Annotated in this window: 57 protein-coding genes (1 of these 57 running past the window's edge); 26 read left to right on the top strand and 31 right to left on the bottom strand. The window is 63.5% G+C overall.

What is annotated here, in order from left to right:
* The first annotated feature begins 89 nt into the window (after positions 1–89).
* The 4 genes from leuA to AAFN84_RS02480 all read left to right on the top strand — a co-directional run bounded on the left by leuA (position 90) and on the right by AAFN84_RS02480 (position 5,228).
* Positions 90–1,754, top strand: coding sequence for a 2-isopropylmalate synthase (leuA, locus tag AAFN84_RS02465; RefSeq protein WP_347513772.1), 1,665 nt, complete (start codon positions 90–92; stop codon positions 1,752–1,754).
* Positions 1,755–1,966: 212 nt separating this feature from the next.
* Positions 1,967–3,691 (top strand): hypothetical protein, encoded by a 1,725-nt coding sequence (locus tag AAFN84_RS02470; protein WP_347512895.1) that lies wholly within the window; start codon positions 1,967–1,969, stop codon positions 3,689–3,691.
* A gap of 91 nt (positions 3,692–3,782) precedes the next feature.
* Complete coding sequence (locus AAFN84_RS02475; RefSeq protein ID WP_347512897.1) at positions 3,783–4,544, top strand: alpha/beta fold hydrolase; 762 nt, start codon at positions 3,783–3,785, stop codon at positions 4,542–4,544.
* Between the two features lie 90 nt (positions 4,545–4,634).
* Positions 4,635–5,228: a hypothetical protein gene (locus tag AAFN84_RS02480; RefSeq protein ID WP_347512898.1), complete on the top strand. Its 594-nt coding sequence runs from the start codon at positions 4,635–4,637 to the stop codon at positions 5,226–5,228.
* 23 nt (positions 5,229–5,251) lie between these two features.
* Here AAFN84_RS02480 and AAFN84_RS02485 read toward each other — a convergent pair whose 3' ends face one another.
* The gene (locus AAFN84_RS02485) at positions 5,252–6,154 is read right to left on the bottom strand and encodes a metallophosphoesterase (RefSeq protein ID WP_347512900.1); all 903 of its coding nucleotides are present in this window, start codon (positions 6,152–6,154) and stop codon (positions 5,252–5,254) included.
* Positions 6,155–6,204: 50 nt separating this feature from the next.
* On the opposite strand from AAFN84_RS02485, the gene AAFN84_RS02490 reads away from it, so the two are divergent.
* On the top strand, positions 6,205–6,693 hold the full coding sequence (locus AAFN84_RS02490) for an NUDIX domain-containing protein (RefSeq protein ID WP_347512902.1): 489 nt from the start codon (positions 6,205–6,207) through the stop codon (positions 6,691–6,693).
* Positions 6,694–6,699: 6 nt separating this feature from the next.
* Here the strand turns inward: AAFN84_RS02490 and AAFN84_RS02495 are convergent, their stop codons facing one another.
* Complete coding sequence (locus AAFN84_RS02495; RefSeq protein ID WP_347512903.1) at positions 6,700–7,686, bottom strand: glutathione S-transferase family protein; 987 nt, start codon at positions 7,684–7,686, stop codon at positions 6,700–6,702.
* 276 nt (positions 7,687–7,962) lie between these two features.
* On the opposite strand from AAFN84_RS02495, the gene AAFN84_RS02500 reads away from it, so the two are divergent.
* Positions 7,963–8,514, top strand: a complete 552-nt coding sequence (locus AAFN84_RS02500; protein WP_347512905.1) for an N-acetyltransferase — start codon at positions 7,963–7,965, stop codon at positions 8,512–8,514.
* A gap of 18 nt (positions 8,515–8,532) precedes the next feature.
* Here the strand turns inward: AAFN84_RS02500 and AAFN84_RS02505 are convergent, their stop codons facing one another.
* The 4 genes from AAFN84_RS02505 to AAFN84_RS02520 are packed head-to-tail and all read right to left on the bottom strand — an operon-like array spanning position 8,533 to position 15,358.
* Positions 8,533–10,605: a hypothetical protein gene (locus tag AAFN84_RS02505; RefSeq protein ID WP_347512907.1), complete on the bottom strand. Its 2,073-nt coding sequence runs from the start codon at positions 10,603–10,605 to the stop codon at positions 8,533–8,535.
* Positions 10,606–13,431, bottom strand: coding sequence for a DUF4159 domain-containing protein (locus AAFN84_RS02510; RefSeq protein WP_347512909.1), 2,826 nt, complete (start codon positions 13,429–13,431; stop codon positions 10,606–10,608).
* The gene (locus tag AAFN84_RS02515; RefSeq protein ID WP_347512911.1) at positions 13,431–14,339 is read right to left on the bottom strand and encodes a DUF58 domain-containing protein; all 909 of its coding nucleotides are present in this window, start codon (positions 14,337–14,339) and stop codon (positions 13,431–13,433) included. Before AAFN84_RS02515 ends, AAFN84_RS02510 begins: the two co-directional genes overlap by 1 nt.
* On the bottom strand, positions 14,339–15,358 hold the full coding sequence (locus AAFN84_RS02520; protein ID WP_347512912.1) for a MoxR family ATPase: 1,020 nt from the start codon (positions 15,356–15,358) through the stop codon (positions 14,339–14,341). Before AAFN84_RS02520 ends, AAFN84_RS02515 begins: the two co-directional genes overlap by 1 nt.
* Positions 15,359–15,520: 162 nt before the next feature.
* Here AAFN84_RS02520 and AAFN84_RS02525 point away from each other — a divergent pair, with 162 nt between their 5' ends.
* From AAFN84_RS02525 to AAFN84_RS02535, 3 genes are read left to right on the top strand one after another with little or no spacing between them, the layout of a single operon-like run.
* Entirely contained in the window at positions 15,521–16,150 is a 630-nt protein-coding gene (locus AAFN84_RS02525) for a DUF1285 domain-containing protein (protein WP_347513773.1), read from the top strand.
* Positions 16,147–16,785 (top strand): CoA pyrophosphatase, encoded by a 639-nt coding sequence (locus AAFN84_RS02530; RefSeq protein ID WP_347512914.1) that lies wholly within the window; start codon positions 16,147–16,149, stop codon positions 16,783–16,785. The genes AAFN84_RS02525 and AAFN84_RS02530 overlap by 4 nt, the downstream gene beginning before the upstream one ends.
* A complete protein-coding gene (locus AAFN84_RS02535) occupies positions 16,782–18,050 on the top strand; it encodes a CCA tRNA nucleotidyltransferase (RefSeq protein ID WP_347512916.1) in 1,269 nt (422 codons plus the stop codon). The genes AAFN84_RS02530 and AAFN84_RS02535 overlap by 4 nt, the downstream gene beginning before the upstream one ends.
* 3 nt (positions 18,051–18,053) lie before the next feature.
* On the opposite strand, the gene AAFN84_RS02540 is transcribed toward AAFN84_RS02535, so the two are convergent.
* The 4 genes from AAFN84_RS02540 to hemF form a co-directional block, all read right to left on the bottom strand.
* The gene (locus AAFN84_RS02540) at positions 18,054–18,239 is read right to left on the bottom strand and encodes a DUF1059 domain-containing protein (RefSeq protein ID WP_347512918.1); all 186 of its coding nucleotides are present in this window, start codon (positions 18,237–18,239) and stop codon (positions 18,054–18,056) included.
* A gap of 80 nt (positions 18,240–18,319) precedes the next feature.
* On the bottom strand, positions 18,320–19,072 hold the full coding sequence (locus AAFN84_RS02545) for an alpha/beta hydrolase (protein WP_347512920.1): 753 nt from the start codon (positions 19,070–19,072) through the stop codon (positions 18,320–18,322).
* Between the two features lie 312 nt (positions 19,073–19,384).
* Entirely contained in the window at positions 19,385–20,272 is an 888-nt protein-coding gene (locus AAFN84_RS02550; RefSeq protein ID WP_347512922.1) for a LysR substrate-binding domain-containing protein, read from the bottom strand.
* 282 nt (positions 20,273–20,554) lie between these two features.
* Entirely contained in the window at positions 20,555–21,469 is a 915-nt protein-coding gene (gene hemF, locus AAFN84_RS02555) for an oxygen-dependent coproporphyrinogen oxidase (RefSeq protein WP_347512924.1), read from the bottom strand.
* 117 nt (positions 21,470–21,586) lie between these two features.
* Between hemF and AAFN84_RS02560 the strand changes: the two genes are divergently transcribed.
* Positions 21,587–21,844, top strand: coding sequence for a hypothetical protein (locus tag AAFN84_RS02560; RefSeq protein ID WP_347512925.1), 258 nt, complete (start codon positions 21,587–21,589; stop codon positions 21,842–21,844).
* Here the strand turns inward: AAFN84_RS02560 and AAFN84_RS02565 are convergent.
* Both AAFN84_RS02565 and soxR read right to left on the bottom strand, forming a co-directional pair.
* Entirely contained in the window at positions 21,813–22,295 is a 483-nt protein-coding gene (locus tag AAFN84_RS02565; protein WP_347512926.1) for a tRNA (cytidine(34)-2'-O)-methyltransferase, read from the bottom strand. The two genes, AAFN84_RS02560 and AAFN84_RS02565, sit on opposite strands and share 32 nt — an antisense overlap.
* Positions 22,292–22,741, bottom strand: a complete 450-nt coding sequence (gene soxR / locus AAFN84_RS02570; RefSeq protein ID WP_347512927.1) for a redox-sensitive transcriptional activator SoxR — start codon at positions 22,739–22,741, stop codon at positions 22,292–22,294. Before soxR ends, AAFN84_RS02565 begins: the two co-directional genes overlap by 4 nt.
* A 650-nt stretch (positions 22,742–23,391) precedes the next feature.
* On the opposite strand from soxR, the gene AAFN84_RS02575 reads away from it, so the two are divergent.
* The 3 genes from AAFN84_RS02575 to AAFN84_RS02585 are packed head-to-tail and all read left to right on the top strand — an operon-like array spanning position 23,392 to position 27,478.
* Positions 23,392–25,257 carry an ABC transporter ATP-binding protein gene (locus AAFN84_RS02575; RefSeq protein WP_347512929.1) on the top strand — a complete coding sequence of 622 codons (1,866 nt, stop codon included), beginning with the start codon at positions 23,392–23,394 and terminating at the stop codon, positions 25,255–25,257.
* Entirely contained in the window at positions 25,254–27,143 is a 1,890-nt protein-coding gene (locus AAFN84_RS02580; RefSeq protein ID WP_347512931.1) for an ABC transporter ATP-binding protein, read from the top strand. Before AAFN84_RS02575 ends, AAFN84_RS02580 begins: the two co-directional genes overlap by 4 nt.
* Positions 27,144–27,148: 5 nt before the next feature.
* Positions 27,149–27,478 carry a DUF6665 family protein gene (locus AAFN84_RS02585; protein ID WP_347512932.1) on the top strand — a complete coding sequence of 110 codons (330 nt, stop codon included), beginning with the start codon at positions 27,149–27,151 and terminating at the stop codon, positions 27,476–27,478.
* Position 27,479: 1 nt separating this feature from the next.
* Here AAFN84_RS02585 and AAFN84_RS02590 read toward each other — a convergent pair whose 3' ends face one another.
* Complete coding sequence (locus AAFN84_RS02590; protein WP_347512933.1) at positions 27,480–28,487, bottom strand: sensor domain-containing diguanylate cyclase; 1,008 nt, start codon at positions 28,485–28,487, stop codon at positions 27,480–27,482.
* Positions 28,488–28,749: 262 nt separating this feature from the next.
* Here AAFN84_RS02590 and petA point away from each other — a divergent pair, with 262 nt between their 5' ends.
* The 4 genes from petA to AAFN84_RS02610 all read left to right on the top strand — a co-directional run bounded on the left by petA (position 28,750) and on the right by AAFN84_RS02610 (position 32,191).
* Entirely contained in the window at positions 28,750–29,337 is a 588-nt protein-coding gene (gene petA, locus AAFN84_RS02595; RefSeq protein ID WP_347512934.1) for a ubiquinol-cytochrome c reductase iron-sulfur subunit, read from the top strand.
* Between the two features lie 22 nt (positions 29,338–29,359).
* On the top strand, positions 29,360–30,664 hold the full coding sequence (locus AAFN84_RS02600; protein WP_347512936.1) for a cytochrome b N-terminal domain-containing protein: 1,305 nt from the start codon (positions 29,360–29,362) through the stop codon (positions 30,662–30,664).
* 28 nt (positions 30,665–30,692) lie between these two features.
* Positions 30,693–31,547, top strand: coding sequence for a cytochrome c1 (locus AAFN84_RS02605; protein ID WP_347512937.1), 855 nt, complete (start codon positions 30,693–30,695; stop codon positions 31,545–31,547).
* Between the two features lie 98 nt (positions 31,548–31,645).
* The gene (locus AAFN84_RS02610; protein WP_347512939.1) at positions 31,646–32,191 is read left to right on the top strand and encodes an adenine phosphoribosyltransferase; all 546 of its coding nucleotides are present in this window, start codon (positions 31,646–31,648) and stop codon (positions 32,189–32,191) included.
* A gap of 21 nt (positions 32,192–32,212) precedes the next feature.
* On the opposite strand, the gene AAFN84_RS02615 is transcribed toward AAFN84_RS02610, so the two are convergent.
* The 9 genes from AAFN84_RS02615 to AAFN84_RS02655 form a co-directional block, all read right to left on the bottom strand.
* The gene (locus AAFN84_RS02615; RefSeq protein ID WP_347512941.1) at positions 32,213–32,602 is read right to left on the bottom strand and encodes an MAPEG family protein; all 390 of its coding nucleotides are present in this window, start codon (positions 32,600–32,602) and stop codon (positions 32,213–32,215) included.
* An 83-nt stretch (positions 32,603–32,685) separates the two neighbouring features.
* A complete protein-coding gene (locus tag AAFN84_RS02620) occupies positions 32,686–33,156 on the bottom strand; it encodes a MaoC family dehydratase (protein ID WP_347512943.1) in 471 nt (156 codons plus the stop codon).
* Positions 33,153–33,620: a MaoC family dehydratase gene (locus tag AAFN84_RS02625; RefSeq protein ID WP_347512945.1), complete on the bottom strand. Its 468-nt coding sequence runs from the start codon at positions 33,618–33,620 to the stop codon at positions 33,153–33,155. The genes AAFN84_RS02620 and AAFN84_RS02625 overlap by 4 nt, the downstream gene beginning before the upstream one ends.
* A gap of 72 nt (positions 33,621–33,692) precedes the next feature.
* Positions 33,693–34,796, bottom strand: coding sequence for a redox-regulated ATPase YchF (ychF, locus tag AAFN84_RS02630; protein ID WP_347512947.1), 1,104 nt, complete (start codon positions 34,794–34,796; stop codon positions 33,693–33,695).
* 73 nt (positions 34,797–34,869) lie between these two features.
* Complete coding sequence (locus tag AAFN84_RS02635; RefSeq protein WP_347512948.1) at positions 34,870–35,460, bottom strand: exopolysaccharide biosynthesis protein; 591 nt, start codon at positions 35,458–35,460, stop codon at positions 34,870–34,872.
* Positions 35,461–35,499: 39 nt separating this feature from the next.
* Positions 35,500–36,051, bottom strand: a complete 552-nt coding sequence (locus AAFN84_RS02640; protein ID WP_347512950.1) for a dihydrofolate reductase family protein — start codon at positions 36,049–36,051, stop codon at positions 35,500–35,502.
* Between the two features lie 6 nt (positions 36,052–36,057).
* Positions 36,058–36,774 carry an aminoacyl-tRNA hydrolase gene (gene pth, locus AAFN84_RS02645; protein WP_347512952.1) on the bottom strand — a complete coding sequence of 239 codons (717 nt, stop codon included), beginning with the start codon at positions 36,772–36,774 and terminating at the stop codon, positions 36,058–36,060.
* A gap of 25 nt (positions 36,775–36,799) precedes the next feature.
* Positions 36,800–37,432, bottom strand: coding sequence for a 50S ribosomal protein L25/general stress protein Ctc (locus tag AAFN84_RS02650; protein ID WP_347512954.1), 633 nt, complete (start codon positions 37,430–37,432; stop codon positions 36,800–36,802).
* A gap of 154 nt (positions 37,433–37,586) precedes the next feature.
* Positions 37,587–38,786: an MFS transporter gene (locus AAFN84_RS02655; RefSeq protein WP_347513774.1), complete on the bottom strand. Its 1,200-nt coding sequence runs from the start codon at positions 38,784–38,786 to the stop codon at positions 37,587–37,589.
* 163 nt (positions 38,787–38,949) lie between these two features.
* Here AAFN84_RS02655 and AAFN84_RS02660 point away from each other — a divergent pair, with 163 nt between their 5' ends.
* Both AAFN84_RS02660 and AAFN84_RS02665 read left to right on the top strand, forming a co-directional pair.
* Complete coding sequence (locus tag AAFN84_RS02660; protein ID WP_347513775.1) at positions 38,950–39,756, top strand: helix-turn-helix transcriptional regulator; 807 nt, start codon at positions 38,950–38,952, stop codon at positions 39,754–39,756.
* 86 nt (positions 39,757–39,842) lie between these two features.
* Positions 39,843–41,420 (top strand): ABC-F family ATP-binding cassette domain-containing protein, encoded by a 1,578-nt coding sequence (locus AAFN84_RS02665; RefSeq protein WP_347512956.1) that lies wholly within the window; start codon positions 39,843–39,845, stop codon positions 41,418–41,420.
* 2 nt (positions 41,421–41,422) lie between these two features.
* Here AAFN84_RS02665 and AAFN84_RS02670 read toward each other — a convergent pair whose 3' ends face one another.
* The 6 genes from AAFN84_RS02670 to lgt form a co-directional block, all read right to left on the bottom strand.
* Entirely contained in the window at positions 41,423–42,355 is a 933-nt protein-coding gene (locus AAFN84_RS02670; protein ID WP_347512958.1) for a ribose-phosphate pyrophosphokinase, read from the bottom strand.
* A gap of 122 nt (positions 42,356–42,477) precedes the next feature.
* On the bottom strand, positions 42,478–43,065 hold the full coding sequence (locus AAFN84_RS02675) for a hypothetical protein (protein ID WP_347512960.1): 588 nt from the start codon (positions 43,063–43,065) through the stop codon (positions 42,478–42,480).
* An 82-nt stretch (positions 43,066–43,147) separates the two neighbouring features.
* A complete protein-coding gene (locus tag AAFN84_RS02680; protein ID WP_347512962.1) occupies positions 43,148–44,299 on the bottom strand; it encodes a Xaa-Pro peptidase family protein in 1,152 nt (383 codons plus the stop codon).
* A complete protein-coding gene (gene pgeF / locus AAFN84_RS02685; RefSeq protein ID WP_347512963.1) occupies positions 44,299–45,093 on the bottom strand; it encodes a peptidoglycan editing factor PgeF in 795 nt (264 codons plus the stop codon). Before pgeF ends, AAFN84_RS02680 begins: the two co-directional genes overlap by 1 nt.
* Positions 45,094–45,195: 102 nt before the next feature.
* Positions 45,196–46,284 (bottom strand): class I SAM-dependent methyltransferase, encoded by a 1,089-nt coding sequence (locus tag AAFN84_RS02690; protein ID WP_347512964.1) that lies wholly within the window; start codon positions 46,282–46,284, stop codon positions 45,196–45,198.
* Positions 46,281–47,126 carry a prolipoprotein diacylglyceryl transferase gene (gene lgt, locus AAFN84_RS02695; RefSeq protein WP_347512965.1) on the bottom strand — a complete coding sequence of 282 codons (846 nt, stop codon included), beginning with the start codon at positions 47,124–47,126 and terminating at the stop codon, positions 46,281–46,283. Before lgt ends, AAFN84_RS02690 begins: the two co-directional genes overlap by 4 nt.
* A gap of 162 nt (positions 47,127–47,288) precedes the next feature.
* On the opposite strand from lgt, the gene AAFN84_RS02700 reads away from it, so the two are divergent.
* The 4 genes from AAFN84_RS02700 to AAFN84_RS02715 all read left to right on the top strand — a co-directional run bounded on the left by AAFN84_RS02700 (position 47,289) and on the right by AAFN84_RS02715 (position 49,420).
* Positions 47,289–47,597 (top strand): accessory factor UbiK family protein, encoded by a 309-nt coding sequence (locus AAFN84_RS02700; protein ID WP_347512966.1) that lies wholly within the window; start codon positions 47,289–47,291, stop codon positions 47,595–47,597.
* 342 nt (positions 47,598–47,939) lie between these two features.
* Positions 47,940–48,440: a YbjN domain-containing protein gene (locus AAFN84_RS02705; protein ID WP_347512967.1), complete on the top strand. Its 501-nt coding sequence runs from the start codon at positions 47,940–47,942 to the stop codon at positions 48,438–48,440.
* 9 nt (positions 48,441–48,449) lie between these two features.
* Complete coding sequence (locus AAFN84_RS02710; protein ID WP_347512968.1) at positions 48,450–48,809, top strand: tRNA-binding protein; 360 nt, start codon at positions 48,450–48,452, stop codon at positions 48,807–48,809.
* Positions 48,810–48,820: 11 nt separating this feature from the next.
* The gene (locus AAFN84_RS02715; protein ID WP_347512969.1) at positions 48,821–49,420 is read left to right on the top strand and encodes an AAA family ATPase; all 600 of its coding nucleotides are present in this window, start codon (positions 48,821–48,823) and stop codon (positions 49,418–49,420) included.
* Between the two features lie 18 nt (positions 49,421–49,438).
* On the opposite strand, the gene AAFN84_RS02720 is transcribed toward AAFN84_RS02715, so the two are convergent.
* The 3 genes from AAFN84_RS02720 to AAFN84_RS02730 form a co-directional block, all read right to left on the bottom strand.
* Complete coding sequence (locus AAFN84_RS02720) at positions 49,439–50,758, bottom strand: ATP-binding protein (protein ID WP_347513776.1); 1,320 nt, start codon at positions 50,756–50,758, stop codon at positions 49,439–49,441.
* Positions 50,759–50,879: 121 nt separating this feature from the next.
* On the bottom strand, positions 50,880–51,584 hold the full coding sequence (locus AAFN84_RS02725) for a response regulator transcription factor (protein WP_347512970.1): 705 nt from the start codon (positions 51,582–51,584) through the stop codon (positions 50,880–50,882).
* A 64-nt stretch (positions 51,585–51,648) separates the two neighbouring features.
* Positions 51,649–52,158 (bottom strand): MarR family transcriptional regulator, encoded by a 510-nt coding sequence (locus AAFN84_RS02730; protein WP_347512971.1) that lies wholly within the window; start codon positions 52,156–52,158, stop codon positions 51,649–51,651.
* Between the two features lie 238 nt (positions 52,159–52,396).
* Here AAFN84_RS02730 and AAFN84_RS02735 point away from each other — a divergent pair, with 238 nt between their 5' ends.
* The 3 genes from AAFN84_RS02735 to AAFN84_RS02745 form a co-directional block, all read left to right on the top strand.
* The gene (locus AAFN84_RS02735) at positions 52,397–53,290 is read left to right on the top strand and encodes a branched-chain amino acid aminotransferase (protein WP_347512972.1); all 894 of its coding nucleotides are present in this window, start codon (positions 52,397–52,399) and stop codon (positions 53,288–53,290) included.
* A 132-nt stretch (positions 53,291–53,422) separates the two neighbouring features.
* Positions 53,423–53,707, top strand: a complete 285-nt coding sequence (locus AAFN84_RS02740) for a hypothetical protein (RefSeq protein WP_347512973.1) — start codon at positions 53,423–53,425, stop codon at positions 53,705–53,707.
* A 97-nt stretch (positions 53,708–53,804) separates the two neighbouring features.
* On the top strand, positions 53,805–54,344 hold the 5' portion of the coding sequence (locus tag AAFN84_RS02745) for an MBL fold metallo-hydrolase (protein ID WP_347512974.1). It continues 102 nt past the right edge of the window; 540 of the gene's 642 nt are visible here — the first part of the coding sequence; its start codon is at positions 53,805–53,807; its stop codon lies beyond the right edge, outside the window.

Here is a 54,344-nt window from a genome sequence, read left to right on the forward strand (position 1 = left end):
CACGTGCCATGGCCCCCGGGGCCGGCCAGCGCCGGAGAAAGACGATGAACGAACAGACCCGCATTCAGCAGCGTGCCAAGCGGCAGGGCATGGCCGACGCCGCCTCCAAGTATCAGCCCTATCCGCAGATCGACCTCAAGGACCGGACCTGGCCGGCCAAGCGCATCGAAAAGGCACCGATCTGGTGTTCCGTCGATCTGCGCGACGGCAACCAGGCTCTCATCGACCCGATGGGCCACGACCGCAAGGCGCGCATGTTCGCCCTGCTGGTCGACATGGGCTTCAAGGAAATCGAGATCGGATTTCCCTCCGCCTCGCAGACCGACTTCGACTTCGCGCGCTGGTGCGTGGAGGAGGCAGACGTGCCGGACGATGTCGACCTGCAGGTGCTGGTGCAGTGCCGCCCCGAACTGATCACCCGCACCTTCGAGTCACTGGAAGGCGCAAAGACGCCGATCATCCATTTCTACAACTCCACCAGCGAGCTCCAGCGTCGGGTGGTCTTCGCCAAGGACGTCGCCGGCATCAAGCAGATCGCCACAGACGCAGCGAAGATGATCACCGACATGGCGTCCAAGGCCGGCGGCGGATATCGATTCCAGTATTCGCCTGAAAGCTTCACCGGCACCGAACTCGACGTGGCGCTGGAAATCTGCAACGCGGTCACCGAGATCGTGAAGCCGACTGCCGAAAACAAGCTGATCATCAACTTGCCCGCCACGGTGGAGATGTCGACGCCCAACATCCATGCAGACCAGATCGAATGGATGTGCCGCCAGCTCGACAACCGCGAGAACCTGATCATCTCGCTGCACCCTCACAATGACCGGGGCACCGGCATCGCCGCCACCGAACTCGGATTGATGGCAGGTGCCGATCGCGTCGAGGGTACGCTGTTCGGCAACGGAGAGCGCACCGGCAATGTCGATATCGTGACGCTGGCGTTGAACATGTACACGCAGGGCCTCGACCCCGAGCTCGACTGCACCGACATCAACCGGATGAAGGACGTATTCGAATATTCCAACCAGATGAAGATTCCGGAGCGCCACCCTTACGTCGGAGAACTGGTCTACACAGCGTTCTCCGGTTCCCACCAGGATGCGATCAACAAGGGCATGAAGGCAATCAAGGTTGCCAACAAGCCATTGTGGGAAGTGCCTTATCTGCCGATTGACCCGCAGGATGTCGGTCGCTCGTACGAAGCGATCATCCGCATCAATTCGCAGTCGGGCAAGGGTGGCATCGCTTATGTTCTGCAGGCCGACTATGGCTTGAACCTGCCGCGCAACCTGCAGGTCGAGTTCAGCCAACTCATCCAGCAGATCAGCGATGCGGAAGGCAAGGAGGTGCCGGCCAGGCGCATCTACGACCAGTTCGTCGAGGTCTATGTAGACCAGCCGACCGGACGCCTGAAATTCCTCGATCATCACACATTCCCCGAAACCGGGCACAAGGGGCGGCGGATCGTCGAGGCATCCATCATGGACGGCGGCAAGGAGATGACGATCTCGGGTAGCGGCACGGGGCCGATCGACGGCTTCGTGGACGCGTTGTCGCGGCATCTGGGAATTGCACTTTCGGTGCTCGACTATTCCGAGCATTCAATGCAGCGTGGCTCGGATGCTTCCGCCATCAGCTACATGGAAGTCGAGCACCCCGGCGGCCGCATCTTCGGTGTCGGCATCAACACCAACATCGTGGCGGCGTCGCTTGAAGCCGTCGTGTCCGCAGTCAACCGCATCGTCGGCTAGCATTCCGGGCGATTCCCTTCTCTTCCTAAAGAAGGGAATCGCGCTGGTTCTCGTCGGAATCCGTACACAAAAAATTAGTGCCGCCGCTACAAGGGCTTGCCGGGTGCAGGCGTCCTGTGACCGGATAGCCGGCTTGCGTGGCCCCCCATCGCCTGTATCATCGCGTTTCCTAACCTTTTCACTAGGGAAGGGGCCGAAACTTGCGGCGTTCAATGCCCCCCGCCGCAGAGGTTCGCGATGCTTTGGACCACGTTCTGACGAGCGAAACTTTCGCACGTTCCGAACGGGCGCGCGATCTGCTGCGCTATCTCGTTACTCAGGATCTCGCTGGACATGCGGATCGCCTGAAGGGGTTTTCGATCGCCGTCGACGTCTTCGGGCGGGATGAAAAATTCGATCCCTCGACCGATACCGTCGTGCGTGTCCAGGCCGGGCGCCTGCGTGACCTGCTGGATCAGTATTACGCCCTTGAGGGAGCGCACGCCGCGTTGCGCATCACCGTACCGCGCGGCAGCTACGTTCCTCGCTATGTGATCGCACCTCCCAGCACCGAGACGGCCAGCGTCGAAGGGCAGTCGAGCGACCAGCATCCGGAGGCGCGTCCGCCCCCGACCCCACAGATCGAAACGCGCCATAGCCGCTGGTCCCCTGCGCGCATGGGCGTCGCGGCGGGATTGCTCGCCCTGCTGGCCGGCGCGGGTTGGATGGTTCAACAGGGGGCAGGGATAACGGACGACGGCGAAGGGCGCGCCACCGATCCGGCGATCACGCAGATCGATCTCGCAGGCGTCACGGGCTCCAGTCCCCGCGCCTTTCTGCCTTCCGTCTATCTCGATGACGGCGCCGCCGACGGAGAAGATGGCGAGCGTCTTGCCAGCATGCTGCGGCGTGGTCTCTCGGGCTTCGACACGATCAGCTTCCTTGCCCGGGCGCCGGGCGAGGACGGGCGCAACACCCATGCGCGGACGGACCATCTCATCGTCGTCGAGAGCGGCGATGAGGAGGAAGCGCAGATCGAACTTCAGAACCTGGCGACGGGAAAGGTGCTTCTGTCTGAGACTTTGCCCGAGGCCTCAGCGGGCGGGGATATTTTGGAGGACGCCGTCGCAGACTTGCTGACCACTGTCGCGCCGGTTGGCGGCGTGATCTATGCCGCGCTCGCCGAGGAAGGTGCCGAAACGGTGGTGACGCAGTGCCTGATCCTCAATGACCACTTTTATCGCGACCAGAACGCCGAAGGTCATCGCGCGGCCTATGAATGCCTCGAAGATCTGACGAAGAACGAACTCAGGTTCTCGCTGGTGTATGCCGAATTGGCCGGCCTTCACATGCAGGCCATGGTGTCCGGCTACGATTATCCGCCCGGCCCAACGGAAGCACAGGCGCTCGGCTTTGCCCGGATGGCGGTTCAACTTGGTCCGAACAGCCCCTCCGCGCATCGCGCCATGGGATATGTGCTGTCGCGGATGGGAGACGCCGAGGAGGCATTGCGTTGGACGCGCAAGGCCTATGAACTCAATACCTTCGACATGGGAATGGCCGCTTCATACGGCTACGCGCAGGTGTTTGCGGGCGACTATGATGCGGGCGTGCCAATCCTCAAGCGCGCGGTGACGGCCGCGAGTTCCCATCCGACATGGTGGGACTATGGGCTGGCATTGGGCCGCTTCATGCAGGACGACATGCAGGCGGCAAGCAACGCGGCCGCAGCGCTGGCGTCGAGCGACCGTGCCCATTACCTGGCGCTTCGGTTGGTGACTGCCGACGCGATGGACCGGACCGACGACGTCGCGGCGTTGCGAGATCGCATCACGACGGAGCATCCAGACTTTGTTGCCGATCTCGACGCGTTCTATCGGCGTGGTACCTACCCCCCGGCTATGGCCGAGCGCCTTGTGAATGCGCTGCGCCGGGCGGGCCTCGTCGGCGCAAGCTGAGAAGGTTGAGGGAAAACCAGAACACGCCTTTACCCCGCCGTTGGGCCGTGAAAACGTCCGCGCAACCGGATTTTCTGGCCAGGAGGAGCCGATGCCACTGTTTGCGCGCGCGATTGGGGAGGGGGCTGAGCCCGTCGTACTGCTTCACGGTTTCGGCGGCACGCATGCGGCCTGGGATATGGTCGTCGATGCGCTTTCCCCGGACGTGCCTTTGCTCGTCTATGATCTTCCTGGCCATGGCGAATCACACGATTTTCCCGATGCGGGGCCTGCCAAGCTTGCCGCGCAGGCGATCCTGGCCGATCTGGCTGAGCGCGGCATCGCTCGTGCCCATCTTGCCGGACATTCGATGGGTGGGGCCGTCGCTGCGCTGATGGGTATCATCGAGGGCGCGAGGGTGGCGTCGCTGACCCTGCTTTCGCCCGGCGGATTCGGGCCGGAGATCAATCATCGCCTCCTTACCCGCTATGCTGCAGCGCAGGACGAAGCCTCGATTCTGACCTGCCTGGAGGCGATGTATGGCTGGATGTCGCCGGTTTCGGAAAAGGTGGTGCGCGAATCGCTTGCCGCGCGTGCGTCCCCGGGACGAGTGGAGACCCTCGTCAGGATCGCGCAGGGACTGGTGCGAGACGGCAGGCAAGGGCAGTTGCCGCGCGACCGTCTGGAGGGGCTAGCCATGCCGGTGGCCGTCGTCTGGGGCCAGCTCGACAATGTCCTGCCCGTCCGCCACGCGCGTGGCCTGCCATGGCCATTCGGCGTGCACATCTTTCCAGACCTCGGCCACATGCTGCCGCAGGAGGCGCCAGCCGAATGCGCGGCGATCATCCGGCGCACGGCCGGCCTTCGACGATGACGTACCGCAACCTCGACACCCCAGGTGCCATCGTGATTTTGACGAAAGCCTGTGTTAATCATCGGTTAACCAAGCATCGGAGTCGCGTTCATGAATGAACCAGTTGACAATCGGGACAACACGGCTGCGACAAGCCGCCTCGCCGATGCAATCCGCGACGTGAAGAACGCGTTCGCGGATAGGGACGACGTGGTCGTCGACATCCGCGAAGCACAGCTAACCCGGCTGGAGTTGCTGGCCGACGATCTCAAGCAGGTCTTCGCCGACATCCCCAATGACGACGAGCGCTTCGACCTGGCGATTTCTTCAGGCTCGCAGCCGCGGTTGTGGATCGACTCGGTCGCCCATGTGACGATGGGGCGCGATCGGCGCACCTACCGGTTTCTGCGTGATACGCGCCTTGGCCGGGTGGTGCTTTGCGAATCGACGGATCTCAGCCGCGTCGCCGAGCAGGTGACGCGCTACATAGCCGGTCGCATGATCGAGCGCCAACGTATGCTCGAAGGCGATGTCGACCTCGTGCGCACGGACGCCGACGAAGACGACATCGTCGAGGACGGGGAGACTGGCGGCCGGACCGGGGGCTTTCTGCGCGGGGTCGGCATGGTGCTGCTCGGTGGTCTCGTGGGCGCCGGCCTCATCCTCCTTCTCGCTTCTGCGCTGGGGACGGGCTTCAGCCTCTGACGCGCTGATGTGACCGTTTGCCTTCAGCCGGCCAGTTTCTCGTCTGCGATGTCGTGTATCTGCGGATTGCCCTCGGTGATGCCACGCCGCGTCAGCCCGATCCGCCAGTTACCTTGCTCGCCGTCGATCTCGAACAAATTGTACTGCCCGGCCGGCTTGGAGCCGCCGGGAGCCTGGCCGGCGGCTGCCACGCCGATGACGGGAATGGGGCCGTCGCGTCCGTCGATGCGGTAAGTGGTGGGCAAGTGTGTGTGGCCGTGCAGCACGAGGTCGGCACCGCACTTGCGCATCAGCTTCTGGAAGCGGCCGATGCCGAGCAGCCGTTTGTGGGCTGACGCCGCACCGCGCACGGGCGGGTGGTGGATCAGCACGACGCGGCACAATCCACGCTGACGCGCTTCCTCGAGCAGCGGTTCGAGACGGTCTGACTGCCCATCCCCGAAGAAGCCGCTTGCCAGAAAGGGCGCCGTGGCGCGCGCCGACGAGACACCGATCAGGGCGACGTCCCCACGCACCCGCATGAAGGGGAACGTCCCCCTGCGCGCTGGCTCCGCCTTGCCGTCGCCGTGCATCCACGGCCCCCACGCCTTGCACGCCTTGTCCAGCGCACCGGGGACATAGGCATCGTGATTGCCGGGGACGACGGAGACATCGTCGGGCGGGCCAAGCATCTCGAGCCACAGGCGCGACAGCTCGACCTCACCGTCAAGCGCAAGGTTCATCAGGTCGCCGGTCACGGCGATATGGTCGGGCGCCGACGCCTGGACATGATCGACGAGCGCGTCGATGACGTCCTCGTGCAGGTTGGAGCGCCGGTTGCGCCGCCAGTTGATGTAACCCGTTATCCGCTTGGAGACGAGGTCGCGGTAGGCTAGATCGGGCAGCGGACCAAGATGGATGTCGGAGAGATGGGCAAGCCTGAGCATACAACTTCTTTAGGGCAGCGCGGCGTGGGTTTCCACCCGTGGCGGGCCGCATGAACGCCAGACGGTGGAATGAGGGCGTTTGGTCGCGGCTGCGCGGCCGCGCATTTCACGCATTGTTCCTGGTGTTGCGGCCGATGACCCTCGGCGTGCGTGGGGTCGTGCATGACGCCACGGCCAATACCGTCTTTCTCGTCCGCCATACTTACGTCAGCGGATGGCATCTTCCCGGAGGCGGCGTCGAGGCAGGTGAGACAGCCTGGAGAGCGCTGGAGCGCGAGCTGTCCGAGGAGGGCAACATCGAGATTGTCGGGGTGCCGGCGCTGCGTTCGTTTCATTTCAACCGCGATGCGAGCAGGCGGGATCACGTGGCCGTCTATCTGGTCGCCGACTACCGGCAGACGGCGCCGAAAGAGCCGGACATGGAAGTGGCGGAATCGGGGTTCTTTCCCATCACCGCTCTACCCGAGGGAACGACGTCGGCGACCCGTCGCAGGCTCGCCGAAGTCTTCGGTGGGCTCGCACCCTCGCCGGAATGGTAGGCCGGGCTACGCGGCCTGCCTGAAGCGGCCGCGGTCGTGCGGAGCGGTGAAGTCGAGTTCCGGCCCCTTCGGGACGATGCGTGTCGGGTTCACCGTTTCGTGGCTGCCATAATAGTGCGACTTGATGTGCAGCATATCGACCGTCTCGGCCACGCCGGCAACCTGATAGAGGTCGCGGAGGTAGTTCGACAGGTTCGGATAGTCGTCAATGCGCCGGAGATTACACTTGAAATGGCCGTGATATACGGCATCGAAGCGCACCAGCGTCGTAAATAGCCGCCAGTCCGCTTCCGTCATTCGATCGCCGGCCAGATACCGGCTTTGAGCGAGCCGCGCTTCCATCTCATCGAGCGCGTCGAACAACTCGTCGAACGCCTCTTCGTACGCACCCTGCTTGGTGGCGAAGCCGGCGCGGTAGACGCCATTATTGATCGAGGGATAGACGCGGTCATTGACGGCTTCGATCTCGCTGCGCATCGCGGCTGGCCAGAGGTCGATCGAGGCATCGCCCCACGCGTCGAAGGCGGAGTTCAGCATGCGGATGATGTCGGCCGACTCGTTGGAGACGATCGTCTCGTTCTTCTTGTCCCAGAGCACCGGGACCGTCACCCTTCCGGAATAGTTCGGATCTGCCTTGGTGTAGATCTGATGCAGAAAGTCCGACCCGTAGAGGCTGTCGCCGGTGGCGCCGTCCTCTTTCTTGAAGGTCCAGCCGTTCTCTCCCATGAAATGATGGACGACATCGACGGAGATGACATCCTCAAGCTTCTTGAGCTTGCGGAAGATCAGCGTGCGGTGCGCCCATGGGCAGGCGTAGGATACGTAGAGGTGATAGCGGCCCGGTTCGGCCTTGAAGCCGCGCTCTCGTCCCTCTGCCGGTGCGCCGTCTTTGGTGATCCAGTCCCGAAACTGCGACTCGGAGCGCTTGAACTTGCCGTCCTTGCCCGTATCGTACCACTGGTCTTTCCAGACACCATCGATAAGCTGGCCCATCTCTGCTTCTCCAATCTTCTTTGCCACTATCTAGGAAGACTTCATCGTTAAGGGAACGCGTACCGGGCTGAACAGTTCGTCACCGGCCGCGCAATCTCCAATTGCGGAGGCTGGAATTTGATGATAGCGGAGATTTTGCTCGCAGGCTGCGGGCGGAGGAACTCCGATTGACCACGATCCGTTTCGAGCGACGACGAATGAGCTGATGCGCCTGACGGCGCCGGTGGCTAGCGCTGCCTGGACCATTCCTGCGATTCTTGAAACGGACTTTCGATCATGACCCCCGCCGACGTCACATTTGCGCCCGAGCTTGCCGCACACGATACGATCATCGAAGACATCAATGCCGAGGCCTTCGGTCCTGGCCGCTTCGCGCGCGCGGCCTATCACATCCGTGAAGGTGGGCCGCACCGGCGCGACCTGTCTTTTGTCGCCATAATCGGTGGCGAGGTCATCGCGTCGGTGCGCATGACGCCCATTGCCGCCGGCAAGGGCAGGGCGCTGCTGCTTGGTCCGCTCGCCGTACGTCCTGCCTACAAGAATCTCGGCATTGGCAAGAAGCTCGTCGCAATCGCCCTCGACGCGGCGCGCGGCGATGGTTGCGTTCTCGCGATCCTCGTCGGCGATGCGCCGTATTACGCGCCGCTCGGATTTTCGAAGGTGGTGCCCTATGGCCAGCTCGCGATGCCGCGTCCCGTCGATGCCAGCAGGCTGCTCGCCTGCGAGCTCGTGCCTGGATCATTGCAAGGGTTCGCCGGCGCCGTCGTCCACGCGGACCTCGCCAGGGAACCTTCGGCGGAAGCGGCGTTGCTGAAGGCGGCGGAATAGGGCGCGCGGAGCCGCGCCTCAGCGGCCTTCGCGATACCACATCGAGCCGAGCGCCATCAGGAGCAGGGCGAGCCCAAAGAAGCCTGCGAACAGCGGCAGGCGGCTTACCGAGCGCAATACGCTGTCGCCGGTCGTCCTCAAGCCCACCCAATCACGGCCTGACGCTTCGCCCGATGCGCGCACTGGTACGATGTTTGGCAGGCTGAGCCCGCCCGTCATCGTTTCCTCGATCCGGCGGATGCTGCCGTCGCTGGCCTCGGCGAGAGGAGCGAGGACGTCCGTCGTTGAGACGGTGTCCTGGAACTCGGGCGCGTTCAACGGCCCGACATGGGCCAATGCCGTCAAATCGCCATTGCCGATCTGGTAGAGGCCGATTTCGTCGGTCTCGACGCTACCGGTGAACAGTCCCGGCGAATCGGATGTCAGCGTCACGTCCAACGATTGGCCGGACGGCGAGATGACGGTGGCCGGGCCCGGATCGTCGCTCATCGTCTGACGCGTGATCTCAAGCGTCATTCCGCGCCCGGACGCCGTCAGGCGCTCTTCTTCCAGCTCCGGCTCCTTCATCAGCCAGTGCGCCATGCGCCGATAAAGCGACACATGTGGCCCACCGCCTTCGAAGCCACGCGCCCACAGCCAGCCCTGGTCGGACAAGAGCATGCCGACACGGCCTTCACCCCGGCGGTTGAGAACCAGCAGCGGCCTGTCGCCGGCGCCATTCATCACCACTTCGCCCTCCGGGTTCTGTATGTTGATGAGGCGGAACCAGCGGCTCCACTGCGGCGGCTCGGCTGCAGAGCCCTCCAGGCCCCGGGTGACAGGATGGCGCTCGCCGGTTTCCGTCAGGCGTGGATGGAAGCCTTCCTCGACGACTTCGCCCGTCGGCATCGCCGGAAGGGCGGACATGAGCGGCGTTCGCGCGATCGACTGCGGGCCTGCATATTCAGGGCCGGCGGCGATCAGCAGCGCACCGCCATTTTCCACATATTCGGCGATGTAGTCGTAATACAGCACCGGCAGCACGTCGCGGTGCTGGTAGCGATCGAAGATGATCATGTCGAAATCGTTGATCCGCTCGACGAACAGCTCGCGCGTCGGGAAGGCGATGAGCGACAACTCGTTGATTGGGGTGCCATCCTGCTTCTCCGGCGGACGCAGGATGGTGAAGTGGATCAGGTCCACCGAGGCGTCCGACTTGAGCAGGTTGCGCCAGGTCCGTTCGCCAGCATGCGGCTCGCCGGAGACAAGCAGCACGCGCAGGTTTTCGCGGATGCCGTCGATCATCGCGATGGTGCGATTGTTGGTTTCGGTCAGTTCGCCCTCGGCGGTGTCTATGGCGAGCTCGACGATATTCTTGCCGGCGTTGGGAATCACCAGTTCGAGCGGCGTCTCCTCGCCGACGACCGCCTGCTCGACGGAGACCTGCTCGCCATTGACCAGCACGCGTACAGAGACAGGCCCGGTGGCGTCATTTGTCGCGATCACGCGATAGGTCAGGTCGATCGGGCGACCTACGATGCCGAAGCGCGGTGCGCGCTCAAAACGGATGCGGCGGTCGAACTCGTCCTCGTCGCCGGTGACCAGCACGTGCAAGGGCGCTCCGAGCGCGTCCGCCTGCGCCGGTGCGTCGTGTACCTGCCCGTCGGTGACCATGATCGCTCCCGCCACGCGCGACGGTGGAACATCCCGCAACGCGCCGTCCAGCGCGCCGAAGAGCCGTGTTTCCGTGCGGTCGTCGGCGGCGTCGGCGCGACCTGCCTCCACGACGCGGACGTCGAACTGGGAGAAGCGTCCAAGACGGGCCTGGAGCTCGGCGACAGCGCGGTCCGTCGTGTCGGTCCGGTCGCCGATATCCTGGCTCTGACTGCGGTCCACCACAAGCGCGACGACCGATTGCAGTGGCTCACGCTGTTCGTCGAGCAGCACCGGGTTCAGCAGGGCAATAGCCAGTGCCGCGAACGCGCCGATCCGCAACAGGCTGCCGCGCTGGCCGAGAAACAGACCGGCAAGCACAAGCAGGCCGACCGGCACGAGGATCACGCCGATCCAAACCCAGGACAGCAGCGGTTCGATGGAGAGCGACCAGTTCATCTACTGTCCCAGCCGTTCGAGGAGCGCAGGCACGTGCACCTGGTCCGATTTGTAATTGCCGGTCAGCATGTACATCATGATGTTGACGCCGGCGCGATAGGCGTAAATGCGCTGCATCGGGTCCGCCGGCACGGTTGGAAACATCGGCGCGCCCGACCCGTCCAGGGCCCAGGCGCCGGCCATGTCGTTGGCCGTGATCATGATCGGCGAGACGCCGTCGCCGCTGCGCACGGGGCGGTTGTCGGGGTTGGCGGCATTCAGCGAAGCCTCGACCCACAACGGGCTTCCCGAATAGCGCCCCGGGAAATCCGGCATGATGAAGAATGTCTTCGTCAGAACGTGATCCTGCGGCACCGGTTCGAGCGGCGGCACGTTCATCGTAGACAGGATTTCGCGCAGCCGGCGGGTAGCGGGACTGGCGGAGTTGGCATCGAACCCCGTCGAATACTGGTCCCGCGTGTCGAACAGCACGGTGCCACCCTGCTGCATGTAGGCGTCGATACGTGCGAGAGCCGCTTCCGACGGCATCGGTGCGGTATCATCAATCGGCCAGTAGATCAGCGGATAAAAAGCCAGTTCGTCCGCCTCGATGTCGACGCCGGCCGGATCGCCCGGCTCCAAAGCCGTCTTGTCGATCAGGTAGCGCGAGAGGCCCTGCAGCCCAGCCCGGCTGACGGCATCGATCGAGCTGTTGCCCGTCAGGACATAGGCGATGCGGGTCTCGGAGATCGCGGCAATGGCGGCGGCGTCATCGGTTTGAATATCCTGCGCATCGGCCTGCGTGGGCAGGACCAGCGCCGCTGCAACGGCGATTGCACCCAGCGCGCCGGCGGCCGTCGAGCGTCTTGCCCCGCCGCGGCGGGCAAACAGACCGCCCATCCAGAAGACGACGAGTGTATCGAGCACCATCAATGCCAGTGCCGCTGCGATCAGCGGTCCCTTGAGGTCGATGGCCTCGTCGAACGCATAGCTGGCGCGGCTGACCGGCACGGTTGTCTCGGGCTGTACGATTGGCGCCAGCGTTGCGTCGCGCGGCAGGAGATTGTGCGCCACGACACCTTCCTCCGTACCGTAGAAGCCTGGAGGGTTCTCGATCGTCACGGCCGGTTCGCCGCCCGCGATGGTCAATGGCCGCGCGTCGGGACCGGGCGGGACCAGCCGACCATCGGCGGAAATCATCTGGAACGGCGCTAGCGAACCTGCGGCAGCCCCCTCGCTGCCGGGCTCGGCCGCACCCTGGTTGCGCGAAAGCTGGACGATGCGCCGCAGCATTTCGACGAACGAGCCGGAGATCGGCAGGCTCGACCACGTCGCTTCCGGCGTGACATGGAAAAGCACGAGCGTGCCGTCGCCGCGCGGAGCGCCCGTGACCAGTGGCGTGCCGTCGGCAAGGCTGGCCCAGGTGCGTTCCATGATGTCGGACGTCGGCTCGGCGAGAACCTGGCGCGAGACGGTCACTTCGGTGGGTGCGGCAAGGTCCGCGAACGGGCCGTTCGGCGGAAACTCCGCGACGGGTTGCGGCTCCGTCCATGACAAGGTGCCTCCAAGCGCGCGCTCTCCGATGCGCAGGCGAACCGGAAGCAACTCCTCGTCATTTCCGGCAGCCGCGAGCCGCGAGCCGGCGAACCGAACCAGCGTGCCGCCGGCATTCATCCACTCGATCAGGTCTTCGCGGGCTGTATCTGGCAGCGCACCGACATCGGCCATGACGATCATCGCCGGATTCTGCTCCAGCATCTGCGGGATCGCCTCTGCGAGGTCGGGGCTCGACGCCTCCACGATATCGGAGAATGGCTCGAGCGCTCTCCGGATATAATACAGTGGCGACAGCAGCGGCTGCGCCTGGTCGGCCTCTGCCTGGGAAATCAGCCCGACCCTGCGCCGCCTCGAATTCTCGTCGAGAACCCGCATCGCAGCAGCCTGGTTTTGGCCGTCGATGACGATGGAGACGAAGTCATTGCGCAGTTCGAACGGCACCTGGAACGCACCCTCGGCTTCGGTCTCGCCGGCGCCGAAGGAAAGCGTGGTCTCACCGATGCGCCGGCCGCGATCGTCGAATGCTGCCGCAGTCGCCTGGCGGGGCAGCGCATCTGAAGATGATCGAACAGCAGAAAATGAGAATGCGTCGGCGCGGTTTTCCGTGTCGCGGATGCCGATCAGCGACATTTGCTGCGGCTCTATCCAGACGAGCCCGGAGAGATCGTCGGACAGGAGCTGTGCAAAAGCCGCCTCGTCGCCATCCGCTGCGAGGCCGTCCGTCAAGACGGCAACGCTGGCGCCGGGCACGACCTGAAGCGCGTCCGCGACACGGGCGAAGATTGTCGGCCGGTCGCTCGGCACGGGACGCGGCTCTGCCGCTGCCAAGCGTTCACGGGCAGCCGCACCGTCGAACGGGCCGATCTCGGCATTTGGCGGCTCGGCCGTGAAGGCGAGAACCACCGGCTGTCCGGCGCTGCCTGCATCCTCGATCAGCCGCTCGGCGGTCGCCACCCGCAGGTCCCAGTCAGGGGCCGTCGCCCAGCCATTGTCGACGACGATGGCCACCGCATTGCCGCTTGCCGGCGTCGCCTCGCGCTGGTTGAGCACGGGTTCGGCCAGCGCGAAGATGATCAGGGCCGCCATCAGCAGGCGCAGCAAGGTCAGCCACCATGGACTCTGATGCGGCGTTTCTTCCTTCTTGAGCACGCGGGCAAGGATGCGCAGTGGCGGGAACACTTCTTCCTGGGGACGCGGCGGCGTAAGCCGCAGCAGCCACCAGATCAGCGGCAGCGCGAGCAGGCCCATCAGGACCGCCGGCACGCCGAAGGAGAGGGGAAGCCAACCCATCAACGCGCTCCCTGTCCGACTTCCGCGCTCAGGGCGGTATGAACACGCACCAGTGCGTCGGAGGCGAGCCTGTCCGTGTGGTTCACCGTGTAGCTCCAGCCGAGCTTTCGGCACCACGCGGCAAGCTCGGCTCGCCGGGCATCATAGAGCAGACGATAATCCTCGGTGAGGCTTTCGGCACGGCCGGCCGTCAGTTTTTGCCCGGTTTCGGGATCGCGGAATTCCGTGCGGCCGCTATAGGGAAACGTTTCTTCGGCGGGGTCGGCAATTTCTATCAAGTGCGCACGAACGCCGCGCTGCGCCAGCGGATCGAGCCATTGCTGGGTCTCCTCCACGGGATCGAGAAAATCGCCGGCGAGGATAATGTCGCTGAAGCGCCTGAGAGGCAGCAGATCGGGCCGGGCGGGCAGGTCGGCGGCATGGAGGAGACGTGCGGCGAGCCTTTCGGCGCCGTTGCGCGCGGCGAACGGGTCCGTGAGGCCTGGCCAGGCAATACGTTCGCCGCCGCGCGACAGCAACTCGGCCAGCGCGAGGATCAGCACGAGTGCGCGCGATTCCTTGGACACGGTCGCGCCCTGCGACTTGAAGAGCATGGAAGGCGAAGGGTCCGCCCACAGCCAAACGGTGTGGGCGGCTTCCCATTCCTTGTCGCGCACGTAAATATGGTCGTCGCGGGCGGAGCGCCGCCAGTCGATGCTCGCCATGCTCTCGCCCTCGACATAGGGGCGGAACTGCCAGAAATTCTCGCCGATGCCGCGCCTGCGGCGACCGTGCCAGCCGGCAATGACCGTATTGACGACGCGACGTGCCTCGACCAGCAGGTCCGGCACCAGCGACGCTCGCTGGCGCGCACGGGCAAGCGCATCACGGGGGACGACGGGGCCGGCCGCCTCGCCGATACGGGCCATCAGCCGGCTGCTTTCACCAGTTGGGCGATCACGTCGCGAACGCTCATGCCCTCGGCGCGCGCCGCGAAAGTCAGCGCCATGCGGTGCTGAAGGACCGGCTCGGCCAGCGCGCGCACGTCATCAACGGAAGGTGCGAGCCTGCCATCGTAAAGCGCGCGGGCGCGGGCGCACAAGGTGAGCGCCTGGCTGGCGCGAGGGCCGGGCCCCCAGGAAACGTGCTTGTCGGTCTCCGCATTGCCCTGCCCAGGACGGGCTGACCGCACCAGCGCCAGGATTGATTCGACGACGCTCTCCGGTACCGGCATGCGGCGGATCAGCATCTGGATTTCTTTCAGGCGCTCGGCGGACAGGACCTCCTGCGGCTTCGCGTCTGAAAGGCCGGTCGTTTCCAGCAGAATGCGGCGTTCGGCGTCGAGTTCGGGGTACAGGATGTCTACCTGCATCAGGAAACGGTCGAGCTGTGCTTCCGGCAGCGGATAGGTGCCTTCCTGTTCCAGCGGGTTCTGTGTCGCCAGAACATGGAACGGCGAAGGCAGGTCGTGACGTTGGCCGGCGACCGTGACGTGATATTCCTGCATCGACTGCAACAGCGCCGACTGTGTGCGCGGGCTCGCGCGGTTGATTTCGTCGGCCATCAGCAACTGCGCAAAGATCGGGCCCCGGATGAACCTGAACGAGCGCCGTCCCGACTCGTCCTGTTCCATCACCTCGGAACCGAGAATGTCGGAGGGCATCAGGTCGGGTGTGAATTGGATGCGCCGGCCATCAAGGCCAAGCACCACGCCGAGCGTTTCGACCAGCTTGGTCTTGGCCAGTCCGGGAACGCCGACCAGCAAGGCATGACCGCCTGCCAGCAGCGCGACGAGCGTGCGCTCGACGACGCTTTCCTGCCCGAAAATGACCTTGCCGACCGCTTCGCGCACCCTGCCGATGTCGGCGAGCGCCTTTTCGGCTTCGGCGATCATCTGGCTTTCGCTAAGGGCGTGTTCCTTGAGTGTGACACCGGTCGTAGCATTCATGCGAGCATCCAGGTCCTTCGAGTTTCTCTGAGGCCAGCGTCGATCCAGGAGGTCTACGCCTTGCTTCCGCGCCACGATTCGTCACCTTTCGGGTACGTGTTCATTCAACTTAAAACACTCAACAAGGCTGACAAGCGGAGCAACAGTGACTATTTCGTGACGATGACGATGCACACAGGAAATGACGAACAAGGCCTGAGCAAGGCCACGGACACGGCCGGACTGGAAGCGCTGGTCTCGCGCGCCGCCAGGGCGGGCAAGGGGCCGCCGCCGGTCGAACGCTGGAACCCGCCCTTCTGCGGCGATCTCGACATGGAGATCAAGCGCGACGGCACGTGGTTCTACCTCGGTACCCCCATCGGCCGCATGCCGCTGGTGCAGCTTTTTTCCAGCGTCCTTCGCAAGGATGAAGACGGAAACACCTATCTGGTCACGCCCGTCGAGAAGGTCGGGATCAGGGTCGAGGATGCGCCCTTCATCGCCGTCGAGGTGAACGCCTCGGGAAGCGGCCCCGATCAGGTGCTGACGTTTCGCACCAATGTGGGAGACGTAGTGGAGGCTGGTTCCGAGAATCCGATCCGCTTTGTCGACGAGGACGACACTGACGGGCTTAAGCCGTACCTGCTGGTCCGCGGGCGGCTCGAGGCGCTTGTGGCGCGGCCGGTTATGTACGAGCTGGCCGAGCTCGGAGAAGAGATCGACGTCGATGGCACAGCAATGTTCGCCATCCGCTCGAAGGGGACGACATTCCCGATCATGCCGATGGACAGGCTGAGGCGGTTGAGCGCATGACCTTGGAAATGCCAGACGTGCGCCATTTCTCGGCCAACGATTTCCGTCTGCGTGCGCGCCACGAGCAGGCTCCGCACGCTGACACCGACTATGGCGACCACAGTCTCAACCCCGACCTGCGCGACCTCATCCTGCAGCATACGCTGCGCGATGCCGCGGTGCTGATACCCGTCGTCGATCACGGCGCGGAGGCAAGCGTCATCCTGACCAAGCGCACCGAGAAGCTGCGTTCCCATTCAGGGCAGATCGCTTTCCCCGGCGGGCGGATCGATCCGACCGACCCGACACCCGAGTTCGCAGCGATGCGCGAGGCGGAAGAGGAGATCGGCCTTTCGGCGGAATTCATCGAGGTGGTGGGGCGCATGCCCGACTACGTATCCGGCTCGGGTTTCCGCATTGCGCCGGTGCTGGCGGTGGTGACACCCGGCTTCATGCTGACGATCAACGAGGACGAGGTGGACGACGCGTTCGAAGTCCCGCTGTCGTTCCTCATGGATCCGCAGAACCACAACCGCGAGAGTCGCATCTGGCAGGACCGCGAACGGTTCTTCTATACGATGCCGTTTGGCGACCGCTACATCTGGGGCGTGACCGCCGGGATCATCCGGACCCTCTACGAAAGGCTTTATACGTGAGCAGCATATCGATCGCCGGCCGGGCCGAGTGGCTGAACGGCGAGGCGCTGCAGGCTCTGCTCGCCGCCCTGTCCGCCGACGGCGAAGAAGCGCGCATTGCCGGCGGTGCCGTGCGCAACGTGTTGCTGGACCAGCCGGTCACCGATATCGACATCGCGACCACCACGTTGCCGGACGAGACCGAAAGGCGCGCCCAGGCGGCCGGATTCCGCACCGTGCCGACGGGCAAGGAACACGGCACGATCACTGTCATCGCGGAAGGGCGACCCTTTGAGGTGACGACGCTTCGCGCGGATGTCGAGACCGATGGCCGCCATGCGCGCGTCGTCTTCGGGCGAGACTGGCAACGCGACGCTGAACGGCGCGACTTCACCATCAATGCGCTTTATGCGTCCGCCAGTGGCGAGGTGATCGATCTCGTAGGAGGGCTTTCCGACATCGAGAACCGCAACCTGCGCTTCATCGGTGAAGCCGAGCAGCGCATTCGCGAGGATTATCTGCGGATCCTGCGCTTCTTCCGCTTCTTTGCCTGGTACGGCAAGGGGCGGCCGGATGCCGACGGCCTGCGGGCGTGTGCGCGACTCAAGGACGGGTTGGAGCGGCTATCGGCCGAGCGCGTCTGGGCCGAACTGAAGAAGCTCCTGGCCGCGCCAGATCCCTCGCGCTCACTGCTCTGGATGCGCCAGACCGGTGTGCTCACCGCCGTGCTGCCGGAAAGCGAGAAGTGGGGAATCGACGCCATACATGGCATCGTCGCGGCCGAACGGGATCTCGGGTGGGAGCCCGATGCGCTGCTGAGGCTCGAGGGCATCGTTCCGCCGGATAAGGAGCGAATCGAGGGCGCGGCAAAACGCCTTCGGCTGTCAAACACGGAAACGCTTCGCCTGACGGCATGGTCTTCCACGCCGCCTGTCGCCCACACGATGAGCGAGACTGCCTTCGCCAAGCTGGCCTATGAAAGCGATCGCCAGGGTCTTGAGGATCGATTGCGCCTGGCACTTGCCGCCGCGCGCGTCAAAGCTGCGCAGGAAGACGCCGCGCTGCTGGAGGCGGGCGGATATGCGCGCTTGCTGCGCTTCCTTGCAGCGTGGGAAAAGCCCGCATTCCCCATCAGCGGAAACGATCTTGTGGCACTGGGAGCGAAGCCTGGCAGGAGTCTCGGCCAGATGCTGGCCCAACTCGAGCAGGAGTGGATCGAAGGGGGGTTCAAACTCGAACGCGACGCGCTCTTGGAACGCGCCGCGGGTTTGATTGGTGGTCGCTGAATTCTAGGCGGCGTCGCGCTTGGTCTCGATGCGCGAACGAATGGCCTCGACCATTGATTCGCGGATCACGGTCTCACCATGGGTCTCGCGCATATGCTCGATCGCGCGCCTCATCACTTCGGCTTCTTCGGTATGTCTCGTATGCCAGTCACAGCCGGGGACGAGCGAGCCGCAATGAAATTCCTTCATCGTTCTTCTCCTTCATGTCCGTCTGTTGGAGGACTGAAGAGTAACACGAAACGCCCGTCATCGGTTGCGGAAATGTTCGGCTATTTCTCTGGACTGCCCAGCCATTCGGCAGCAATGCGGATGTCCTCGTCGCCGATCCCGTGGTCGGAATGGATCACGCGGGCATCGACATTGGCGCCGCAATTGCGCAGGCGTTCCGCGAGTTTCGGCGCATATTCGAAATAAAGCTTGTCGTTTTCACCGGCGATGGTGAGGAATTTCGTCTGTGAGAGGTCGACCTTGTCCATGTCGCTCAGGACCGGCATCGGCCGCAGCAGCACCGCCTTGCGCACGAGCCCCGGATGAAGCTGCGTCAACGCGGCGATCAGGTTGGCGCCGTTGGAATATCCGAGGAAGGTCGCCGATGCCAGGTCGATTCCCTGCTCGGTGGCGATCCCGTTCAGGAATTCCACGAAGGCGTCAGCCTCCGCGCGCACGTCCTGCTGGTCGAACTCGGTGGCGGTAATGCGCTTGTACCAGCGCTTGACGCCGTCCTGGACGATGCGACCACGAATGCCGATCAGCGTGGCGTCAGGCGCGATGCTGGCGGCGAGGGATGCGAGCGTCGTCTCGTCGCCTCCCGAACCGTGCAGCATGATGATGGTTCGGCCGCTTGGCTTCTCCGGCTTGAAGAGGCGGTGGACGAAGCCGGTCTCCCTTGTCACGGTGTCGACCGCAAGCGCCGCCTGCTGGAGCATCGCGGTGGTGACCGCGGTGTCCGAGGCTTTTGCCATCTGGGTGGCGCCGGCCAAGGCCAGCAGCGAAATAAGTGCGAGTGAGGGTATGGACGCCATGACGCGATCCTGATCTTTTAAGTTTTACCGAAACCTTACCGGCCGCTGCCGGCTCGTGACGTTGGCACCCCGATGGGCGGTCCCCCTCAATAGGAACGCCTCTCCCCCAACGCCGGAAATCCCTATAGTCTCGCGCTCTTACGGTGTCACTGGGTTGGAGCCGGCGTCGGTGATCACGAGATTGTGCGGCGCACCAAAAATGCTTGACGGGGCCAGCTGACCGGAAAGCAAAATTCAATCGTTTCAGCAGCTTGCCATGGTGCTGTTGCGCCGTTGCATCATGGCGGGAATATTGCTTCGCCGTATCGGATTTCAGGCGAAATCGCGGGCGATCTCAGAGCTAATCCAGCGCTTGAAGTCGGCGACCTTTCTCGGTTCGCGGCGACTCTGCGACGTCACGAGGTAATAGCCAAGGCCGGTGGTCGCACGTTCGGGAAAAGGCGCCACGAGGTGGCCGACCGACAATGCGTAGTGCGCCAGCGTCTGCCACGCCAGCATCACGCCCTGTCCGGCGATAGCCGCGTCGAGCGCCAGTGCGGCATCCGTGAAGGAATGGCCGTCGCCAAGTTCACCCTCGTCGATGCCGAACCGGTCGAGCCACAGGTTCCAGCCGAGCGTCGAGTTGATGTCGCGGACGATCGGCATTGTCGTCAGGTCGTGCGGGTGCCTGAGTTTTTCCGCCAGCGCGGGCGCGCAGACCGGAAAGACCTCCTGCGGCAGCAGATACTCTGATTTCACGCCTGGCCACCTCCCGTCGCCGACCCTGATCGCCACATCCACGTCCGACGTGTCGGGGTTGATGAGCGCCACCGATGCGTCGAGCCGAACGATGATGCCAGGATGAAGCCGTGACCATCCGGAAAGCCGCGGGACGAGCCATTTTGACGCGAAGACCGGGGCGACCGAGATCGTCAGAATGGTCTCGCCATGCCGACGCGATGACGCCACGGCGTCATCGAGCATCTGGAAGCCGCCGGTCAATCGCGACAGGAAAGTGATGCCGAACTCGGTCGGTGTCAGGCTGCGCCCCGTGCGGTCAAAGACAGGACGGCCAAGCCGATCCTCGGCCTTGAGCACATGCTGGCTGACGGCTCCGACCGATACGCCGAGCTCGTCGGCGGCCTTCTGCAGGGAGCCCAGCCGCCCGGTGGCTTCCAGCGCGCGCAGCCCGTTGAGATGAACGCGGTTCAGGTCTTTCATGCAGTTTTTCTACAGCGAAGCGCAGGCAAACTCCATAGAAGACACTGCCCTCACATGAGATGGTTCTTGCCGAGCCGACACATTGAGGGTTGCGAAATGCTTCAGATTATCTTGACTATCGTGCGGTCAGGCAAGCGGTTAGGCGCACCCGTCGATCCCGGCTGCTGGCGCCGCGATCCGCTGTCGCATCCGGTTCTGAGGACAATGACTCCAAACCAGCTCGCCGACTTGCCGATCATCCATGAGATGCTGCCGCGCCACCAGGAAGACTGCAGTCGCTGATCAGGGCCACTTCACTTCGGGCGGCATGCTCGACAGGATCGAGTTGACGTTGCCGCCGGTCTTCAGCCCGAAGATCGTGCCGCGATCGTAGAGGAGGTTGAACTCCACATAGCGGCCGCGCCGGATAAGCTGTTCCTCGCGGTCCGCCTCGGTCCAGTTCTCGTTGAAATTGCGCCGAACGATGTGGTTGTAGACGATCTGGAACGTGCGACCGACCTCCTGCGTGAAACGGAAGTCGGCGTCCCAGCCGCCTCGCTCCTGCGGTGACTTGAGCCAGTCGTAGAAGATGCCGCCGACGCCTCGCGGTTCGTTGCGGTGCGGCAGGAAGAAATAGTCGTCGCACCATTTCTTCAGCCTGTCGTAGTCGGCGACGTCCGAATGACGGTCGCAGACGAACTTCATCGCCTTGTGGAAGGCCATCGTATCGGGGTCGTCCTGGGTGCGTCGGCGTTCCAGTACGGGCGTCAGGTCTGCGCCGCCGCCAAACCACTGGCGCGTCGTGACCACCATGCGGGTGTTCATGTGCACGGCCGGCACGTTCGGATTTTGCGGGTGCGCGATCAGCGATATGCCGGACGCCCAGAAGCGCGGGTCTTCCTCGGCGCCGGGGATCTGGCTGCGGAATTCCGGCGAAAACTCACCATGTACCGTGGAAACGTGCACGCCGACCTTCTCGAACACGCGCCCCGACATCATCGACATGACACCGCCGCCACCCTTGCCGCCGTCGCGCTCCCATGGGGTGCGCTCAAACCGTCCAGGCGCCCACCCAACCTGCGGGCCGGTCAGTTCGTCCTCGATCTTCTCGAACGTGTCGCAGATGCGGTCGCGCAAGTCCTCGAACCAGGCCCTAGCCGCTTCCTTCTTCTCCTCGATCCCTTCCGGCAGGCCGGCGGGAAGGTCTGGACGCTGCATCGAATTCTCCGTGTAGCCGTATCAGCCCGCTGGGCGATGGCAAAAGGACTCGTCAATTCTCGCGCCGATCCCTAATCTGTTGTTTCGGAGGGTCAAGGACTTTCCGGGGGAGTTGCGATGCGCGTTCCGGCAAGACCACCGCTCGACAGCCTCAAGCGCAGCCTCGACAGGCAGCGCAACGAGCCGAGCCGAAAGAGTCGCGACGGCTTCGTCCGCGAGACCTTCATGCTGCCTCGCGCCGACGCGCGGGCGAAGGCGCGCGAGTGGTTCGACCGCTGGCCTAAGCAGGCTTACTGGACCGAGATCGAAAGCTGGTGCGAGCGCCCCGACGACGTCATCGAATTCACAATCCGACGCCTTCCGACGGCGGACTGACCTGCCGGATCGCCTCGCCGACCGCCATTGCCGCGGTTAGTGCCAGATTGAGGCTGCGGGCACCTGGACGCATCGGAACCAGCAGGCGCGAATCAGCGCGGGCATGGACGTCGTCGGGCACGCCGGCCGACTCGCGGCCGAACAGCAGCACGTCGCCGTCGGCAAATTCGAACCGCGTGTAGGGCAGGGTGGCCCTGGTGCTGAAAAGCACGAGGCGTCGCTGTTCATGCGTCCGCCAGTCGTCGAAGGCCTGCCACGAAACGTGGCGGGTAAGCGCCGCCATTTCAAGATAATCCATGCCCGCCCGTTTGAGCGCCCGGTCTGACATGTCGAAGCCCGCCGGTTCGATGATGTCGACCGCCACGCCGAGGCATGCGGCCATGCGCAGGATCGAGCCCGTATTGCCAGGGATGTCGGGCTGGTAGAGCGCAACGCGAAGCGATGCCGTCATGGCGCCTTCTCGTCTCCGAGCCAGTATCGCGGGCCGGGTCCGGCGTTTGCGGCGCTGTCGTGCGGATTCACCAGCTTGCAGCGATTGAGCGAAAGACAGCCGCAGCCGATGCAACCCGTAAGACCGTCCTTCAGCCTCTCCAGTTCGGCGATGCGCCGGTCTATCCGCTCCATCCAGCCGGCCGACAGTTTCGACCAATCCTGGCGCGACGGCACGCGATCTTCGGGGAGTTTGGCCAGTTCGCGGCCGATCTCCTCCAGGCTCAAGCCGACCCTCTGGGCGAAGACGATGAAGGCGATGCGCCGCAGCGCGGCGCGATGATAACGGCGATGGCCCGACGCTGCGCGTTGCGAGGCGATCAGCCCGCGCTCCTCGTAGTAGCGAAGCGCTGAAGCCGCAACGCCGCTTCGGCGCGACACGTGGTTGATCGTCAGCATCGTATTCATCCGCAAATCAAGCCACATCGAGCGCTTGACTTCAAGTGCACTTGAATTTTTAGGGTCCGCGCAAATTCCATGTAAAGGAGGTGCGATGCTCCGATTTCCGTTGCTGCCAAGTCACATGAAACATCCATCGGAAAACCGTGATGCGATCAAGGATGGATTTTTCTCCCGGGCCGGCGTATAGACCACGCCTCGTCAACCCGGATCGCAGGAGGCAGTAATGGATTTTGTACTTTGCTACGCCTCGTTGCGCATGCGCATCAGGCTTCTGCCCTGACGGCGGTTTCGGTTCGACCTTTCTCCTGACTTCATAAGCATGGTCCCGATTCCGCCGGAGTTTCCGTTCCGAGCATTCGAGGAATCGCACCATGCCATCCGGTATCAAATCTGGGCGCTTCGTCCGCCCCTCAGCCATCATTCCGGACGCCGTCGAACCACATCCTGACGACAGCCTGTCAGCAGCCTTCAGGAACACGCTTGGCGCGAGGCCCGCCCAGGCGCATCTTCCGCTTCCCGTCACACAATCGGGGCAGAAGGTGGTGAGGCAGGCCAAGGCCGCAATGCCAGGCCGCCTTCACGCGGGTTGTTCGGCAGCAATCCATATCGGCCCGCGCAGCGGGCACAAGTGACCAAGACGCAAAGAGAATTTCATCATGTACCGCTGGTTTGAATCCCTGCTGCCCCCGTTTCCGCCCGAAGAGCCGGTTGAGCCGCCGCGGACGCTCGTCGCGTTCTGCATGCATTACACCAAAGGCTCGTGGCGGCTGATCATCGTATCGGCCATCTTCACCGCGATCATCGCGTTGACCGAAGTGTGGATGTTCGGCTTCCTCGGCAATATCGTCGACTGGCTGTCCGAACAGGACCGCGAGACATTCCTGCAGACGGAAGGCTGGACGCTTGCCGGAATGGCATTCGTGGTGCTCGTGCTGCTGCCGGCGATCGTGCTGTTCAACTCATGGCTCAACCACCAGTCGCTGTTCGGCAATTTCCCGATGCGCATCCGCTGGCAGGTCCATCGCTACCTGCTCAAGCAGTCGATGACGTTCTATCAGGACGAGTTCGCGGGCCGCATCGCCACCAAGCTGATGCAAACGGCGCTAGCCGTGCGCGAATGCGTCATCAAGCTCATCGACGTGCTGAACTACGTGGTCGTCTACTTCGTCGGCGTGCTGCTTCTCGTCGGGTCGGCCGACTGGCGGCTGGCATTGCCTCTGGGTGTCTGGCTGCTCGCCTATATGGGGCTGCTCTATTACTACATTCCCCGCCTCGGCAAGGTGTCGGAGGAGCAGGCCGACGCACGCGCCATCATGACTGGCCGCGTCGTCGACAGCTATGCCAACATCCAAACGGTAAAGCTCTTCAGCCATGCGCAGCGGGAAGCCTCGTTCGCCAAAGAAGGCATGTCGGATTTTCTCGACACCGTGCATCGCATGATGCGCCTGGTGACGGGGCTCTACGGCACACTGTACTTCCTCAATTCCCTGCTCCTGGCGGCGATCGCCGCACTTTCGATCTGGCTCTGGCTGGGCAGTGCGATCAGCATCGGCGCGGTCGCCGTCGCGCTTGGCCTCGTCCTGCGGCTATGGGGCATGTCACAGTGGATCATGTGGGAGGTCTCGGGCCTGTTCGAGAATATCGGGACGGTCCAGGACGGCATACGCTCAATTTCGATGCCGCGCCTGGTCGAGGACAAGCCGAGCGCCAACGAGATCGTCGTCGACAAGGGCGAGATCAGTTTCGACCATGTCCGGTTCCACTACGGCAAGACGAAGAGCGTGATCGAGGACCTGACGCTGACCATCAGGCCCGGCGAGAAGGTCGGCATCGTCGGGCGCTCCGGGGCCGGAAAGTCGACGCTCGTCAACATCCTGCTGCGCTTCTACGACATCGAAGGCGGCAGGGTAACGATCGACGGGCAGGACATATCGGCCGTCACGCAGGATTCGCTGCGGGCACATATCGGCGTCGTGACCCAGGACACGTCCTTGCTGCACCGTTCGGTGAGCGACAACATCCGCTATGGCCGCCCCGATGCGACCGACGAGATGGTCACCGAGGCTGCGCGGCGGGCCGAAGCGCTGGAGTTCATCGGCGGGCTTTCCGATCCGAAGGGCCGCAGGGGCTTCGACGCCCATGTCGGCGAGCGCGGCGTGAAGCTTTCGGGAGGCCAGCGCCAGCGGGTCGCCATCGCGCGGGTGATGCTCAAGGATGCACCGATCCTGATCCTCGACGAAGCGACATCGGCGCTCGACTCGGAGGTGGAGGAGGCGATCCAGCAGAACCTCTACCGGCTGATGGAAGGCAAGACGGTGATCGCGATCGCCCACCGGCTGTCGACCATCGCGGCCATGGACCGGCTTGTCATCATGGACAAGGGCCGGGTGATCGAGGAGGGAACCCATGACGAACTTCTTGCCAGCGGTGGGCTCTATGCCCAGTTATGGCAGAGGCAGTCGGGCGGATTCCTCCTTCACGACGACGCTGCCGAGCCGGAGAAGGAAATCGCGGCCGAATGAGCACCATCGAGGAAGAACGCAAGGATGACGGCTTCGCCGAGCGCATCTGGCGCAAGGCGGAGGGCGTCATTGAACCTTTCGCCGATACGGAGCGAGAAGTGCTGCCACGCGACGCGTGGCAGTTCATCCTGTTCTTCGCCCGGCAGGCGAAGGGGCCGTTCATCCTGCTGCTCATCGTCGGCGGCCTGTCGGGCGCAGTGGATGCCGCGCTTTACTGGTCTCTGGGGTGGATGATCGATCTGCTCGAGAACGCATCCCCGACGCAGTTGCTGACCGATCACTGGTGGGAGATCGTCGCGTTCCTCGCCCTGGTGCTGGTCATCCGGGCGGCGATCATGATCGCCAACTCGCTCGTCGAGCAGCAAATCATCGTGCCCAGCTTCTACCAGCTCGTGCGATGGCAGTCGTTCAAGCGAGTGATCGAGCAGCCTTATTCGTTCTATCAGAACGATTTCGCGGGCCGTATCGCCACCAAGATCCTGCAGGGCGGCGAAGCCACGGGTGATTTCATCATCTCCACCCTGCAGACGATGTGGGGTTTCCTGTCATTTCTCGTGCTGGCCGGCACGATCCTCGTCATGCTCGACCCGCTGATGGGTCTGGTCCTGGCCGTCTGGATCGGTGCCTATCTCGTCGCCGCACGGTTGTTGCTGCCGCCCCTGCGCGCCGCCGGTCGCCGAAGCGCGGACGAACGCTCGATCCTTAATGGCCGGCTTGTCGACGCCTTCACCAACATCATGGCCGTCAAGCTGTTCGATAGCGGCCACCGCGAGAATGATTTCGTGCGCGACGGCATGGAGCGCTATCTCGGCGCCGTAAAGGACCTGACCCGTTCGATCACGAGCGTGCGCTCCGCGGTGGCGATCATCAACGGGTTCATGATGGCCGCGGTGTTCTGGCTGGCCTTGCGTGGCTGGATGGCAGGCGCCGCCACGACGGGCGAGATTGCCGCCGCGATGGGCCTGGTCTTCCGGCTCAACCAGATGTCCGGCTACATGATGTTCAACATCAACGGGCTGATCCGCTCCTTCGCCACCGTGCAGGATGCAACCGGAACGATCTCGGTGCAGGCGGAACTGCGCGATGCACCGGACGCCAAGATCATGCCGCGCGCCGTGGGCGACCTGAAATTCGACGACGTCTCGTTTCATTATGGCAAGACCAGCGGCGTCATCGAGCACCTTAACCTGCATATCAAGCCGGGTGAGCGCGTCGCGCTGGTCGGGCCGTCAGGTGCAGGCAAGACCACGGTGGTCAATCTCGCACTGCGCCTTTTCGATATCCAGGGCGGGCGCATCCTGCTCGACGGTACGGATATCCGCGACGTGACGCAGGCATCGCTGCGGGCGCAGTTCGGTGTCGTCGCGCAGGATCCGCTGCTGATGCACCGCTCCATCCGCGACAACATCGCCTATGGCAAGCCTGGGGCCACCGACGAGGAGATTGTCGAGGCGGCGAAGCGGGCCGCGGCGCACGACTTCATCGCCGGCGTGACCGATCCCAAGGGGCGCAAGGGCTATGATGCCCATGTCGGCGAGCGCGGCGTCAAGCTTTCGGGCGGCCAGCGCCAGCGCATCGCCATCGCCCGGATGATGCTCAAGAATGCCCCGATACTGATTCTGGACGAAGCGACGTCGGCGCTCGATTCCGAAATCGAGGCCGCGATCCAGGAGAACCTCTATCGCCTGATGGAAGGCAAGACGGTGGTGGCGGTCGCGCACCGGCTGTCGACAATCGCCGCGCTCGACCGGCTCGTGGTGATCGACGAGGGCCGTATCGTCGAGGAGGGCTCGCATGAGGATTTGATCGCGCGCGACGGGCTCTATGCACAGCTTTGGAAGCGGCAGTCAGGTGGCTTCCTCGCGTCCAGCCTGGCGGCGGAATAGCGACCATGACACTGCGCCCTCCGGCTCGATATTCACCCTCCGCAGGTGCTGCCGGCGCTACGGGTGAAAGCGGGCCGAACCCAATCGAGCACGAAATCGCAGGCGAGAAGGCGGCTGCGCTGGGCAGGGCAGGGGAACGGGTGGAAGTCTCCCTGGCCAGACTTAACGAATGCAGCGCCGATGCTGCCGAGCGACCGGCACTTCTCAAGGCGGCAGCCGATGCCGTCTATGCGTATTTCATCCAGCGCGAGCTGTGCGGCCTGCGCCGGCAGCAGGACGCGATCCGAGACTATGCGATACCGCGCGAGGTTCTGGTGAGGCTCGGGGCGGTCTAGGTCAGGCGCTCCGTCGCCGGCCGTTGGGACTCTCGCCGTCAAGCGTGCGGATTTCGATCGGCCTTCCGGTCGCCTTGGCCAGATACATCGCCTGGTCCGCGGCGGACAGCAGTTCCTGGCTGGTCGATGCCTGGCGGGGGAAGAAGGCCATGCCGATCGCCGCGCCGACACGTGCCTTGACCGCGGCATTTGCCACCAAAAGCGCATCGCTGACCAGATCTTCGACGCGGGCGATGGCCGCGTCCTCGTCGTCGCCTTGCACGATGATGACGAATTCGTCGCCGCCCAGGCGCGCGGCGAATTCGCCTTTGGCAAGCCGCGCGGTGAGGTTCCTGCCAAGCAGCCCCAGGCACATGTCACCCGACGCGTGGCCGTGCCGGTCGTTGAGTGTCTTGAAGCCGTTGAGGTCGATGAATGCGAGAGCCAGCGGCAAGCCGGCGCCGACCCGTTGGGCCAGATGATCCAGAAGGCTGCGGCGGTTCGGCAATCCGGTCAGTTCGTCTTCTCCGGACTGGCGTTCGCTGTCGAGGGCGCGCAGCTTTTCCTCCGTAATGTCGAGCGTTATGCCGACCATGACCGGTGAGCCGCTGCCATTGTCGGCGCTGCGGTGCGCGATATCGCGCAGCCAACGCGTTTCGCCTTCAGCAAGCATGTACCTGTAGTCGACAACGTATGATTCCTGGCCCATCCGGCAAGCGTCTTCGATGGCCAGGTAGCGCTCCCTGTCGTCGGGATGAAGGAAGGTGTGGAAATCATCGCTCATCGCGACCGGGTAGCTGAGGGTGGAACCGCGGGGCCGGCGTGTGTCCTCGACCCAATTCCACTGATCGTCCTGGATGTGCCAGTTCCAGACGCCAGCGCCGGCGATCCTCAGCGCGTCGTGGTACCAGCCGGCCTGCGTTTCGAGCGACTCAATTCTTACCGCGAGCGCGCGGTAGCGCCTCCAGGCCGCGAAGACGGTGAAGACAACCACGGCAAACGCCGCGAGGCTCGCGAAGATCGTGCTCATGGCGTCATTGTCGCACGACAGCCTTAAGGTGAGGTTTCTCCGCCGACGGCCAATCTGCGGATGCAGCCCAGCCCGGGCGCAACGTCTCCCCGCGACAATCTGACCTCGCACCTTCGTGATACTGGACAATCGCGGATAGCGCGCATAGAAACCATCGCCAAATGCAGGGGGAATCTGCCAGCCGTCGCCAGCCGCCAACGCACAGTTCGAGAGGTGGTGGGCAAGACGGGCGTAAGGGTCATGCGGGTTCCTTCCGGCAACAATGAGGCGAAAGGATCCTGTGCCCGTGAGCGCTAACGAATCGAGCGAGCATAACCGCCGCGATTTTCTTTACATAGCTACCGCGATGACCGGCGTGGTCGGCGCCGGTGCAGCCGTGTGGCCGTTCATCGACCAGATGCGTCCGGATGCATCCACACTGGCGCTGGCCACCGTGGATGTCGACGTTTCCTCCATCGAACCGGGTATGTCCGTGACCGCCAAATGGCGCGGCAAGCCGATTTTCATCCGCAACAGGACGGAAGAAGAGCTTGAGGAGGCACGCGCCGTGCCCCTCGACGATCTGCCCGACCCGTTGGCACGCAACGAAAATCTCGGCGCCGACGCCCCGGCAAGCGACGTCGAGCGCTCGGCGGGCGAGGGCAAGGAAAACTGGATCGTCATGGTCGGTTCCTGCACCCATCTGGGCTGCGTTCCGCTCGGCCAGTCCGGCGATTTCGGCGGCTGGTTCTGCCCGTGCCACGGGTCGCACTATGACACCGCAGGGCGCATCCGCCGCGGTCCGGCTCCCCAGAACCTGCATATTCCCACCTACGAATTCATCTCCGATACGGTCATCAGGATCGGTTGAGGGAAAGAGAGAGCTTTAGACCATGAGCGGTGGACACTCGACCTATTCGCCCAAGACCGGAATCGGACGCTGGATCGACGCGCGCATGCCGTTGCCGCGGCTGGTGCATGATTCGTTCGTTTCCTATCCGGTCCCGCGCAACCTGAACTACGCCTACACGTTCGGCGGCATTCTCTCGATCATGCTGGTCGTTCAGATCGTCACGGGTGTCGTGCTGGCGATGCATTACGCCGCATCGTCCGAACTGGCGTTCGACTCGGTCGAAAAGATCATGCGCGACGTCAATTCAGGCTGGCTGCTGCGCTACATGCACGCCAATGGCGCGTCGATGTTCTTCATCGCTGTCTACATCCACATCTTCCGGGGCCTCTACTACGGCTCGTACAAGGCGCCGCGCGAACTGCTGTGGATCCTCGGCGTAATCATCTACCTGCTGATGATGGCGACCGCGTTTATGGGCTACGTACTGCCATGGGGGCAGATGTCGTTCTGGGGCGCAACGGTGATCACCGGCTTCTTTACCGCCATCCCCGTGGTCGGCGAATGGATCCAGACGCTGCTTCTGGGCGGCTTCGCCGTCGACAATCCGACCCTCAACCGCTTCTTCTCGCTGCACTATCTGCTGCCGTTCATGATCGCCGGCGTGGTGGTGCTGCATGTGTGGGCGCTGCATGTCGTCGGCCAGACCAACCCGACGGGCATCGAAGTCAAGTCGAAGACCGATACCGTTGCGTTCACGCCCTACGCGACGATCAAGGACGGCTTCGCGATGATCCTCTTCATCGCCATGTTCGCCTATTTCGTCTTCTACATTCCCAACTATCTGGGACACGCCGACAACTACATCATGGCGGACTCGCTGAAGACGCCGGCGCACATCGTTCCCGAATGGTACTTCCTGCCGTTCTACGCCATCCTGCGCGCGATCACCTTCAACATCGGGCCGATCGACTCGAAGCTCGGCGGCGTGCTTGCGATGTTCGGCGCCATTGCGGTGCTGTTCTTCGTGCCGTGGCTCGACACGTCCAAGGTCCGCTCGGCGGTCTATCGTCCCTGGTACAAGCTGTTCTTCTGGCTGTTCATGATCAACGCGATCTTCCTCGGCTGGCTCGGTTCGCGCCCCGCTGAGGGCTGGTACATCCCGGCGATGCAGGTATCGACCCTGTTCTACTTCGCATTCTTCCTCGTCGTCATGCCTCTGCTGGGGCTGATCGAGACGCCACGTCGTCTGCCGAATTCGATAACCGAGGCGGTGCTCGAGAAGAACAGGAGAACCGGATCCGCGCAGCCTGCTGCGGCGACGGCGTCTCCGGAAACCCAAGGCTGAGCGGCTCAAGGCAGACAAGGACTTGAACATGAATTCTTTCATCAAGGCACTGGCGGCGCTCGGCATCGCATTCGGGACGGCGACGACCGTGCTGGCTGCTGAAGAGGAAGAGCACGGCGGCACGCCGCACTATCCGCTCGTCAAGCCGGTCGAACAGGACTGGTCGTTTGCAGGTCCGTTCGGCACCTATGACAGGGGCCAGCTCCAGCGCGGCCTGAAGGTGTACCGGGAAGCGTGCTCGATCTGCCACAGCCTGTCGCGGGTACCTTTCCGCACGCTCGAGGATCTCGGCTATTCCGAGGCACAGGTGAGGGCGCTGGCTGCCGAATTCGAGGTCCAGGACGGTCCTGACTCGTTCGGCGAGATGTTCATGCGGCCAGCAATCCCGTCAGACACCTTCCCGGCGCCATTCCCCAACACGGAAGCGGCAGCGGCCGCCAACAACGGCGCGGCTCCGCCAGACCTGTCGCTGATCGCCAAGGCGCGTGCCGTCGAGCGCGGCTTCCCGACGTTCGTCTTCGACATCTTCACCCAGTACGCCGAAGGCGGCCCGGATTACATCGTGTCGTTGCTGACCGGTTATCAGGATCCGCCCGAGGGTCACGAGGTGCAGCCCGGCACGCACTACAACCCACACTTCATCGCAGGAACGGCGCTGTCCATGCCCAATCCGCTGTCGGACGGGCAAGTCGGTTATGAAGACGGTACGCCGGAGACTGCTGACCAGTATGCGCACGACGTCGCCGCATTCCTGATGTGGGCCGCCGAGCCGCACATGGAAGATCGCAAGCGCATGGGCTTCAATGTGCTCGTGTTCCTGGCGCTGTTCGGGGCGATGGTCTACATCACAAAGCGCCGGGTATGGACGAACGTCGACCTCTGAAACCGGGTGCAACCTGAAAGTCTGGTGGGCGGCCGCGTGCCGCCCTTTCCATTTTTCGGTCCCCGGTACAAGAATGGCGGGCAACCGCGAGGCACATGATGAACTCCTCCCTCGAAGAGACGCTCCTTTCGGCGATCCGGACGATTCCTGACTACCCGAAGCCGGGTGTCATGTTCCGCGACATCACAACGTTGCTCGGCAACGCGCGCGCCTTCCGCCGTGCGGTCGACGAACTCGTGCATCCTTGGGCGGGAGCCAAGATCGACAAGATCGCCGGCATCGAGGCCCGTGGGTTCATTCTTGGCGGGGCGATCGCGCATCAGATGTCGGCGGGCTTCGTCCCTATCCGCAAGAAGGGAAAGCTGCCGCACGACACCGTGCGGGTCGCCTACAGCCTCGAATACGGGCTGGACGAGATGGAGATGCACAAGGATGCCATCGCACCCGGCGAGAAGGTGATCCTGATTGACGATCTGATTGCTACCGGCGGCACGGCGGAAGCGGCGGTCAAGCTGCTCACGCAGATGGGCGCGCAGATCGAGGCTGCCTGCTTCGTCATCGACCTGCCGGACCTTGGCGGTCGCGCCCGGCTCGAAGCACTCGGCGTCGAAGTGCGCACGCTGATCGGTTTCGAGGGCGACTGACGGCCGCGGCGCTTGTATGGCTCAGACGATGGCCATCACGAGCGCGACGGCCATCAGGAGCATACCGAGCAGCGATACCATGAAGGCGACAGAGCGCCATGGCGACAGGGCGTTCATGTAGCAGTAGAGATGCGCTACGCGGCCCGCGAGAAACAGCAACCCGCCTGCCTGCACCAGCCAACCGCCGACGTCGTAGATGACGATCAGCAGTCCGATGGTCAGGAAGATCGGCAGGGTTTCCTGCAGGTTTGCAAAAGCGCGCCGCGCCCGGCCCAGTTCCACCGTAGGTTCGGGCAGGTTGTCGCGTGGTCCTGTCTGGTTCTCCGGGCCGACTTGGCGCGTGAGCAGCGCTCCGACATAGAACGCCTGGCCAAGAAGCAGCAGCAGGGCAGCGAGAATGTACCAGACCATGGCGGGAACGGACTCCGAGAGGGAAGGGACTAGGACTGCGCTATCATGTAGACGCGAAACCGGTTCGTCCATCCGTTGCAAGGCTATCCGGCTTCGATGAGCACTGCGCTTTCGAATTCGAGCACCTTGTCGCCGGTGCTGTCGAAGGCCTCGCAGACGATCGTCAGAACTCGCCAGCCCGGCCTCGACGCGAGCGCCCGGTGGGACAAGGCGCGGCGGGTGAAGGTGATCGTTTCGTCGACATAGACGGGCTTCAGCCATTTGAGGTTGCGAAAGCCGGGGGAGGGGCCAAATACCGGGCGCGGCCCCGGGCCTTCCCATGTGACGCCCCCTGCATCCTCACGCGCCGTGAGGTTGTATTTCATCCACGTGGAGGCGGTGTGCCAGCCAGACGCGCACAGCCTGCCGAAGACGCTTGCTTCGGCAAGTTTCTCGTCCATGTGGAATGGCTGCGGATCATACTTTGCCGCGAACGCCTTGATTTCGTCGGCTCTGAACGTGTGAGAGCCCAGCGTGATGGTACGACCGACGCCGAAAAACTCATCGAGGGTCATGCTGCTGCCCCGGCGTTGCGCTTCAGGAACATGCCCATGTTCTGCAATTCGGCGACCACTTCACCGTCCTGGTTCTTCAACTCGTGCGTGACGGTGACGAAGCCCAGGGTCGGTCGCGATGCCGACTCCCTCTTCGCCGTGATCGTGCTCGTGCCGGTCAGCGTGTCGCCGGCGAGCACCGGCTTTTTCCAGCGGACATAGTCGAGGCCGGGCGAGCCCTGCGATGTGGAATCAAGCAGGAACGCGTCGCACATCATCTTCATGAACATCGAACAGGTGTGCCAGCCGGATGCCCCAAGCCCGCCGAGAATGCTGGCCTTGCCGGCTTCCTCGTCGAGATGCATCGGCTGGGCATCAAACTCGCTTGCGAACGCGATGATTTCCTGCGCCGTCACATGCTTGCTGCCGAGATCGATGACGGTTCCGACCTCGAAATCCTCGAACGCCCACTTCTTTTCGGTCATCGGCAAATCCTGTTCAATCTTGAACAGCCATAGTGCTGGCTAAGCTTGACAGATGCAATGACCAGCCTGGACCTAGGTGTTGAACCTGAACAAAAGCACGTCGCCGTCCTGCACGACATACTCCTTGCCCTCGTCGCGGGCCTTGCCGGCTTCCTTGGCCGCCGTCTCGCCGCCCAGCGTGACATAGTCGTTAAAGGCGATCGTCTGGGCACGGATGAAGCCGCGCTCGAAGTCGGTATGGATGACGCCGGCGGCCTGCGGCGCCTTCGAACCCTTTTCGACCGTCCAGGCGCGTGTTTCCTTGGGGCCTGCGGTGAAGTAGGTGATGAGGTTCAGCAACTCGTAGCCGGCGCGGATGAGGCGGTCGAGGCCCGGCTCTTCGAGGCCCATCGCGTCGAGGTATTCCTTGGCTTCCTCGTCGGGAAGCTGGGCGACCTCCGACTCGATCGCGGCCGAAATGACGACTGTACGCGCGCCTTGCGTCTCGGCCATGGCCTCGACGGCCTTGGTGTGCTCGTTTCCGGTCGAGGCCTGATCTTCCGCGACATTGCAGACATACAAAACCGGCTTCGAGGTGAGCAGGTTCAGGCCTTGCAAAATAGTCAGGTCTTCGGCTGCAATGCCGGCCAGCATCATGCGTACCGGCTTTCCCTCCTGCAGCAGCGCCAGCGCCTGCTCCATGACGGGCAGGACGGTCATCGCCTCCTTCTCCTTGCCGGTGGCGCGCTTGCGGAACTGCAAGACGCGGCGCTCCAGGCTTTCGAGGTCGGAGAGCATCAGTTCCGTCTCGACAGTCTCTGCATCGGCGACCGGATCGATCCGACCTTCCACATGCGTGATGTCGTCGTTTTCGAAGCAGCGCAGCACGTGGACGATGGCGTCGACCTCGCGGATGTTGGCGAGGAACTGGTTGCCCAGGCCTTCGCCCTTCGAAGCGCCGCGCACGAGCCCGGCAATGTCCACGAAGGAGATGCGCGTCGGAATGATCTCCTTCGACTTGGCGATGGCGGCAATCTTGTGCAGCCGGCTGTCCGGCACGGCGACCTCGCCGGTGTTCGGCTCGATCGTGCAGAAGGGGTAGTTTGCAGCCTGTGCCGCGGCCGTTTTTGTCAGCGCGTTGAAAAGCGTCGATTTGCCAACGTTGGGAAGCCCAACGATGCCGCATTTGAAGCCCATGACATGATCCTATCGGGAGAACGAATTTGCACAGGGCTATGGGGAATGGCCCGGGCTGCGTCAACCCCCAAGGTCAGGTCGCCACGCTCCACAGGAACCACCAGGCGCCGCCGAGGATGGCAAGCCCCAGAAGCCCGACGAGCCCGTCCCTGGCAAGTATCGCCAGCGCGAACAGGGAGATGGCGCCGGCGATGATGGAGGCGGACATCGGAACCAGTTCCAGTGCTGGCATGAGCAGGGCCAGCGACATGCAAACCAGAGCCCACACGCGGTCGAGCGGCGGGGCGACGATGATGCTCAGGCGGCGATGGGTGAGACCATCGACGAAATGCGCCGGTTTTGACAGGACGTGCACGACCTGGTCACGTCGGCGCGCCGAGATCGTCTGCCGGAGGATCAAATCGGGTAGCCATAGCTTGGGACGTCCAATCACGATCTGCACCGCGATCAGTGCGATGGTCAGGCCGCAGATCGTGGACAGGCCGAAGATGGCACTGGCGGGAGAAAGCGCAATCAACGCCGGCACGAGCATCAGCGGAGCAAACGCCTCGTCGCCGATCCGGTCGACAATATCGGATACCGAGACGCGCGTATGGCCTTCCCCGGCCCCCTCGACGCATTCAAGGACGTCTTCGATCGACTCGGGTTCGCAGTGCTTTTCCATGATCGTTCCAGACGCATGGGGCGGCGAAAGGTTCCAACGTCAGCCGGGCGCCGACGTCGTCGTGCGCACCCGATAGCGGCTGTGCACCGCCCCATTCGAAAGCTGCCTGGCGAAGTCGAGATCAAGCCATGAGTCGCCATCGGCGAACCCGAAGGCGGGGATGCCTTGTCCAAGTATCACGGGAATGGTGGCCAGTTCGATCGTGTCCAGAAGCCCGGCTTTGAGGAACTGGCTCGCCATCTGACCGCCGCCGAAGAGCCAGATGCGCCCATCGGCGCCACGGCGCTTCAGGTCATCCAGCAAGGCACGTGGCTCCCCGTCCATCGCTGTCGTATTGTTTGGCAGGTCGTCGACTGGGCGTCGCGTCGCAATCGCGCAGGGCCATTTTCCGTAGTCCCAGCCTCCGCCGCGTCGCGCGGCTTCGTAGGAGGCGCGGCCCATGACAATGCCACTGAGGGAAGCGAGGAAGGCGTCGAAGTCGTAATCCGCATCGGCGGGGAAATCATCGAGCCAATCGAAGGTGCCGTCCGGTCTTGCGATGAACCCGTCAAGGCTCATGGCGAACATGTAGACGACATGCTGGCTGCTCATGGTGGTTCACTCCTTGTTGCCAAAGAGCTTTCTTAACATGGCGGCCATCGGACCACTGTCAGGAACCTGCACCGCGGGTCCCTTCGATGATCTCGCCTGGCGAATGTGGCTTTGCGCCTTGCGTGCCGGCTTCTCCGGCTCGGGCGCGTCCTTGCCCTTCACCGCGAGGCTCGTCTTGTTCATGAAGCCGTTGTCGTCGCCGCGAACCAGCATTTCCGCATTGTCGGCGATGGCGTCGAGCAGCGGGTCGAGCCAGTCGTGGTCGGCCTTGGCAAAGTCGCCCAGAACATGACGAGTCACCAGTTCCTTGACGCCGGGATGCCCGATGCCGATCCGGGCGCGGCGATAGTCCTTGCCGCCGCAATGCGCATCCATCGAACGGATGCCGTTGTGGCCGCCCGCGCCGCCGCCGGTCTTGATGCGAACCTTGCCGGGCGCGAGATCGAGTTCGTCGTAGAATACGATGACGTCGGCGACTGTCAGCTTGTGAAAGCGCATTGCCTCGCCGACCGACTGGCCGGAGAGGTTCATGAAGGTCTGCGGCTTGAGCAGCAGGACCTTCTCGCCGCCGAGCCTGCCTTCGGAGATCAGCCCCTGGAATTTCTTTGTCCAGGGCGAAAACGAATGGCGGCGGGCTATCGCGTCCGCCGCCATGAAGCCGACATTGTGCCGGTTGTTCTCGTATTTCGAGCCAGGGTTGCCCAGACCAACGATGAGCAGCATGTCGAGCGCTCCCCTGGCGAAGCGACTATTCCTCGTCGCCTTCGGCTTCTTCTTCGCCTTCCGCCTCGTCCTCGGCACCCTCGGACTTGAGGCTTGCGGGCGCTGCGATCGTGGCGATGGTGAAGTCGCGATCGGTGATGGTCGGCTTCACATCCTTCGGCAGTTTCACCGAGGAAATGTGGATCGAATCGCCGAGGTCGGTGCCTGCGAGATCGACTTCGATGAAGTCGGGAATCTCGTTGGCCGGCACGGTCGCCTCGATGTCGTGGCGCACGATGTTCAGCACGCCGCCGCGCTTGATCCCGACCGACTTCTCTTCATTGATGAAGTGGACCGGAATGTTCACGGTGACGACGGTGTTCTTGCTGACGCGCAGGAAGTCGACATGCATCGGGAAGTCGCGGACCGGGTCAAGCTGATAGTCCTTCGGCAGGACCTGAATCTTCTTGCCGTCCACGTCGATCGTGGCGATGGTGGTCATGAAACCGCCGCCATGGATCTTGTAGAAGACTTCCTTGTAGTTGATGGCGATGGCAAGCGGGGTCTGCTTGTCGCCGTAGATGACTGCTGGCACCATGCCGTTGCGGCGTAGTTCACGGGAGGACCCCTTACCGACCCGTTCGCGCGCCTCGGCCTTGAGCTCGTAAGACTGGCTCATGGCATTTCCTTTCGTTTCAAAACTGGAGCGTTCGGGGGAATTGACCCTCAAACGTCGAGAGCGGCCGTAGCCGCTCCCCGCCGCGTTGCCTCCAAGGGTGTCTACGCGAGTGGCGGTCCTATAGCGGAAGCGGCGCTGCGGTGCAAGACGCCGCTCATGCCGGCGCGCGCATCTCCTTCATGCCCGGCAGCAGGATCGTCAACAGCCCCAGGAACGGCAGATACGAACACACCTTGTACACCCACTCGATTCCCTGGGTGTCGGCGAGCACACCCAGAACGGCGGCCGCGATACCGCCCATGCCGAAGGCGAAGCCGAAGAAGATGCCGGCGATCATGCCGACGCGGCCGGGTACCAGTTCCTGTGCGAAGACAACGATCGCGGGAAATGCCGAAGCGAGAATGACGCCGATGATGAAGGAGAGCGCGCCGCTCCAGAAGAGATCGGCATAGGGCAGGGCCAACGTGAAGGGCAGGACACCGAGGATCGAGAACCAGATGACGGTCCTGGAACCGACCCGGTCGCCAAGCGGGCCGCCGAGGACGGTGCCCAGCGCCATCGCGCCAAGGAATACGAACAGCATCATCTGCGAGTACTGCACGCTGACGTCGAACTTCTCGATCAGGTAGAAGGTGTAATAGCTATGGATGCTGGCTGTGTAGATGTTCTTGGTGAAGACCAGCAGGGCCAGTACCACCAGCGCCAGCAGCACGCGGTTGCGCGGCAGCGTCACCACCGGCACGGCAGCGGTTCGCCCTGCATTCGCAGCCCGGTAGCGGCTGTACCAGTTGCCGACCTGCCAGAGGATGATCATGCCGACCAGAGCGATGAGCGAGAACCACGCGACGCTCGACTGGCCGCGCGGGACGACGATGAACGCCGCCAGAAGCGGCCCGATGGCGGTGCCGAAATTGCCACCTACCTGAAACAGCGACTGTGCAAGGCCGTAGCGCCCGCCGGACGCAAGACGCGCGACGCGGGAGGCTTCCGGATGGAAGACCGCGGATCCGATGCCGATCAGGGCTGCGCCTGCAAGCAGTACCGGATAGCTCGTTGCATAGGCGAGCAGCAGCAGGCCGCACATGCTCGACGCCATGCCGAACGGCAGCGATTGCGGCATCGGCCTGCGATCGGTGTAGAGACCCACCACCGGCTGCAAGAGCGATGCGGTGACCTGGAAGGTCAGCGTCAGCAGTCCGATCTGCCAGAAATCGAGGGAATAGTCCTCCTTCAGCATCGGATAGATCGCCGCGAGCAGCGACTGGAGCACGTCATTGAGCAGGTGGCAGAGCCCCGCCGCCAGGATCACCGGATATACGGTCGTCTGCACGATCGGGCGCGCCGTGCTTGTCATGTCGGTCAAGATGCGACTCCTCGGAACTTCGCCGCGATCAATACGCCGCTTGAGGTCGGCCGTCTTTCGTGGTTTGGTCGAATAACTTCGCGATTGGGCCAAGACGTGGGAGACTCTCGTGCAGCTTCACAGCCAGGGAGTGCAGGTCGGCAGTGTCGATGACATTCGCCGCCGTCTCGACCGGATCGAGGCAGCGCGGGGCGACGTCATCGCGGTGGCGAGCGATTATCCCGACGGCTTCCGTGTCAACGAGCACCGGCACAGCCGTGGACAATTGCTGCATGCCTTGTCGGGCGTGGTGATGATCTCGACCCGGGAGGGTCGATGGATGGTGCCGCCCGACCATGCGATGTGGATTCCGGCTGGCGTCGACCACGCCGTGGAGATGCTCGGGCCGGTGCGGATGCGCTCGGCCTATGTGCTGCCGGGTTCGGCCGCCGGCCTGCCTGGCGGATTGCGCGTCCTTGCCATGAGTGACCTGATGCGCGGGCTGGTGGTGGAGGCGGTCGAGTTCGCCCTGGACGCGGCCGACGCGCGCTCGACCGCGATCATGCGCCTCATACTGCTGGAGATACCGAGGCTTGAGGAACGCCCGTTGACGTTGCCGTTTCCCGCCGATCCACGGCTTGCCCGATTGTGCCGGCGGTTCGTCGAGAAGCCGTCTTCACATGCTGGGATAGACGATTGGGCAGCGCGCGCGGGCATGAGCCGCCGGAGCTTCACACGTGCGTTTCAGCGCGAGACGGGCCTCAGCCTGTCCGTCTGGCGCCGGCAGGCGACGCTGTTCGCCGCCCTTCCGCGACTTGCCGAAGGTGCATCGGTCACCAATGTGGCGCTGGATCTCGGCTATGAGAGCGCGCCGGCCTTCACGACGATGTTCCGGCGCATGCTGGGCACGCCGCCGCGCAGCTACATGCGCCGGTCTGCAGCACGCGAGCCCTTCAAAAATGGAGAGAAGGCGACTATATAGCGCTCGAAGCAAACAAGGAGTGACACCGATGATCGATGCAGGACGCGCAATCTTCGCCCGTTTCGCATCTACAGTCGCGGTGTCGCATGCCCTTTCTTTCTGTCCACGGCCTTTCGTTCCAGCTTCCTGACGGCCGCACTCTCTTTCACGATATCGATCTTTCCTTCGGACCCGAACTGACCGGCCTCGTCGGCCGAAATGGCGTTGGCAAGTCGTGCCTGCTCTCGATTCTTGCCGGGCTGGCACAGCCGACAGCCGGCGGGATCAGCGGGTCTGGCCGCGTTGCGCTGCTGCGGCAGATGGCCGACGTGTCGCCGACCGACACCGTCGCAGACCTGTTCGGCGCGGCGGCCGCCCTTGATCTTCTGGCACGCATCGAGGCGGGTCGGGCCAGCGTCGAGGAGATGGGCGAGGCGGATTGGACGCTCGACTCCCGCATCGACAAGGCATTGTCCGACGTCGGTCTGTCAGGGACCACGCCACGTCGTCTTCTGACCAGCCTGAGCGGAGGCCAGCGCACGCGCGCGGCGCTGGCGGCGCTCGGCTTCGACGAGCCCGACATTCTCCTTCTCGACGAGCCGACAAACAATCTCGATCGTGAAGGGCGGGCCATGGTGCATGGCTTCCTTGAGCGGTGGAAGGGCGGCGCGGTCGTCGTCAGCCATGATCGCGAATTGCTCAACCGGATGGACCGCATTGTCGAACTCTCGACGCTTGGCGCCCGCGTCTATGGCGGCGGCTACGATGCCTACCGGCAGCAGCGCGATGCGGAACTGGCATCCGCCGAGGCTGCGCTCGATGCCGCCGAGCGGCAGGCACGGCAGGTCGCCCGCGCCGCGCAACAGGCGCGCGAGCGACAGGAAAAGCGCGATTCGGCTGGACGTAAGGCCCGGGCAAGCAGTTCAGACCCGAAGATATTGCTCGACGCCAAACAGCAGCGGGCGGAAGCAACGGCCGCGCGCGGCAGCAGGCTCGCGTCGCGGCTCGAGGCCGATGCGCGGGACCGGATCGAACAGAGCCGCCAAGCAATCGAACGCAGGACGCCGTTCACCGCCGGCATCGGTGACAGCGACGTGCCGCGCGGCAAGCTGATGCTGGAATCACGAGGCCTCGTCATAGGGTTCAAAGCCGACGCACCGCTCAAAACCCTCGATCTGGGCATCTACGGCCCCGAACGCGTCGCGATAGTTGGCCCGAACGGCTCCGGCAAGTCGACGCTTCTCAAGACGATTGCCGGTCAATTGGCGCCGCTGGCGGGTTCGCTGCGGGTCGAGGCCAGCCTGGCCTATTTTGACCAGCATGTCGGCCTGCTGGAGGAAGACGCGTCGATCCTCGACAACTATCGCCGCATCAATCGCGGCGCGAGCGAGTTTCAGTGCCGATCCGCGCTGGCTCGTTACGCGTTTCGGGCTGACGCCGCCTTGCAGCGTGTCGGCACCTTGTCAGGCGGGGAGCGGTTGCGGGCGGGCCTGGCATGCGTTGCTGCAGGGGAGCGACCGCCTGAAATGCTGATACTCGACGAACCGACCAATCACCTCGATCTCGATTCGATCGCGGAAGTGGAAGCCGGGCTCAACGATTTCGGCGGCGCACTGCTCGTCGTCAGCCATGACGAAACGTTCCTCGAAGCCATCGGGATCGAGCGTCGCGTCCGTCTTGGCTAGTCTCAGTCGAACAGGCTGGAGACGGATTCTTCGCTGGCGGTTCGCGAGATTGCCTCGCCGATAAGGTCGGCGATCGAGACGATGCGGATGTTTTGGCCGGCTTCCACCGCCGAGGTCGGCTGGATGGAGTCGGTGATGACCAGTTCCTTGAGCTGCGAGGAGGTGATGCGGGTGACCGCGCCGCCCGACAGCACGCCATGGGTGATATAGGCCGTGACGCTGGTGGCACCGTTCGCCAGAAGCGCATCGGCCGCGTTGCACAAGGTGCCACCCGAATCGACGATGTCGTCGATCAGCAGGCAGTCCTTGCCGCGCACATCGCCGATGATGTTCATGACTTCCGATTCGCCGGGCTTCTCACGCCGCTTGTCGACGATCGCCAGCAGCGCATCGAGGCGCTTTGCCAGAGCGCGGGCGCGCACCACGCCGCCGACGTCCGGCGACACCACCACGACATTGGTGGGTTCGTAGTTGCGCTTGACGTCGCGTGCCAGGACCGGAACGGCGAACAAATTGTCGGTCGGGATGTCGAAGAAACCCTGGATCTGCCCGGCATGCAGGTCGAGCGTCAGCACGCGGTCCGCACCGGCCTGCGTAATCAGGTTGGAAACCAGCTTCGCGGAGATGGGCGTGCGGCCGGAGGCACGGCGATCCTGTCGTGCATAGCCGAAATAGGGGATGACCGCAGTGATCCGCCGTGCCGAGGAACGGCGGAAGGCGTCGATCATGATCAGCAGTTCCATCAGGTGATCATTCGCCGGATAGGATGTCGACTGGAGGATGAAGACATCCTCGCCGCGCACGTTTTCCTGGATCTCGACGAAGATTTCCTGGTCTGCGAAGCGGCGTACGCTCGCCTTTCCCAGCGGAATGTTGAGATAACGGGCAACGGCGTCGGCCAGAACCCTGTTCGAGTTGCCCGCGAAGAGCTTCATGAAATTTCCCCGGCGACGGATATGAGCGGGCTTTTAGCGGTGTAGGCTCGTATTGCAAGTGCGAACGGGTCGATTCCGCTTTCTATTCCAAAGATTCGGTTGCCGGCGTATCGATCCGGCATCTACCCTTGCCCGGAAACGAGCCATGCCGCGAGCTGGTCGACGGTCTGGTCGGCGATCGCTTCCATCGTCTGCGGCCCGACATCCGCCCAGCCGCCGGTGTTGGATGGCGACTTTGCCTGACCCTGGATTCGATGGATGCGGTTTCCCGCGCCATCCACCACGTCCCAGACATAGATGACGGTGGTCTCGCCATTGTCGGAAATCGCAGAAAAATAGCCTTTCATGACGTGGGTGGCAGACGCGTCGCCGGCGCCGACAAGGCTTATCCCCCGCGCGCTCGCCCGTGCCGCGAGGCGCGCGGCGAGCGGTTGCGAAGCTTCCGCCGTCGCGCCGATGACGGGGGCAAACTGCACCTTCGCGTCGGTGCTGATCGCCGCGACCTGCTGCGAGCCGGCAGCGGCACCGTCGGCGGAGGGAGGCGGAAACTGCGCCTGGGGCAGGGGATCCGCGGGGGAGGGGCTGAGAAGTGCCGTGGGTTCGAGCACATTGCCCGTGTTGGAGCAGGCTGACAGCACGACAGCCGCCGCCAAAAAGACGGGAGCCGTCATGGCGGGACGCATCGCCAAAAAGCGCGGCCTGGCATTCATCTTACAAGTCTCCTGCGCGGAGTGTCGGAGCGGGCAGCCGCTCCGTCCAGTCATGCACCGGGGTCATCCAGCCATAATGGAATCACTGGACGATCAAGTCGAGACCATGACGCGAAAGCGGACGCGGGTCACTCTCCGTCGTCAGATATGTGCGGCCAAGCGTCATGGCAGTCTCGTTGTCGGAATCCATGATGATCATGTGCGCGAACAGGGTCATGTCCGGCGCGATCGGCTCGGGATTTCCTGCGTAGAACATCTGCGCTTCCATCCAGGACGGCGTGAAGCGAGCGCCAACCGAATATCCGCACGCGTTGAGACGATGGCGGGTGAGCCCGTGCGCTTCCATCACCTTTGCGTGCGCATCGAAAACGTCGCCGAACGTCTTGCCCGGCACCATCACCTTTTCGACCGCCGTCAGCGCGTCCTTCGCCGCTTCGAACAGCTCCTGGTGGCGCCGCGACGCCTTGCCGGTCAGAACAGTGCGCATCATCGGCACATGGTAGTGGTTGAAGACCCCCGACCATTCGAGCGTGAGTTGGTCGTTCTTGTTGAGCTTGCGCCTTCCCGACTTGTAGCGGCACAGAAGCGCATCGGCGCCGGAGCCGATGATGAACTCGTTTGCGGGATAGTCGCCGCCGCCGGCGAAGATGGCTCCTTGCATGGCGGCCAGGATGGCGCCTTCATCACCGCCCTGCTTGATGAGCGGCAAAGCGGCTTCGAGCGCGTCGTCGGAAAGTGCGGCGGCCTTCTCGACCTTGACGATTTCGGCCGAGCTCTTGAGCAGGCGCAGCCGCGAGATGATTTCGGATGCATCCTCCGTGGTCGCAAACGTCTTCATCTCCTCGTCGAGGAGCCGGGTGTTGCGGCCGGTGAGCCCGTGGGTGTTGTATTCTACGCCGATCCGGCATCCCAGAAGGTCGAGCTCGTTGAGAAGGTTGCGCAACTCGACGGCGGGATTGGCGCCGTCGCGGTCCGTCCAGACGACGACATTTTCGAGGATCGAGGTGTGGCGGGCCTGACGCAGGTCGGCCGAACGCGTCATCAGCACCATCGAGCCGTCGGCCTTCACGACCAGACACTGGAAGAAGCAGAAGCCGAAGGTGTCGTAGCCCGTCAGCCAGTACATGCTCTCCTGGGCAAACAGCAGCATCGCGTCCAGCTTGCGCTCGGCCATCTCGATGATGAGACGATCACGTCGCGCGTCGAATTCAGTCTTGTCGAAGTGAAGCGCCATCAGCGGTCCTCCAGAGCGATCGCCGATATCTGGCGTCCATAGTCGGGTTCCCCCCGGTGCGTCGCGCGCCGGTAGGAATAGAAATCATCTTCGTCCGCATAGGTGCAGCGATCGACCATCTCCGCCGTCACTCCCGCACGATTCAGTCGCGCGACTGTATAGCGGTTCAGGTCGAACATCGCATGCCCCGCGTTCTGCGAAGGGTGAAAATAGATGTCGTTGGTGGCGTCCGTCGCGATGAATCGCTCGACGAACTCCGGGCCGACTTCGTAATTGCGCACACTGATCGATGGCCCGAGCACGGCAACGATGCGATCCCGGCGCGCGCCAAGGCCCTCCATGGCCTCGATCGTGGCCTCCAGAACGCCCGTTAGCGCGCCTTTCCAGCCCGCATGCGCGGCACCGACCACGCCGGCTTGCGCATCCGCATAAAGCACCGGCCCGCAGTCCGCCGCCAGGACGCCGAGCGCAATTCCCGGCCGATCCGTTACCATCGCGTCGGCCTTGGGACGTTCGCCCTCGAAGGGCTCGCGCACGACAAGCGCATCGGGTGAGTGGACCTGGTAAAGGGTCAGCAGGCCGGTCGGAGCGACACCCATCCAGTCAGCGATGCGGCTTCGATTTTCCGCCACGTTGGCGGCCTCGTCGCGCGAGCCGACGCCAGCGTTCAAGCCACGGTAAATCCCGGAGGATACGCCGCCGGCACGGGTAAAGAAGCCATGCTTTACCCCGTTCTCCGCGAATCGCTCCAGCCCCGGAGACCGGATCGGATCCGGCCGAACAGTTTCGAGCATATGCCGCCTTTTCCCTCATGGCCGCCCGCCTTCACGGGTGTTGCGCCTTCTTCTCGAAGCGGCCTGTTGCGCGCGGATCGTGCGGCAGCGGAGGGGCAAAAGTCAATCCGTTGCGTCGAATGGCGGCAGTGCGACCCCCTTGCGGGTTACCGCCATCACCTTGAACAGCGTCCCCATCTGGTCGGGGCCGGCGAGGCGCTCGACCTCGCTGCGCAGACGGGTCTGCACGGCGTCATCGGCATTCGCGCCAAGCGCACCGGCACGCTGGAGAAGTCCCATGCCGACGAGAAATTCGCCCTGCGTCGACAGATGCACATCGAGGCCGTGGCCGCGCGCTGTATCCGCAAGCGAGGCGAAGTCGACATGTGAGGTCAGGTCCGCCTTGCCGGGCTCGTCGAACACGCCGGCATAGTCGTGGCCACGCATGGCCTGCAGGGTGTCGCCCGTTCCGGGCTCCAGATGTCCATAATCGATGAACAGCGCGGCGCCGCCGTGGCTTGCCACACGCGCCGCGATGGCGTCCATGATCGCCGTGCGTGCGGGGGCAGCCTCGAAAATCGTTCCCAGCGGCGCTTCTTGCGCGAACGGCGGCAGCACCGCCGGGTCAAGCCCGGCCATGCCGACGGCAAAGCCCAGTTCGCCATCTTCGCCGAGCGTCACCATGCGCTCGCGCCACCCGGCCTCGGTCCGGACGAACTGGCGGACCGGCACGGCGTCGAACAATTCGTTGCCGATGATGATAAGGGGAACGGAGGGAAGGCTATCGACGTCGGTGTACCAGGTGGGCTTGGCCTTGCCCGAGGCCAGTTTAGCCCGCTGTATCTCGGCCAGCCTCGGACTGGTCTCGATCAGCGCGACACGCGACAGGATCACGAAGGCCGGGTCCAACTGATTCATAGTGCGAAGCATGTCCGCCATGAGCGTCCCGCGACCGGGCCCGATCTCCGCGAGCATCGTCGGTACCGGGCGCCCGTTGGCCTCCCATGCCGACAGGGCCCATACGGCCAGGAGTTCCCCGAACATCTGGCTGATCTCTGGCGCGGTTATGAAGTCGCCCTGCGTGCCGAACGGCTCGCGGGTTGAGTAGTAGCCAGCTTCGGGATCGAACAGGCACATCGCCATGTAGTCGGAGACCGAGATCGGCCCGCTTGACGCGATCAGTCGCCCGATCCTGTCCTTGAGGGTGTTCATCGCGCGGCGGGCGCTGCTCGCCTTGCACGCGCCATCGCCCAGACGCCGATGATCACCATCGGCGTCGAAAGCACCATGCCCATCGTCAGCCAGCCGCCGAGCAGGTAGCCCAACTGCGCGTCGGGCTCGCGGAAGAACTCGACGAAGATGCGCGATGCGCCATAGCCGGTCACCATGGCCCCGGCCACGAAGCCGGGCTGCTTCAGCTTGAGCGCCGAATGCGTCAGCAGGCGCAGCACGATGAACAGGACCAGTCCTTCGAGCAGCGCTTCATAAAGCTGGCTGGGATGTCGTGGCTCGGGCCCGCCATTGGGAAAGACGAATGACCATGGCAGGTCGGCAGGTCGGCCCCAGAGTTCGGAGTTGATGAAATTGGTCAGCCTCACGAGGCCGAATCCGACGGGCACGCCTGCGGCGATGACGTCGAACAGGCTCCAGACGCTGAAGCCCCGGCGCCTGGCGAACAGGATCATTGCCACCGTCACGCCCGTCAGCCCGCCGTGAAATGACATGCCGCCCTGCCAGACGGCGAAGATGGCTGCCGGATTGTCCAGGTAGCGCGCCAGATCGTAGAACAGGATGTATCCGATGCGCCCGCCCAGCACGACGCCGGCTGCCGCCCAGATCAGGAAATCGTCGATGTCGACGGGTGTGATCGGCGATCCGCCGGGAGCCCACAGCCGGTCATTCTCGACGAGGCGGCGTGCGTACCACCATGCGAACAGGATACCGACGACGTAGCCGAGGCCGTACCAATGGACTGCGAGGGGGCCCAGACGCAGGGCGACCGGATCGATCTGCGGAAAGGATAAGGCGGCCAGCGGCAGGAGAAATTCGGTCACGGCTGGCCTTCCATTCGCCCATTTGCGGTTCGCGACCATATGAGCGCAGGTACATGCGAGGTCAAGGCGTGCGGCGTCCGGGTCACCGCGACCTCCGCCTTGCCTTGCATTCGGCGCGGGAGGCCATTACTTCCGACTGAAGACACTCAACGAGGCAGCGCCATGTCTAACGGACCGAACCGCATTCTCGACGAATTCGCCAAGCTGATGACCGATGCCGCTGGTGCCGCGCAGGGTGTGCGGCGCGAAGTGGAGACGGCGTTTCGCGGTCAGGCCGAGCGCGTGCTGAATTCCATGGACATCGTCCAGCGCGAGGAGTTCGAGGCGGTGCGCGAAATGGCGCTGAAGGCGCGGGCCGAAAACGAGAAGCTTGCCGCTCGCATTGCCGAACTGGAAGCGCAACTGGGCGCTGCGGCCTCGCCGTCGCCGGAAACGACGTCCGCGAAGCCGCGCACGAAAAAAAATCCGTAAAGCTTCGCTTAACTTTTCCACATGGCGCGACCGTGAAAAAACGCTTGCGCGAGAGTCGCTTAGACTCCGGCCATGAATCGAGCCGGCTTGCTCTATCCACACCGCATTGGGCTGGTGCCTCAAAAAGGGGCTGTTCACGCGACTCTGCATCAATACACTGAATTTGTTGCATGATTCGGGACGTGATTTGGGGTCCTTCATGCGTCGGGTGGTGGGGCCCGGCAGAGCCTAGTATGCGTTGCTCGCCAGCCTTCCTTCCTCAGTAGCTGTTTCTCGTACCGCGTGCACCTCAACCTGGCGTGCGCGAGCGCCTCCTCTTGACCTACGGGAAGAGATTTCTTGATGGACCTGCTTGAACTGGACGTAGCGCGCGATCTTCATCCCGTGGATGTGATCGAGCACGTCGCGAACATGAATGACTGGTCGTTCGAACGCGTTGGCGACGACGAGATCGCCATCTCCGTTGCCGGCACCTGGACGGACTACCACGTCTCCTTTTCCTGGATGGAGGACTTCGAGGCGCTGCACCTCGCATGCGCCTTCGACATCAAGGTTCCTGAAAACAGGGCGCTTGAAATCATGCGGCTGCTGTCGCTGATCAACGAGCAGATGCTGTTCGGCCATTTCGACCTGTGGGAGCAGGAGGGCGCGATCATGTTCCGCCAGTCGCTGCTGCTGGCTGGTGGAGCCGAGCCGACGAGCCAGCAGGTCGAGGTGCTTCTGTCCTCGGCGCTGGAGGCATGCGAGTGCTATTTCCAGGCATTCCAGTTCGTCGTCTGGTCGGGTTCGACGGCCCGCGAGGCGCTGTCCAACGTCCTGTTTGAAACTCACGGTACCTGCTGAGCGCCTTTCATGAGTGATGACAAAGGGCTGCGGCCCGAAATCAGCTTTGCCGATTTCGACAAGGTCGACATCCGCGTCGGCACGATCGTTGCCGCCGAACCTTATCCGGAGGCACGCAAGCCGGCCTTCAAGCTGCGGGTCGATTTCGGGCCTGCGATCGGCGAGAAGAAGACCTCGGCCCAGATCACCAAGCACTACACCCCTGAAGAACTCGTGGGGCGCCAGGTCATGGCGGTGGTGAACTTCCCGCCGCGGCAGATCGGCAAGTTCATGTCAGAGGTGCTGACGCTCGGCTTTCCGGACGAGGAGGGCGAGGTGGTGCTTGCGGCCATCGACAAGACGGTACCGAACGGCGGAAAGCTTTTCTAACCGGGCAAGCCATGGGCGAGACGCCTGTGTTCAACGAAAATGATTACGTTGCCGGAAATCCCCGGCTTGTCGCCTCCGGGCTTGCGATCGTTCTGAGCGGTTGCTCCGGCGGCGGGAAATCGACCTTGCTCACCGCGCTCGCCGGGCGCGGCCATGCAGTTCATCCAGAGGCCGGGCGCCAGATCGTGCGCGAGCAAATGCACCTCGATGGGGATGGGCTGCCCTGGCGGGACGCGCTGAAGTTCGTCGAGCTTGCAGCCTCACGTGTCTTCCACCAGTTCAATACGACGCAGGTCGGCGAGCGGCCCGTCTTCTTCGACCGGTCGCTTGTCGACCTCGTATCGTTTCTCGACATGAAGGCGCTCGACGTTCCGGCCTATATGCGCCGTGCAATCGAAATCTACCGGTTCTCGCCGCGCGTCTTCCTCACCCCACCATGGCGGGAGATCTATGTCGACGAGGCGGAGCGGTCGAAATCCTTCGAGGATGCATGCCGTGAATACGATGCGCTCGTCGAGGGATACCTGGCGGCGGGATACGATCTGGTCGAGGTGCCGCGCTCCAGCCTGCCTGAACGCGTTTCGTTCATCGTCGCGCACCTTCCACGCTGAGCAATTGGCGCGACGGCGTCACGCCGGGATGCGGATTGTCGCACGCAGGCCGCCCATCGGGCTGTCGCTCAAGCGGATGTCGCCGCCATGGCTGCGTGCGATATCGCGGGCGATCGACAGGCCAAGGCCCGTTCCGCTGGCATCCTGGTTCCGGGCATCATCAAGCCTGACGAACGGCTTGAAGACGTCGTCGCGCTTTTCGGCGGGGATGCCGGGGCCATCATCGTCGACTATGATGAGCAGCGACCCGCGCGCGTGGGTAGCCGTGACCTCCACCGTTTTGGCGTAGCGGAACGCGTTGCCGACCACATTGCTCAGCAGGCGTGAGAAGGCATTGGGACGCACCTGTACGTCGGGATTGCCCGAAAGCGACACGGTGAGCGTGCGCTTACGCAGCCGCGCCTCCTCCCGAAGCTTGTCGAGGAACATCTGGAGGTCGAACGTGCCGGTGTCTTCTCCGGATTCGCCGCGCGCAAAGGCAAGATAGCCTTCAAGCATGGATTGCATGTCGTTGATGTCCTGGTCGAGCGCCTCGCGGTCGGTCTTGGCGCTGCCCAGCGCCAGTTGCAGCTTGAAACGTGTCAGAATCGTGCGCAGGTCGTGGCTCACGCCGGTGAGCATGGCGGTGCGCTGTTCGATCTGGCGCTCGATGCGTTCGCGCATCAGGATGAAGGCGGCGCCCGCGCGACGGACCTCGTCAGCACCGCGCGGCCTGAAATCCTGCGGCATCGGCCGGCCCTTGCCGAAGCTTTCGGCGGCCTCCGCGAGCTGCAGGATCGGCTTGATCTGGTTGCGCAGGAAGGCGATGGCGATCGAGAGCAGGACGAGCGACGTGCCGACCATCCAGATCAGGAAGATGTGCGTATTGGAGGCATAAGCCTGGCTGCGGCGGGCAAAGACGCGCAGCGTCTTGTCCTCCAGCCTGACGCGGACTTCGATGATGTTGGAAGCGCCTACCGTGTCGAGCCAGTAAGGGCGATTGATCTGTTCGTTGATCTGCTCGCTCAGCGATCCGTCGAGGATCGAGAAGAAGGGCTTTGGTCCCGGCGCTGGCAGCGGGTCGGGCGGCAGAATGTCGATCTTGAGGTGAAGCCGCTCCTGGGCGATGCGAATGACATCGGCATAGTTGTCGCCCGGCGGATAGGTCTCGATCATGTCGATGATCGCCGCGATGTCGCGTGTCACAGCCGTGGAAAGGCGCTCCGTCACGGTCTGCCAGTGGCGCTCCATGAAGACGAAGGCGAGCACGGACTGCAGCAGGATCATCGGCGCGATCACGATGATGAGCGAGCGTGCGTAGAGCTGCTTGGGCAGATAGCGCGCCATCACGCGCCACATGCGGCCGAAGACGCGCGTCAGCCTCGAGCGCGGGCGATTCAACAGCCTGCCGCGCTTGGTCGGTTCGGTCACGGATATGTCGGAACTCGCCATCAGGCTCCTTTGCGCTCAGGCCGACAGTCTATTCGACGCTCAGCCTGTATCCAACACCACGAACCGTCTGAAGCCAGACGGGGTTGGATGGATCGCGCTCAATCTTGCGGCGCAGCCGATTGATCTGCACGTCGATCGTGCGCTCACCCACTTCCGATTCCGTACCAACCAGTTCGTGCCGCGGTATCGTGTCGCCCGCCCGCTCGGCGAAGATCGCGAGGATCTCCTGCTCGCGGTCGGTCAGCTTCACGGCCTCGCCGGACCGCTTCAACTCTCGCCTCGATATCTGAAAGGTGTAGGGGCCGAAGACGATCTGCTCGACCTTCGGCACCGGCTGTGGGCCGCCCCGGCGCAGGATGTTGTTGAGGCGCAGGAGCAATTCCCGCGGGTCGAACGGCTTGGGCAGATAGTCGTCGGCGCCCGCCTCTAGCCCTGCCACGCGGCTGTCGGTCTCCGACAGGGCGGTGAGCATCAGGATAGGCACGTTCTTCTCTTCGCGCAGGGACTGCGTGAGTTGCACGCCGGTTTCGCCGGGCATCATCACATCGAGAACGATGAGATCGAAGTCGAGCCCCGCCAGCTTGCGCCGCGCCTCGTCCGCCGTACCCGCAACGGTGATGCGATATCCGTTCTCGCTCAGGAACTGCTTGAGCAGCGTGCGGATGCGGGTGTCGTCGTCGACGACCAGAAGATGAGGGGCGTCATCGCCCGGAATGCTCGCATCTTGCACCATCGGCACTTCCTTCGTTGCAGCGCCCCGCCCGGACGAAGTCTAGCCTGCCTCCGGGTCGCGGTCATCAGTCCTGACGGTGACCGTCCTCGATCTGTGGCCGCAATTCCGGATTGACCATGCCCTTGAGGAACGTCTCGATGACGGCACGGTCGCCAGGCGTCGCCTCGGCCAGTGCCCGTGCGATGCGGCGTGATTGTGGCGCGGCGAGCGCCAAGGCCAGCGAGCGGCCTTTGGCGGTCGGGTAGAGTTCGCGCTGGCGACGATCACGCGGTCCCTGCACCTGCACGATGTAGTCGGTGTCGATCAACTGCTTGAGCACGCGCGCCAGGCTCTGCTTGGTGATCTTAAGCACCTCCAGGAGCTCCGCGACAGTCAGGCCCGGCCTGCGGTTGACGAAGTGAACCACGCGATGGTGGGCGCGCCCGAAGCCGTAGGTGTCGAGGATCTGGTCGGGATCCGAGGTGAAGTCGCGATAGGCGAAGAAGAACAGCTCGATGATGGTGAAATCGATGCCGTCGTCGCCCGTGGGCGCCGTTCGTATCGGCTCGCCGGACCGATCCTGCTGTTCATTCATGTGTCGCTCGCGATTCTGCTGCCTAATTTATGTCAGTCTTGTTGACATAAATTAGGCTCGATGGTAATTTTTGCCAATCTTTTGGGCTGAATGCGAACGAAAAGGCAAGCGACGGGCCGGATACCCGGAACTTCCTTAAATCGGTCTCGTATCCAGCATAAAGTTGCGGTTCAAGCGGATCGGATTAGTGAAGTGCGCGCCGCGCGTCCAACAAAAAGCAGCTTCTAGGGAGACTTCCATGGCATCCGTTCCTTTCGACCAGCTCGACGGTCACATCTGGATGAATGGCGAATTCGTCAAATGGGCGGACGCCAAGGTTCACGTACTCACACATGGTCTTCACTATGCCAGCTCTGTATTCGAGGGCGAGCGCGCTTATGGCGGCGAGATCTTCAAGCTGACCGAGCATACGCAGCGCCTGCACGAATCCGCCCGTATCCTCGGTTTCACGATTCCTTATTCGGTTGACGAGATCGACGACGCGTGTCGGACACTGCTGAAGATGCAGGGCTTCTCCGATGCCTATGTTCGTCCTATTGCCTGGCGCGGCTCCGAGATGATGGGCGTGTCGGCCCAGCACAACCGCATCAATTGCGCGATCGCCATCTGGCAGTGGCCGAGCTATTTCGACCCTGAGCAGCGGCTCAAGGGCATCCGCCTCGACATCGCGGAATATCGGCGCCCCGATCCACGCACCGCACCGTCGAAGTCCAAGGCTGCGGGCCTCTACATGATCTGCACGTTGTCCAAGCACGCGGCCGAGTCCAAGGGCTATGCCGACGCGCTGATGCTTGACTGGCGCGGACAGGTCGCCGAAGCCACCGGGGCGAATATCTTCTTCGTCAAGGATGGCAAGCTGCACACGCCGGACCCTGACTGCTTCCTCGACGGGATCACCCGCCGCACCGTGATCGAACTTGCGAAGGCGCGCGGCATCGAGGTCGTGGTCCGCGCGATCATGCCGGAGGAACTCGAAGGTTTCGAGCAGGCATTCCTGTGTGGCACGGCTGCGGAAGTCACCCCGGTGTCGGAGATCGGGCCCTACACCTTCAAGGTCGGCGAGATCACCAGGACCCTGATGAACGACTACATGGCGGAAGTTCAGCCGAAGCAGGCGGTTGCCGCAGAATAACGACATCGCCGAAGACAATATCATTCGTGGAACAGTGCTGGACTAGCTCTGTTCCACCGTTTTGACTTTGTCGGAAATCAGGAGTTCCATCCGTGTGCCGACGCATCGAGTCGGTTCCTAGGAGGGACAACCATGGAAGCACTTCTTCCAATCATCACGCAGATCATCGCCGGTGTCATCGGTGGCCAGGCTGTTGGGGCCGCCATGAAACAGGCGGCGATGAGCCAGCTTCCCAAGATCCTGAGCGGCGCCATCGGCGGTGTCGCAGGCGGTCAGTTGCTGGGGATGTTATTGGGCAGTGGCGCCGATGCCGCAACCGGCGGCGCGATGGGCGGTCTGCTCGGTGATGCCATCGGCGGCCTTGGCGGCGGCGCGATCCTGACCGCGATTGTCGGCGCCGTCATGAAGAATAGATAGCAGTTCCACGTTAAGAAGTCCGGGGCGGCGGTCACGCCGCCCTTTTCGTTATAATCCGTGTCCGTTTATGCAGGGGCAGCGACAAAAGGAGATCACGATGGGCGAACTGAGAGCCGGCATCATTCCCGTCACCCCGTTCCAGCAGAACTGCACGATCCTGTTTGACGAGGCAGACAAGCGCGGCGTGGTTGTCGACCCCGGCGGCGAGATTGAGAAGATCCGCGCCGTCATCGCTGAGAACGGCCTCACAATTGAGGCGATATGGATCACTCATGGCCATATCGACCACGCAGGAGGCGCGATGGAATTGAAGGAGGCGATCGGCGTCGACATCATCGGGCCGCACGAGGCGGATGCCCCACTTCTGGCAAACCTGGAGGCGCAAGGGCAGCGCTTCGGGCTGACGGACGCGGTGCAAAACTGCACGCCGGACCGCTTCCTGTCCGAAGGGGAGACGGTGTCGTTCGCCGGGCATGAGTTCGAGGTGCTGCACTGTCCGGGTCACGCGCCCGGCCACGTCGTCTTCTACAACCGGGCGGCGGGCTTCGCCCATGTCGGTGACGTGCTCTTCCACGGCTCGATCGGGCGCACCGACCTGCCGGGCGGCGACCACGAGACTCTGATCCGATCGATCAAG

It is taken from the genome of Mesorhizobium sp. CAU 1741, from assembly GCF_039839275.1.
GTDB lineage: Bacteria > Pseudomonadota > Alphaproteobacteria > Rhizobiales > Rhizobiaceae > Aerobium.

What these genes read in the sequence shown, in the direction of transcription:
- leuA (WP_347513772.1), top strand. Translation starts at nt 90, where the DNA reads ATGGCCGACGCCGCCTCCAAGTATCAGCCCTATCCGCAGATCGACCTC.
- AAFN84_RS02470 (WP_347512895.1), top strand. Translation starts at nt 1,967, where the DNA reads ATGCCCCCCGCCGCAGAGGTTCGCGATGCTTTGGACCACGTTCTGACG.
- AAFN84_RS02475 (WP_347512897.1), top strand. Translation starts at nt 3,783, where the DNA reads ATGCCACTGTTTGCGCGCGCGATTGGGGAGGGGGCTGAGCCCGTCGTA.
- AAFN84_RS02480 (WP_347512898.1), top strand. Translation starts at nt 4,635, where the DNA reads ATGAATGAACCAGTTGACAATCGGGACAACACGGCTGCGACAAGCCGC.
- AAFN84_RS02485 (WP_347512900.1), bottom strand. Translation starts at nt 6,154, where the DNA reads ATGCTCAGGCTTGCCCATCTCTCCGACATCCATCTTGGTCCGCTGCCC.
- AAFN84_RS02490 (WP_347512902.1), top strand. Translation starts at nt 6,205, where the DNA reads ATGAACGCCAGACGGTGGAATGAGGGCGTTTGGTCGCGGCTGCGCGGC.
- AAFN84_RS02495 (WP_347512903.1), bottom strand. Translation starts at nt 7,686, where the DNA reads ATGGGCCAGCTTATCGATGGTGTCTGGAAAGACCAGTGGTACGATACG.
- AAFN84_RS02500 (WP_347512905.1), top strand. Translation starts at nt 7,963, where the DNA reads ATGACCCCCGCCGACGTCACATTTGCGCCCGAGCTTGCCGCACACGAT.
- AAFN84_RS02505 (WP_347512907.1), bottom strand. Translation starts at nt 10,605, where the DNA reads ATGAACTGGTCGCTCTCCATCGAACCGCTGCTGTCCTGGGTTTGGATC.
- AAFN84_RS02510 (WP_347512909.1), bottom strand. Translation starts at nt 13,431, where the DNA reads ATGGGTTGGCTTCCCCTCTCCTTCGGCGTGCCGGCGGTCCTGATGGGC.
- AAFN84_RS02515 (WP_347512911.1), bottom strand. Translation starts at nt 14,339, where the DNA reads ATGGCCCGTATCGGCGAGGCGGCCGGCCCCGTCGTCCCCCGTGATGCG.
- AAFN84_RS02520 (WP_347512912.1), bottom strand. Translation starts at nt 15,358, where the DNA reads ATGAATGCTACGACCGGTGTCACACTCAAGGAACACGCCCTTAGCGAA.
- AAFN84_RS02525 (WP_347513773.1), top strand. Translation starts at nt 15,521, where the DNA reads ATGACGATGCACACAGGAAATGACGAACAAGGCCTGAGCAAGGCCACG.
- AAFN84_RS02530 (WP_347512914.1), top strand. Translation starts at nt 16,147, where the DNA reads ATGACCTTGGAAATGCCAGACGTGCGCCATTTCTCGGCCAACGATTTC.
- AAFN84_RS02540 (WP_347512918.1), bottom strand. Translation starts at nt 18,239, where the DNA reads ATGAAGGAATTTCATTGCGGCTCGCTCGTCCCCGGCTGTGACTGGCAT.
- AAFN84_RS02545 (WP_347512920.1), bottom strand. Translation starts at nt 19,072, where the DNA reads ATGGCGTCCATACCCTCACTCGCACTTATTTCGCTGCTGGCCTTGGCC.
- AAFN84_RS02550 (WP_347512922.1), bottom strand. Translation starts at nt 20,272, where the DNA reads ATGAAAGACCTGAACCGCGTTCATCTCAACGGGCTGCGCGCGCTGGAA.
- hemF (WP_347512924.1), bottom strand. Translation starts at nt 21,469, where the DNA reads ATGCAGCGTCCAGACCTTCCCGCCGGCCTGCCGGAAGGGATCGAGGAG.
- AAFN84_RS02560 (WP_347512925.1), top strand. Translation starts at nt 21,587, where the DNA reads ATGCGCGTTCCGGCAAGACCACCGCTCGACAGCCTCAAGCGCAGCCTC.
- AAFN84_RS02565 (WP_347512926.1), bottom strand. Translation starts at nt 22,295, where the DNA reads ATGACGGCATCGCTTCGCGTTGCGCTCTACCAGCCCGACATCCCTGGC.
- soxR (WP_347512927.1), bottom strand. Translation starts at nt 22,741, where the DNA reads ATGAATACGATGCTGACGATCAACCACGTGTCGCGCCGAAGCGGCGTT.
- AAFN84_RS02575 (WP_347512929.1), top strand. Translation starts at nt 23,392, where the DNA reads ATGTACCGCTGGTTTGAATCCCTGCTGCCCCCGTTTCCGCCCGAAGAG.
- AAFN84_RS02580 (WP_347512931.1), top strand. Translation starts at nt 25,254, where the DNA reads ATGAGCACCATCGAGGAAGAACGCAAGGATGACGGCTTCGCCGAGCGC.
- AAFN84_RS02585 (WP_347512932.1), top strand. Translation starts at nt 27,149, where the DNA reads ATGACACTGCGCCCTCCGGCTCGATATTCACCCTCCGCAGGTGCTGCC.
- AAFN84_RS02590 (WP_347512933.1), bottom strand. Translation starts at nt 28,487, where the DNA reads ATGAGCACGATCTTCGCGAGCCTCGCGGCGTTTGCCGTGGTTGTCTTC.
- petA (WP_347512934.1), top strand. Translation starts at nt 28,750, where the DNA reads ATGAGGCGAAAGGATCCTGTGCCCGTGAGCGCTAACGAATCGAGCGAG.
- AAFN84_RS02600 (WP_347512936.1), top strand. Translation starts at nt 29,360, where the DNA reads ATGAGCGGTGGACACTCGACCTATTCGCCCAAGACCGGAATCGGACGC.
- AAFN84_RS02605 (WP_347512937.1), top strand. Translation starts at nt 30,693, where the DNA reads ATGAATTCTTTCATCAAGGCACTGGCGGCGCTCGGCATCGCATTCGGG.
- AAFN84_RS02610 (WP_347512939.1), top strand. Translation starts at nt 31,646, where the DNA reads ATGAACTCCTCCCTCGAAGAGACGCTCCTTTCGGCGATCCGGACGATT.
- AAFN84_RS02615 (WP_347512941.1), bottom strand. Translation starts at nt 32,602, where the DNA reads ATGGTCTGGTACATTCTCGCTGCCCTGCTGCTGCTTCTTGGCCAGGCG.
- AAFN84_RS02620 (WP_347512943.1), bottom strand. Translation starts at nt 33,156, where the DNA reads ATGACCCTCGATGAGTTTTTCGGCGTCGGTCGTACCATCACGCTGGGC.
- AAFN84_RS02625 (WP_347512945.1), bottom strand. Translation starts at nt 33,620, where the DNA reads ATGACCGAAAAGAAGTGGGCGTTCGAGGATTTCGAGGTCGGAACCGTC.
- ychF (WP_347512947.1), bottom strand. Translation starts at nt 34,796, where the DNA reads ATGGGCTTCAAATGCGGCATCGTTGGGCTTCCCAACGTTGGCAAATCG.
- AAFN84_RS02635 (WP_347512948.1), bottom strand. Translation starts at nt 35,460, where the DNA reads ATGGAAAAGCACTGCGAACCCGAGTCGATCGAAGACGTCCTTGAATGC.
- AAFN84_RS02640 (WP_347512950.1), bottom strand. Translation starts at nt 36,051, where the DNA reads ATGAGCAGCCAGCATGTCGTCTACATGTTCGCCATGAGCCTTGACGGG.
- pth (WP_347512952.1), bottom strand. Translation starts at nt 36,774, where the DNA reads ATGCTGCTCATCGTTGGTCTGGGCAACCCTGGCTCGAAATACGAGAAC.
- AAFN84_RS02650 (WP_347512954.1), bottom strand. Translation starts at nt 37,432, where the DNA reads ATGAGCCAGTCTTACGAGCTCAAGGCCGAGGCGCGCGAACGGGTCGGT.
- AAFN84_RS02655 (WP_347513774.1), bottom strand. Translation starts at nt 38,786, where the DNA reads ATGACAAGCACGGCGCGCCCGATCGTGCAGACGACCGTATATCCGGTG.
- AAFN84_RS02665 (WP_347512956.1), top strand. Translation starts at nt 39,843, where the DNA reads ATGCCCTTTCTTTCTGTCCACGGCCTTTCGTTCCAGCTTCCTGACGGC.
- AAFN84_RS02670 (WP_347512958.1), bottom strand. Translation starts at nt 42,355, where the DNA reads ATGAAGCTCTTCGCGGGCAACTCGAACAGGGTTCTGGCCGACGCCGTT.
- AAFN84_RS02675 (WP_347512960.1), bottom strand. Translation starts at nt 43,065, where the DNA reads ATGAATGCCAGGCCGCGCTTTTTGGCGATGCGTCCCGCCATGACGGCT.
- AAFN84_RS02680 (WP_347512962.1), bottom strand. Translation starts at nt 44,299, where the DNA reads ATGGCGCTTCACTTCGACAAGACTGAATTCGACGCGCGACGTGATCGT.
- pgeF (WP_347512963.1), bottom strand. Translation starts at nt 45,093, where the DNA reads ATGCTCGAAACTGTTCGGCCGGATCCGATCCGGTCTCCGGGGCTGGAG.
- AAFN84_RS02690 (WP_347512964.1), bottom strand. Translation starts at nt 46,284, where the DNA reads ATGAACACCCTCAAGGACAGGATCGGGCGACTGATCGCGTCAAGCGGG.
- AAFN84_RS02700 (WP_347512966.1), top strand. Translation starts at nt 47,289, where the DNA reads ATGTCTAACGGACCGAACCGCATTCTCGACGAATTCGCCAAGCTGATG.
- AAFN84_RS02705 (WP_347512967.1), top strand. Translation starts at nt 47,940, where the DNA reads ATGGACCTGCTTGAACTGGACGTAGCGCGCGATCTTCATCCCGTGGAT.
- AAFN84_RS02710 (WP_347512968.1), top strand. Translation starts at nt 48,450, where the DNA reads ATGAGTGATGACAAAGGGCTGCGGCCCGAAATCAGCTTTGCCGATTTC.
- AAFN84_RS02715 (WP_347512969.1), top strand. Translation starts at nt 48,821, where the DNA reads ATGGGCGAGACGCCTGTGTTCAACGAAAATGATTACGTTGCCGGAAAT.
- AAFN84_RS02720 (WP_347513776.1), bottom strand. Translation starts at nt 50,758, where the DNA reads ATGTGGCGCGTGATGGCGCGCTATCTGCCCAAGCAGCTCTACGCACGC.
- AAFN84_RS02725 (WP_347512970.1), bottom strand. Translation starts at nt 51,584, where the DNA reads ATGGTGCAAGATGCGAGCATTCCGGGCGATGACGCCCCTCATCTTCTG.
- AAFN84_RS02730 (WP_347512971.1), bottom strand. Translation starts at nt 52,158, where the DNA reads ATGAATGAACAGCAGGATCGGTCCGGCGAGCCGATACGAACGGCGCCC.
- AAFN84_RS02735 (WP_347512972.1), top strand. Translation starts at nt 52,397, where the DNA reads ATGGCATCCGTTCCTTTCGACCAGCTCGACGGTCACATCTGGATGAAT.
- AAFN84_RS02740 (WP_347512973.1), top strand. Translation starts at nt 53,423, where the DNA reads ATGGAAGCACTTCTTCCAATCATCACGCAGATCATCGCCGGTGTCATC.